Consider the following 57,671-nt stretch of genomic DNA (forward strand, 5'->3'; position numbering starts at 1 on the left):
AATTCCAGTTTATTGATTAGCTTATTTAAGAGATAAAGAGAAGAAAACTAAAAATATGATAAAAATACTGTATTATTCAAAAATGAATTTACAGTATTTTTTTATTCGCAATTCAAAAATAAGCAGAAATAAAAGGTGTTCCCGAAGGACACCTTTTTAATATAAATATTTTAAAGTAAAAGAGCTTCTGAAAGGCAATAGCCAAGAAGTTCTTTTTTTATTGAAAGGAGGTGGTGTTTATGGCTGGAGAAAAGCTTGATAAGGACATAAAAGAAATAGCAGTATCCATAATCGAGGTTACTGGAAAAACATATGAAGAATGGCTAAATGAACAGCACACAAAGGTTATCTTTGCAAACTCAAAGCTATTAAAGGAAAGCTTAAATTTAAGAAAAGAAATGAGTGATTAATTGCATTGGAAATTAAAATACGAGGAATTTCAAAAGCAGCAGTTTCAAGTATTGATGAAAAGGCAAAAGATCTAGGATATAAAAGTAGAAATGAGTTTCTAAAAGTATATTTAGAAAGGGAATTTCTATTACTAGATAAGATAAAAGAACATGATAGTCAGTACAACATATTATTTGAAAAAATGCTAAAGCAATTAGAATATAACACTTTAGTGTTAGATAAGTTTTGTAATGAAAATTTAATTGATTTAGAAGAAACAATAAAAAAAGATAGATTGCAGGAGGAATAAAAATGGATGTTATACAACAATTAGTAAATATGGGGAATGAAGTTATTAGTTGGATGCAACTTTTAGGAATACCAGCTTCAGCAATAGCTTTCGGTGTTGGTGGTTTCCAACAAATATTTGGTGGAGCAGAAGGATTAAGAAAAGCTAAACCTTGGTATATAGGTGGAGCAATAGGACTTATATTTATACTAGGAGCTTCAGCTATCGCTTCATTCTTAAAGATGAAGATAACATTTTAAATAAGGGGAAGTTTCAACTTCCCCTTTAAGAATAAAGGGTGATTAAATGAAATTTATTAAAGATATAAAGAGTGAGCTTCAAAGTTTATTAGAAGAAAAAGAAGCTAATAAAGAAATGAAGTTGATTAGAAGAATTGCTGATAAAAAAATGCTTTCATCAGCAATAATAATAATATTTATTTTAGTAACTTTATTTGTGAATCTTATTTCAAACTCAATTGATGGTTTATTTTTATTAGCAACTGGGTTAGAAAAAAGGTTTAATTTAATTTGGAATATATTAATGCCTAACTTATCATATCCATTACTTTATTTACTGGCATATGTTCTAACGGGAGTAGTTTTATTTAAATTAGTGTTTAATATAAAAGCTTCATTTAAAGATATAAGAGATGGACAAAAGGGAAATAGTAGATTTGCAACTTTAGATGAAATAAAAGAACAATATAGGGCAGTAGATGAAGTGGAAAGTGATAAGGAACGTTTAAATGGAGGATATGAAGGGCGTGGAGGGGTTATTGTAAGTAGATATAAAGATAAGATTTTTATAGATGATAGCCCAACTAATAACTTGATAATAGGGACTACTAGAAGTGGTAAAGGGGAGTTGTATATATTTCCAACTATAGATTTATATTCAAGGGCGGGTATAAAGTCATCACTTGTGGTAAACGATCCTAAAGGGGAACTTTATAGTGCATCAAAGGAGATATTAGAAAATAGAGGATATAGAGTTGAAATATTAAATTTATTAAAACCTATGAACTCAATGAGTTATAATCCTTTGCAATTAATAATAGATGCATATAAACAAAAAGATTATAGTACAGCTCAAAGTTTGGTTAAGACATTAACTTATACATTGTATTATAAACCAGGTGTTAAAGATCCATTTTGGCAAACATCGGCTATGAGTTTGGTTAATGCTTTAATTTTAGCAGTTTGTGATGAATGTATTAAAAGTGGAGAGTTACAAAAAATAACGCTTTATACAGTAGCAAATATGTTGTCAGAATTAGGTTCTAAAGAAGATGTAACTGGAAAAAATGAACTTGATAAATATTTTGAAGGATTGGATAGTAAGTCTGTTGCTAAAATGCAATATGCAACATCTAATTTCTCTAAGGGTACAACTAGGGGAGGAATATTTGCTACTGCAATGTCAGAGTTACAAATATTCACTATGGATGAAATAGCAAAATTAACATCAAAAAATTCTATTAATTTAAAAGATATAGGATTTACCAGCAATGATGATAGACCTGTAGCGTTATTTATGGTTACACCTGACTATGATTGTTCAAATCATGTTATATCTAGTATTTTTGTAAGACAATTATATTATGTTTTAGCAAAAGAAGCTTCATTAAGACCAGGTGGAAAATGTGATAGAGAAGTAATATTTTTACTAGATGAATTTGGAAATATGCCAGTTATAGAAGGTATGGCTAATATAGTAACTGTTTGTTTAGGAAGAAATATAAGATTCAATTTAGTTATTCAAGCAATATCTCAATTAAAAAAATTATATGGTGATGATTATAAGACTATACTTGGTAATTGTTCCAATAAGTTTTATATATTCACTAATGAAGTGGAAACGGCTGAAGAATTTTCAAAACTTTTAGGTGATAAGACTATTGTTACTTATTCAAGAAGTGGAGAAATTTTTGATATGACAAAACATCAAACGGAAAGTGTAGATGCTAGAAAAATATTAACAGTAGATGAATTAATGCACTTGGAAGAAGGAGAAATAGTTATTGCTAGGGGTACTAAAAGAAGGGATTTAAATGGTAACAAGATTAGACCATATCCTATATTTAATACTGCTGATCATACTCTTAAATATAGGTATGAATATTTAGGAGAATTCTTTGATAATACTAAAAATCTTATAAATGAAAAAGTTGAAACTTTACATAGTGATGTAAATCTTGAAGATTTATTGCTATATAGAAATATAAAAAGTAAAGAGCCTTTAGTACAAAGTATGGTAAGAGAAAAAGGGATTGAAGATGCTAAAATTAGTAAAAATGAAAAGCTTAAAGATATTTTGGTAAATGAAATACTAACAATAGATGAAGTTTTAGATATAAATAAGAAAATTGAAATGACTGTTGATGAAGAAGTTACTTTAGAAGTTGATTTTAATATGAGATGGTCAGAAGTTAAAGAGATTTTAAATGAATATTACAATGACTATGATATAGAGGATTTAAAAAAATATATAGATAAAGGAGAACTTAGACTAAAAAGTAATAGAGTGGGGTGATTGAGTATTGGAGATATTAGAAAAATTAATGCAGAATAATATCCTTGAAATGGCTGGTATAATTAGTAACTGTATTAGGTGGGTATTGTGGAAGATAGTAACGCTATTATCGTTATTAGTTAATAGTATAGAGAAGGCTGTAACTAAAATTTACAATATAAATGGATTCTTTAATTCTCCTGAAGTAACTTCCTTAATAGATAAGTATAAACCGTTAGTATGGGTTATTCTTGCTATATCAATAGGAATATTAGGTTTTAAGATAATGTTTAATAGAAAGCAGAATAGAGGGGAATTACCATCTAATATTTTATTTTCTATTCTTATTCTAGTATTATTACCAACTTTAATGACAAAGCTAGATAACATGACAAGTATAGCTGTTAAAGATGTAGCAAGTGAATATACAAGTTCAGCTAATGAATTAATTAAAAATAATATATATGATTTATATTATTTAGATTCAAATGGATTTGATTTAAATAATAAAAATAGTATAAAGTCTAGTGAAATACTTACAGTAGATGCAAATGAAACTATAGATTTAGATGAAGTTAATAATAAAGCTGTTTTAGGAAAGAAAATTAGATTTGATAAGAATGGAAATAAAAAGCTTGAAGATTTAGAGACAGGATGGTTTAAAATTGATGAAGAATATTATAGATATGGAATAGATTTTTTATCTATAATAGTTACTTTAGGAGCTATGGGAATAACTCTTATTTGTATTGGATTAAAAGTAGCAAGGTTAATATTTGAATTAGCATTTAATAAGTTACTTGCAACTCTTTTCGCTTTTGCTGATATTGGAGATGGCAAAAAGTTAAAGGAAATAATAAAACATATATTTTCAATGTTTATAGTTATATTTTCAACTGCAATAATGACCAAGTTATACGTTATATTTAGTTCTTGGTTAGGTACAAGCTTAGGAAATGCTGGACTAAGTGCTAATGGAGTAGCAAAAATGATTGTACTTGTTGGTGGAAGTATAGCTGTTATAGATGGTCCTAATATCATAGAAAGAATATTAGGAATTGATGCGGGATTAAAGAATGGTTGGTCAGCAGTTATGGCTGGATATGGTTTAAGTAAGGGAGCTATGAATGGTCTAAGCTCATTATCAGAAGGAGTTAAGAGTTTAGGAAAGGCTACTGCATTAGGTGCAAGTATGGGAGCAGGAGCATTGAGTGGTATGTTTGGTAAAGACAAGAATAGCAATATTATTAATGATGATGATAATACAGATAAGAATAATAATGATAAGAATAATGTAAGTAACAATGATATAGAACAAGATATGAAAAATTCAGATAGTAATAAAAATGAGAATCCTAATGTTGCTGATAATAAGTCAAAAGAACCAGGAAACAATGAAAAAGTTAATAATGATAATATTAGTAACATAGAGGACGAAATGAATAGATCCAAGAATAGAAATTCAAATAATATTGTTGACAATAAAGATATTGATAGCTTAAAAGATAGTAATAAAAATGGTGATCTAAATAGTATCGAAGAAGAAATGAATAGAGCTAAAAATTCAAATCCGAATAATGATACTGACAATAATAAGGCTATTCCTAATGATATTAATTCAAAGAATATGAAAGATATTAATAGAAATAGAGATAATAATATGAATGTCAATAATATTGAAGAAGAAATGAACAAAAATAAAAATATAAATCCAAATAATGATATTGCTAATAAGAATATAGATACTCCTAAAGATATTAATAACCCTAAATATAATAATGATATTGAAGGAGATATGCAACAAATAAAAGGAATAAACACTAATAAGAGTAACTTAGATAGTGTAAGACCTAAAGATAGCTTAGATGATGAAATGAGCGATAATAAGGGCATAAACCCTAATAAGGGCAACTTAGATGGTATAAGACCTAAAGGTAGCTTAAATGATGAAATGAGCGATAATAAGGGCATAAATCCTAATAAGGGCAACTTAGATGGTATAAGATCTAAAGGTAGCTTAAATGATGAAATGAGCGATAATAAGGGCATAAATCCTAATAGGGGTAACTTAGATGTGGTAAGACCTAAAGGTAGCTTAAATGATGAAATGAGCGATAATAAGGGCATAAACCCTAATAAGGGCAACTTAGATGGTATAAGATCTAAAGGTAGCTTAAATGATGAAATGAGCGATAATAAGGGCATAAATCCTAATAGGGGTAACTTAGATGTGGTAAGACCTAAAGGTAGCTTAAATGATGAACTGAGCGATAATAAGGGCATAAACCCTAATAAGGGCAACTTAGATGGTATAAGACCTAAAGGTAGCTTAAATGATGAAATGAGCGATAATAAGAGCATAAACCATAATAATGGTAACTTAGATGTGGTAAGACCTAAAGGTGGCTTAAATGATGAAATAAGCGATAATAAAGACATAAATCCTAATAGATGTAATGTAGATAGTGTAAGACCTAAAGATTCCTTAAATACGGAAATAGGAAAGAGTAAAGATTCAAATTCTACTAATTCAGATAATATTAATTCTAAAAATGGATTTGAAAATATTAGACCAAAAGAAGCTAACAATACTTCTAACTCAAAATTTGATAATTCAAATAATAAAACAAGAGAAGAAAATTTAGTTGGAAAAATGGAAAATAGAACTATTGGTGAGTATGCAAAAGATAAAGTTAAATCATCGAAATTTATTGATGATTTAAATAGATCATATAACTTAGGAAAAAACTCAACTAATAAGTGGAATATAAAACGTAAGAAAAATAAAATTTAAATAAGGTAGGTGAAATTTATGTATGTATTACCAAAGGAAATTTCATCATCAATGAAGTTTACTAAGAGTTTATATTTGTTTGATATAGTTTTTGTAGGTTCTGTATTAATTATATCCTGGGCATTAAGTTCCCTGGTATATACCCCATTAATTGTACCTTACTATTTATTTATGTTTACTATTTCTATTATATTAACTAGTAAGAGTAGCATAAATCCTGAAAAAAGAAAATTTCAAAGTATATATTATGCTTTAATAAGAAATAAAAAAGCTTATGCTAGAGAATAGATAGGTGTCCCTCAAGGACACCTTTTTGATTGGAGGATTTTATGGCAATAAAAAAATTTGAAAATATAAATATAAAAAAGGATATAAAGAAAGAAAAGGTAAAATTAACTAAGGAAGAAAAGAAGTTATTAAAGGAAAAAAAGAAGCTAAAGAAAAAAGAGCTTAAAGAAATAAGAAAAGAAGATAAAAAGGTTTTACTAACAACTAAAGAGTTATTGCCTTTTAAAGATGCAGATGATGATGATAGCATAGTAACCCAAATGGGACATATTGATATATTTCAAATAGATAGTAAGGACATATATTCATTAAATGAGATTGAAAGAAAAATGCACATATATAGTTTCGTATCATTTTTACGAGGATATGTATATGATTTTAAACTTATATCAATGAAGTTTCCTGTAAATACATTAAAGCAGCAGAGATTTTTAGAAAAGAAGTTAAAAGAATGTGATAATGAGATTTATGCTAATTTCTTAAAAGAGAAATTAGATCAATTAATATTCCTTGAAGAAAATAGACAAAATAAAGAATTTTATATAATGATTTTTATTAAAGATACTGATAATAAGGAAGAAGTTAAAGGATTATTATTAAGGAATCAAAATATAGCAATCCAATTAAAACCTTTAGATATTGAAAAGAAACTTAAAATATTGTTCAAGTTAAATAATCCTAATACAAAACTTATGTAAGAATGTGCAAAAAACAATATAGGTAATTTGAAATTAGATACTAAACTTAAAAATTTAGTATCTTTTTATTTTTTTAATTTTAGGAGGAAAGAGAATGGGATTAAGAAAAAATATAGAATATAACCCATACCTTTTAACAGCAATTCAGCCAGTTGGTGGTATTAGTTTTTCGGAAAGAGCTATTATCAAGGGTGATGGGTACGAATCTTGTATAAGAATATATGAATTTAAAACACAAGTTAATGATTATTGGTTAGAAGATTTATTGAATTTTGAAGATGTAACAACAACAATAGATGTTTCCACAGAAAATCAAGATAAGATATTAGAAAAAATTAATAGGTCTATTACAGAGCAGATTACAAGAGCTGGTGATGCTCCAAGTAATATTGACAGAATAAAAGCTACATCAGAGATTAGTAAATTACAAGCATTAGTAGAAGATATTACTCAAAATGAGGAAATAATAAAACTTGTAACTGTAAGATATTATGTATCAGCTTTAACTTTAGAAGAATTAGATATAAGGATTAAAGATATATTAATTAGGTTGCAAAACTTAGGATATAGGGGTGCAGTTTGTATCAATGAGCAAGAATATGAATGGCAGTCATTATTTTCAAGTGCAACAGAACAAACATATTATACAAATAAGAGAGTAGGAAAGCCGTTACCTTCAATATTTTTAGGTGGTGGCTATCCTTTTCACTTTACAGAACTTAATGATCCAACTGGAAAATACTTAGGTAGAACTTATACTGGTGGAAATGTCTTATATGATATTTTTACTAGGAATGATTATAGAAAATCATTTAATGCTTTAATAGTAGGGCTTATGGGTTCGGGAAAATCAACTTTATTAAAAAAGTTGATGATGGATAATGCAATAGTAAATAACACAATTAGAGTTTTAGATATATCAGGTGAATTTAAAACTTTAGTTGAAGCTTTAGGGGGAAAAGTAATAGCTTTAGATGGTACAGACGGTATTATAAATCCACTACAGATATTCGCAACAGTAGTTGATGAAGAAACAAATGAGGTATTAGAAGAACAAAGTTATATGCTTCATTTAAGTAAAGTTTCAATGTTATATCAATTTATTTCTCCGACAGCAGAGCAATCAGAAATAAGAGAATTTGAAAGACTTTTAAGTGATTTCTATAGAAGTTGTGGAATAGATAGAAAAAAAGCTACTACTTATGAAATTACAGAATATCCAATAATGGAGCAGTTATTGGAATATACGAAAAATGAACTTTATGAAGATGTGGAGAGAGCAATTATAAAGAAGAATCTAACTTCAACAAAGCAAGAGAGATTAGAGTTAATAATATTAAATATTGAAAGTATGGTAAGAGATTATGGAACTCTTTTCAATGGACATTCATCTATAAGTAATTTTGATGATGAACAAATAGTAAGTTTTGCAGTTAAAAACTTAACTCAATTTGATAAAAGAATATTCAACGCTCAAACATTTAACATAATGACACTGTTATGGAATAATGCTTTAAAACAAGGACTTCCAGCTAAGAAGTTATATGATGATGGAAAGATTAGTTTTGAAGATAGTAAAAAGTATTTTCTTTTAATTGATGAAGCTCATAAGTTCATAAATTCCAATAATATTATGGCAGTTGATTATTTAATTTCTTTTGAAAGAGAAGCAAGAAAATACTTTGCAGGACTTATATTTGCAACTCAAAGTATTAGAGATGTTGTTCCTGAAAATGCAGAGAGTGAAGCATTACAAAAGATAAAAACTCTTTTTGAATTAACTCAATATAAGTTTATTATGCAACAAGATAATAATTCTAAAAAAGCTTTAATGGATATTTTTGATGGTCAATTAACAGAGAGTGAAATTGAAGGAGTACCTTTCTTTAGAAAAGGTGAATGTATATTAGCGATCAATGGATTTAAAAATATAAAGTTCAGAATAGAGGTTACAAGTAAAGAATTAGATTTATTTAAGGGTGGTGCTTAGTATGAAATTTAAAAAATTAATAATAGCTGTTTTTATATTAATAGGAGTTTTATCAGTAATATTTGTAGGAAAAGATTTAATTCATGATATAAAAAATAAACAAGAATCTTCAAATAATCTTGAAGAAAAGCCTAATGAAAATTCTAATAATTCTAATGAGCTAAGTGAGAACATTTATGACTTAGATAAAGAACTAGATAAGTCAGATAAGGAAAATAATTTTATGGAAGAAGATATTGTTGTAGAAAAAGGATTTAAAAGCACAATATCAAATGGAAGTTCAGATGAAGAAATTAAAAAAAATAATAATCTTCTTAATGAAAGCAAATTTTCCTTAAAGGAAAGAATTAAAGCAAAAAATGTAGCTGAAAATTTTGTACAAGCCATAGAAAGTTTTGACATAGAGAAGCCAAAAGAAACAGTAGAATTAGCAGTTAAATATGTTGCAGATGAATTAAAACCAGAGGTAGAAGCTTTATATATGTATCTTGGTAAAAATCAAGATATTAAGAAAAAAGTGATTGAAGAAGTACAGTCATATGAGAAAGAAAATGAATATGAGAATGATTATATTTTATTTGATGTTTATGTTAAATGGAATGTAGTTGACCAATACGATCAAGTAGCAAACTCAGGAAGAAGTTCATATGAAGTTAAATTATTAAAGATCAATGATAAGTATAAAGTAGTTAGTTACAGAGTTATATAAGAGTTAAAATACAAAAAAGTTGGTGGTGCTATTGGAAAAAGAAAAGCAGTTAATAAAAAAAGTAAGTAAGCTTCTAGTATCAAGTGTAGGAGTAATAACAATTAGCTTTTTAATATTAGTAAGTTCTGTAACTATGTATCTTTTTAAGGCACAAGAATTTCAAACTGATGGTGGTGGAGGACTTATTACTGATATTGGAGCATTAGGAGTACCTAAAGATTTTGTACCTTATTTTAATGAAGCAGCTAGTATATTTAATGTTCCTAATTGGGTATTAGCAGCAGTTGCAAAACAAGAAAGTAATTTTAATCCTAATGCTTCATACGGTGGAGCGTATGGGATGATGCAAATTCAAAAATATGATATAGCAACGGGTAAAGACTTATGGAAATATTTAATTGATATGGGATTAGGAGATGCTTATAGAAAAGGTGGTTATAACTTTTCAACATCTGAAGATATGTGGAATATATATCTAAATGATCCTAAAGCTCAAATATTTGCTGGTGCATATGAGATGAGATATTACACCAATTATGTTCTGTATATGCAAAATAAAGTAGAGAGATTAGATTACAATAATAATGAAAATATGAAGCTAGTTGGTTGGGATAGAAGCGAAAATGATAAAGATTTTAAAGATACATTAAGGAGAGTTTTTGCTTGTTATAATGGTGGTCCTGGTTATGGAATGAGTGTAGATTTAGATAAAGCTCAACATGATTATCCTAATAAAGTATTTAAGTATGCTATGGAATTTCGTAGTGTTGGATTATTAGGAAGTAGTAATGAAATAATAGAAAAATCAATTGAAGCTGGAATGAAGTGGGTAGGAAAATCACCTTATGTATGGGGTGGAGGAAGAACGGAAGAAGATGTTTTGGCTGGTCGTTTTGATTGTTCTTCATTTGTTCATTATATGTATGCAAGTTCAGGAGTTCAGCTTGGAGATAGAGCAAGTGTAGTAACATTTTCACTTGTTAATATGGGTAAGGAAATAAATCCAAAGGATATGAAAAGAGGAGATTTATTATTTTTTGATACCTATACAATTAATGGTCATGTTGCTGTTTATTTAGGTGGTGGAAAGTTTATACATGATGGTCCTACTAGGGGAGTAGAAATAGCAGATTTAAACAATCCATATTGGACAGAAACATTTAATGGACGAGTTAGAAGGGTTGTTGAATAAGTTAATAAAGTAAAGAAGGTGGGAAGTTTGAATAAAGAAAATATACAAGCTAAGGTAGATGAGATAAAGAAAAAATTTGATAAGAATAAATCAATACGATATTATTTTTTAGCTTCAATTTGTATAATTGGAGTTTTATTTTTTCTATCATCAAACATTCTTTTTAATAAAGAAATGAGTTTAATGAGTACAGAAATTAATAAAGAAATACCATTAAATAGTGTAGTAGTTACATTAAAGGATAGACAATATAACAATGAAAATGGATTAGTTCAATTTACCATTAAGGTTAAAAATCAAAGTTTAAATGAAAAAGTAAATTTAGATTTTGAAGTAAGGGAAAAGACAAATCCAACTCAAATTATACCTAGTAAAGTAACAAAAATAACTAATAGTGATTATATAATAACTACAAAGGTAGCAATGAAATGGGAAGCTCTTTCATTAACTGTATTAGATAAAAATACTGATGGAGAGAGTAAAGGAAGTGTTAAATTATATTCTGATGTAAGAGATATAAATATTAATACTGACTTAAAAGAGAAAGGAATAAATGAATATACAGTCGAGGTTATTGAAAATGAAATTAAAGATATTCAAAAAGAAATAGAAGAAATAAATACAGTAATTTCAGATAAAAATTCTAAAATAAATTTATTTAAAGAAAATATAACTACACTAGAAAATGACAAAGAATATCAAACTGAAAGTGAACTTGAAGCAACAGAAAATACAATAAAGTCTAATCAATCAAGTATTGTTCAGCTAGAAAGTGAAATAAAAATTGAAAGTGAAAAATGCAAAGAGTATGAAGAAAAAATCAAAAAGTTAGAAGAAAAAATGAAAAATTACCAATAAAAAATATGTATCAACTTGGGATGTTTTGTGGCGTTTCTGTGGCGTTTAAGTGGCGTAAACTGGGCGTTTTGGGAATTTTTTTGTACCCAAGGAAACACTAGGCTTTGCCTAGTCCCCCAATTATTTTGGGGGCAGTTTCCCCTTATGCTCTTATTAAATATCTTCCGATTTAGTTTCCAACTAAAGATATTTAATATTTCATTATAGGTAAGTTTGATTAAACTTTTTAAAGTTTATAGGTGAGCTTTAGCGAGGACAACGTCCTTAGTAGATAAAGGAGTGTAAATTTTATTATGAGTAAGATGGAAAAACATTATAGACTAAGTGAAAAAAATATTGAGTATATAGAGGAAGTTAAGGAAAAGAATCATTTAAAATATAATAGTGAAGCTTTAGAATTAATTATAAGAGAACATAGAAATAATTCAGATATAACTACAGAAGTTATGATTAATTTGATTGGAGAAAAGCTTTCAGAGAAATTAAAGGCTGAACTATTAGGAATAAAAAAAGCTAGTAATGAATCTGATAAAAATACTCAAATTATAATCGAATTACTTAATGGTTTATTTGTGAAGTCAGGATATAAACTTTTAGCAACTACTGGTGATATTAAATGTAAAGCGATAGATAATGCAACAGAGTTTGTAGAGAAAAGAATTGCAAGTAAAAGAGTTGCTAAACTAGATAGAACTTATTAAGGGATAAAAAATTATGGTAGGTATAGTTCATAAGGTTAGATGGATTCAAAGCAATAGTAAAAAGTTCTCTAAATATATAGATTATATAGATAGAGAAGAAGCAGTAAGAAATTATAAGTTTGAAGATTTTTCACTCTATAATGACTATATGGATAATCCAAGTAAGTCGGGAAATTTATTTACAGCAGATAAAGATTTTTTAAATGAATATGAAAGAAAAGCTTTGAAGAACTATTTTTCTATTGCACAAGAGAATGAAAGTTTAATGTGGCAAGATGTATTTAGTTTTGATAATGAATGGCTTGAAAAAGAAGGTTTATATGATAAAAAAACTGGTGTTTTAAATGAGAAAAAAATAATTGAAGCAGTTAGAAGCTCAATGAATGAATTAATTAAAAAAGAAGGGTTTGATAATTTACTTTGGAGTGGATCACTTCACTATAATACTGATAATATCCATGTTCATGTTGCAAGTGTAGAAGTAAATCCTAGTAGGGAAAGAGGAAAAAGAAAGCCTAAAACATTAATCAATATGAAAAGTAAATTTGCTAATAATCTTATAGATAGAAGTAGAGAGCAAAAAGAAATAAATGATATAATAAGAAAAAATATTATTGATAGTAAAAAAGATTTTTCATTTCATAAGGATATGGAAATGAAAAGAATGGTTTTAGAAATAATAAAAAAATTACCTGAAGATAAAAGACAATGGCACTATAATTATAATTCATTAAGTGAAGTTAGACCTTTATTAGATGAATTAACAAAATATTATGTTGATAATTATAAGAAAGAAGAATTTAAAAAGCTAGAAGATTTACTTGATAAAGAGACAGAATATTTAAAAGAATTGTATGGAGAAGGTGAAACCTTTAGATATAAAGATTATAAGAAAAATAAAATTGATGAACTTTATACTAGAATGGGAAATACACTTCTTAAAGAAATAAAGGAGGTGGTAAAAAATAATAATGAAAGTTTATTATATTCATACAAAAGTAAAACAGTAATATTAACAAAGAGGGATATTAACAAATTAAAAAAGGTATTTGATAAGGATTTTGAACAAGTTAAAAATCAAATGGCTTATGAGAGATTAGAAAGAGAAATTGAAAATGAAAGGTAGAGATTTATGTTTAGTAATTTAGGAATAGTTAGAGAAGCAATAAGTGATACTGAATTAAAAGTATTGAGTATTGGTGAAGGAAAAGAAATTATAGTACAAGCTTCAAAAGATTATGTATCATCAATTAAAGCTGAATTAAATGATGAAGATGGAGAAACAATTGTAGTTGAATATGATTTAAAAACTAAAATTGTAAATGAAAATATTGTTGATTAGCACCAGGTATTTTACCTGGTGTTTTATTATTAAGTTTTTTAAGGAAGGTGAAAGGAAAAATGAAAAAAACATATAATAAAAAATCAAAAGAAGATAAGGAAAAAGAAGTTAATGAGCTTTTGGAAAAAGCTAATGAAGGTATAGAAAAATGCTTCACAAGTCCAGAGCAGTTAAAAGAACTTGCTAGTTATATGAGTAAATTTTATAACTATTCATTTAGAAATACTTTTCTAATTCAAGAGCAATTTGAAGGAGCTTTAGCTGTTGGATCATATGCTTTTTGGAAGGAAAAAGGATTTACAGTTAATAAAGGTGAAAAAGGAATTAAAATATTAGTTCCAAATAGATTAAGTGATTATTTTATTAATTCAAAAGGTGAGGAAGTTAAATTAAGCAAAGCAACTCCTGAAGAAAAACGATTAATAGAGCAAGGAGAAATAGAAGTAAGAAAAGGTAAGCTAATATTTAATCAAGGATATGTTTTTGAAGTTTCTCAAACTAATGCTAAAGCAGAAGATTTACCTAAGATATTCCCTGGTAGATGGCTTGATGGAGAAGTTAAAAATTATGATTTGATGTATAAAGCTATGGAAAATATAGCAAAGAAAATAGGAGTTAGAATTATAGAGCCTAAAGGAGAATTAGGAGCAGTAAAAGGAGTTAGTTATCCATTAACAAAAGAAGTCGCTTTAAATCCTAGGAATACTCAATTACAAAATGTCAAAACTTTAATACATGAGTTGGCTCATGCGAAACTACATACAATGGAAACAATAGATAAATACACTACAAATGAAAAAGAGTTCCAAGCAGAAATGTCTGCATATGTAGTATGTAGTTATTTTGGATTAGACACTTCAGAGTATTCATTTAGATATATAAGTTCTTGGACTGAAGATGTTGAATTAAAAGATAATGAAAAGCTAATAAATGAAGTTAGAGAAACAGTTAAAGAGTATATTGAAGTAATTGAAGATACTTTAATTAATAATAAAGAATTATCTTTAGAGTTAAAAAATGATTTAGGAAAGGATAATAAAGAGATGATTTCAGTTGATAAGGAAAAAGAAATTAGAAAAAAAATAAGAGAGCATGAAGAATGGATAAATAGCAAAGGAACTAGAGGAAAGCAGCTTAATTTAAAAAACGAAAATTTAAGTGGAATGATGCTATTAAATGTTGATTTAAGAAATGCAAATTTAAAAAATGCTGATATAACACAATGTGTTATATTTGCAGATTTAAGGGGAGCAAACTTAGAAGGGGCTAAGATAGATAATACAAAATGGACAGGCTCAAATATAGGTAAAATTACTATTGAAGCTAATAAATTAAATTTAATAGAATATCAGCTAGAGCAAGAAGGATGTAAGCATACAGAAGCTAGAAAAAGCCTTAAAACAAATAGAAAAGATGTAGAGCTTGAAAGATAGCATATAGAGGTAACTATGGAACATATTAAGGATTTATTGAATTTCAAAGAAAATAAGAAGCATAAAATAATTATTGTAATTTTACTTATAATCATTATTTTTATGCAAACTGGTTTATCTATGACAAAGAAAAAAATCAGAATTTTAACTGAAAATACAAATAAATTAAATGAACAAATAAGGGAGAATGAAATATCAAGTAGTTATAATGAAGCTAATAGTATAGATGATTTAATAACTGATGAAGATACTAAAAAAGATACTGATAATTATGAAGTTAAAAAGAATGATTTAATAAATAGGTTTAAAGAAATTGGAGCGTTAGAAAATAAAACTTATAATACTAATATTAAGGATGGAAAAAAATATCTTGTTTTTGAAACTCTTAATTTAGAAATGACTGATAATCAAATTAAATCAACTTTTAAAAATATTATTAGTGATGAATTTGGAATAGAAATTACAGAAAGTAAGTTAGCTGAAAATAAGTTTTTTAAAATCTACCTAATTGAAGAAAATTAAAATTTGAGGTGGTTTATGAGTAAATTATCAAAAAATTTTAAGAAGGAAGAAGTTTTTTATCTTAGTAAAGAAGTTAAATATTTAATGGATCTATTAAACGGAACAACATTAATTTGTGAGGATAAATTTAAATTAAGACATATAGAGCAACAAATAATTAAAGTAGAAAACTTACTATATGAATTTGAACCGACAATATATGATGAATATTCACTAAAAACTAAATATGCCTATAATAAAATGATAAAAGCTAAAAAGGAATATGAAAGAGTAGTCATAGAAAAATGTTTTAAAGAAACTATAGAAGAGTATAAAAAAAATTATGAAGATACATTAAATGAATATAAAAAACTCAAAGAATACAGAGATAAATTAAAAGAAGTTTTAAGCAATTAATCAATACTAAGGGCTTATATCTAAGTAATATAGGCTCATAAGAGCCTATAATTTTTTTTGGGTTTATAGGGTGGAAAATTTTTGGTAATAAATGGTAATTAGTGGTGATATAATAATTTTTTTGATATGTTGATTTAGTAAAGTTAAAACAAAAAAGCAGTAATTATTATTACTGCTTTTTTGTTCAAATTATATTGTTTTAATCCTTAAAATGTAATATAATTTAGAAAAAAGAAGAATTTCTTCTTCATATTTTAATTCCGAACGATAAACTAAAATGTTTGGCGACATTTTAATTTATATAACTGAAACTGGTACCGTGAATACCAAGAGACAGAATGTTGGAACTTTAAATTCATTTTATGCTTATATAATAGCATAAGGTGAAAATTTGTGCAATATAAAAAATCACAAATTGACAGGAGGAAACCAAAGTAATTTTTGGTATAATTTACAATTTGAATTTTAACTTGCGTAACATAAGTTTTGATATATAACTCTTAGGTATTTGTACCTAAGAGTTTTTTTGTTGTAGGAAAAAATTACGGAGCAATTTAAATAGATAAATTGTGGGGAGGGGGGAGCTATACACAAAATCACAATTTATCAGATGAAAGGATGGACAAGATTTTGAAGGATAAAGGGAATTTTATAGAGCAAATGTTCATATATAAAATGTTAAATAAAGCTGAAGAAGTTCAAAATTATTTTGGTATTCATGAAGTAGTTTCAGGAGATTTTTCTCAAAATAGAGCTGATAAGAAATATGAAACTCATATAGAAAAATTATTAGAATATCCTATAAAAAATAGATGGAATAAAGAACTTAGTCATATGAGCCTTCAAAGTTTTTGTACCTTCTTAAAGAAACAAAATAGAAATTTAAGAACTGAAGAATTAGATGATAGATATTATCCATTTATACTTGAATTTGAATCACCAAAAAAGAAAGAGGGTAGTGATGTATTATTTGAAGTCGCTCAATACCTTCAGTACTTAATGAATGAATTAAGTGTAAATGAGAAAGACTTTACTATTATAATCAATAATTCAAAATCAGTTTATATAATGGTTAATCCAAAGGTATTTGGATTAAAACCAAGTAAAAATGTACATAGAATCTATACAGAAATGTATAAAAAAATAAAAGAAGAACTAGGCTTAAAATTTGTAGATGAAAGCGTAGTTAATTCAAGCTACAGATTAATAAAAACTCCAGGATCTTATTACAAAGGTGGATATGTTAATTATGTTTCAGTAGATGAGTTTATGCACTTAATGACTGGTTATTTAACAAGGGCAAAATTAACTAAAAAACAAAGAGACATAAGAAAGTTAATGTTACCTGGTATTCAATCAGTTCCAATGACAAGATTATATGATAAGTCAAAAAAGAAGGTTGAAAAGTCTTTAAAAGAATACAAAAATAAAGGAATTAAAGTTTTAAATTTACCAGGAACAGAATGTACTAGAGAATGTGTAAAAACATTAATAAATATGCCAATAATGGATAAAGGTAATAGAAACAATTTCTTAGTAAGTATAGCATTAGGTCTAAGTGAAGCTAATTATAGTGAAAATGAAATTAAAGAAGTTCTAAGAAGAAAAGCTATAGAATGGAAGCATGATGAAAGTTTAAGATCAGTTGAAAATAAGTATAAATCATTAAAAAGAAATGGGACAAATTTTTCTTGTGATAAGGCAAAAATGCTTTTTGAAGAAGAAGGATTAAGCCTTGGTTGTAATGTCTGTAAAAAGGCTATAAATAGTATTTATATTTCAAGGAGTATAGTTGAATCTATTTATAACAACAAGGGGGCAGTACGTCATTATAGAGCCTATTTAGAGCTAGAAAAACAAAATCTTTTTGGTAGATACTTTAATATAGATGAAGTTGGAATAAAAGTAGCAACTTTAAAAGAATTAGCAAAGAAAATAAATGGAAAATTAGAAAAGAAACAAGACTTATTTAAATTAACTATAAATAGAGGAAAGGCAATATATAGATTACCTTTAGACTATATAGAAAATGCAGTTGATGTATTAGAGCAAAAAATAGGTAAGGTATTAATGTTAATAGTTAAAGCATATTCAAGTAATACTTATGGAGCATTTATAAGCTTAGGATTTTCAAAAATTTCTGAATACCTATCTTTCAAGAATGAAAGAAGTGTATATAAATTCTTAAAGGAATTAGAGAAGATAGGTTTTTTAACTAAAAATAAAAATGGAATAACATTATATTATAAGAGTAGAAAAATAGTAAATTTAGAAGAAGAAAGAGAAAATAGAAAAGGAAAAGTAAAAATTATAGAAGGAACAAAAGTAGTAAATGGGCTACAATTAAAATTTGAATTTGAAAAAATAGAAGCTGGTACAAATCTACAAGGAATAAATTTTGAAAATTATCAATTCAACAGAATTGATAATAATAAAGAGATTAACAGAGGTTCGCCACCAGGAAAGGTATAAATTAATGTTCGTGTTTTATGGCTAGAATTTTTATGGCCATAAAACTTTTAATGAAATATTCCAGGATAATTTTAATAAAAACACGAATAAAAATATAAGTTATAGAAAAAAATGTACAAGCTATCTATAAGGCTATCTAAGGAGTTTAATATTTAAAGGTATTATAATACTAAAGTCATATAAATAAGGCTATAAACAAATGAAATAATAACATAATTAAAGGGTGTAAAAGTTCAATGAAGTTAATTTCCAAAATAAGTAATATTTTCGGATTGATGAAAAATTTCAGCTATAAAATTTATACGAATCCATTGAATTTACTAGGTTTAAGGAGTATTAAGAATTTTTGCATTTAAATATAATATCTTTATTTCTTTTCTCCCTGGAGGTACTCGTTATTCCTATCTATTATATTGTGATTATATACTATTGAAAATTTATATTAGTATTACAGTTTCATTTACGAGGATAGTATATAAGATACATTTTGTTATTAAAGAATTATATCTTTATGATAGCAGAAATAATAAGCGTAAGTATAAATTCAATAATAAGTAAAAATATAATTAAAAAAACAGTTGTGTTATATGTAAATTTTTTGGTATATTATAATCAAAAATGAAAGAGAGTGTGATGTTTAATATGTTAAAGTTAAATCAAAATAAAGTTACAGAAATAGTAGGTGTAGCTTTAAGAGTATCGGCTAGATCTCCTTTCGGAGCAAAACCCTATCATAAATTGCCACCATCAAGTATCGTGAACAAACATTGGGAAATTGCTGATAAGGAGGGAATGGTAGCTTTTTCTACTAATGTAATATTAGATACAAAAAGATGGGGAGAAATTGATAAATTAATATTATTTGCAAATAGCCAGTCAGAAATTTTCTTATGTGTCTGTGATATAGTTGAAATATTTGCCAAAGATAATGAGTGGAAACCAAATATTGATGAAAAGTTTTTAGTACCAGAGTGGAAAGATGAAGAAAAGAGAACATGGATCATGGTTAAAAACTTTAAGCAGCTAGATATTGATACATGTGAATATCAACTTCTAAATAAAGATATTCTTTTAAGAGAACAGATTTTAAAACCACGTTTTCGTAGTTGTTATGTGAAATTATAAGGTGAGCTAAAAATTATGTATATGTTATTAGATTGGAGTTTAAGAGATATTCCAGGAATTGGTGTAATTCTAACTGGAAATGTTGTTAATAACATTAAATTTTATAGTGGTCAAAATATTATTACAAGTAAAATTAAAGAAGTATGTATTGCTGTTGAAAATAAACAATTTAATTTTATAACTCATTCAGGTAGTAATTATATCGCAAAGTTTGAAGATATTAATATAAAGCTTATTAATTGTATAGGGTATATGTTTAATTTGCTTAATATTCCCAAATAATCTTTGGAAATATTAAGCGAATTATATAAAGATAAGGAAGATAGATTAAAAAAGCATTTTTTATGACAGATAAAAGAGAAATTAAAGAAATTCCTATTAAATTACATATAGGAACTTTTCAAGATTCAGTTTTGATTACTGACTTTGATAATAGCTCTATTGATATAAGATTTTGCTTCTTTGTATTGTTCTTCAGTATAAGGAATATTATTTTCCTTCAAAACTTCTACATATCTATCTAGGTTTATTATTTTTTCACCTTGTCTTGTTTTAAATTGATTATTTATATCGTGTGGTTTCCATTTATACATATTTATCTCCTTAAAATAAATTTAAATAATTTTATAATCAATTGATTTACTATGCCTACAATCTAATGAAAGAAATCCTGAACAACCTAAAAATTTTTCTCCAGTTTTATTATTAGATTTTTCAATCATTTTTCTTCCACATTCTGGACAATAAATAGGAGCCGTAGCTAATAGTTTAGTAAGTTCACTTTCAATAAAAGCATAGTTACAATTATTAGGTTTTAATCTTAATAATTGTATTCCATTTCTTTCGAGTAATGAATTTTTAAAAGCATCTCTTATTCTTTGATTATCGTCTAATTCGTGATGTGAGCCATCTATTTCAATTGCTACTAAAGGAACAAAAGATTTTTCAGATAGTAATAATATATCTATATGATAAGAAGAAAGTTGCTTTAAGTTTTGATTTTTAAAATCATTAGTAGGTTTAAAAAGTTCTCTTAATGAAACATGAGGTAATATTTCAACTTTAGCAGATTTATTTTTTATGAAATTATTAATATAAAAATATACTTCTTTTTCTAAAGAGCTATCCCAAAAGTCTTTTTCTTTATAATAATATGTACTTTTCTTTATACTCTCAATTCTTTCTTCAGTAGATTTGTAATTTTGATTTAAAGTTGAATTTTGATTTGAAGTTACATTATTATTTTTCTCAATAGTAAGCTTATTAATTTTTTGAGTTAAGTTTGATAAAGATTTTTTTAAAGAGTTATTTTTATATAGCAAATAACCTATTATAATACAAACAATTAAAAATTCCATATGTTTCCTCTCAATATTAATATTAATATTAATATTGAGAGGAATTATTTTCAAGTTTTAGTATATAAAATAAAAAATTGTCAACATATAATATATATAAGTGTTGTTAAATTTGTACAAGCTTAATTTATCCAAATAGAAGGGGGAGATAATATGGGGAAAAGTAAGCTTTTGATTAAATTAAAAAAAGAGAATGAAAGAAATGAAGAAATAATTAAAAAAATAATACCAGCACCAACAAATTATTTGGTAAAAAAATCAGAAAATAATAAATAGAATATTTACGCTTATGTAAATTTATGGTACTATCAAGTTAGGCATTTAATATATAATTAAACCAGTATGAAAGAAAAGGTGAGGTATAAATTTTCACCTTTTCTTTTTTGATTAATATAGTATCAAAAAAGAAAAGATATTATTAGAGCGAGTGATACATTAGTAGTATATGAATTTGATAGATTAGGGCGTAATAAAAGATTAGCGCTCAAGGAAATTCAATATTTTAAATAAAACAATGTTAGATTAGTAGCTTTAAATCTTTCAACTATTAAATTAAATACAAATGATAATTTGATATTAGAGACGATTAATAACATAATAATTGATGCCCCAAAATGAAATTGAAAAAGAGAGAAAAGAGAAAAAATAAGGAATTAAACTAGCATTAGAAAAAGGAGTTCAATTTAGACATAAGAAACTACAATATTCCCAATATTGGGATATTATAGTTAAATTAGTTGAAAATAAAACTATAAATAACATAAAAAAATGGAGATTATATGGATGAAGAAAATAACATATTATAAATTATTTAAAGAGTATAAAAATAGTTTATAAAAAAGTTTGCAAACTGTTGAGATCAGGGTGGAAAATGTTCTTAACGTGTGAAATTAGCATTTTCCGGACGATACCCCTTATTCTAAAAAACTTTTTAAAATTTTTTAGAATAAGGGGTATCGTCAATAGTAAGTTTGACATCTTCTTTACCTTAATATACTGTTTAACTAGTAACTTAGGTAGTTAGTTATAGAACTTAGAAAAACTTTTCAAGATGTATAGCATATTTTTAAGCTTAAAAACTTTGTCTACTTAGCTTAAAATTTCAATCATTTTTTTATATATAAACTTTTGGTTAAGCACTAAATCTAGCCGTAGCTTTTAGTGACTTAGTTTTAAGCTAAAATTATTCGCCATTAAGAACCCTTTTTAAACTTGACTCTATAGTTTGAGAGTCTTCAGGATATTCCATAATCAATCTATTTGACTCCATAATAGCAGCAGACTGTGCAGTTTGTATAGATTGTTTTACTTTGGCATCATCAATAGACTCAATGTAATCATTTTGTCTCTGCCAAGCTTCCTTTATTATTATATAGTATTTATCTTCAATTACTTCTTCAGTTGTACCTTGTTGAGTATTTGGGGGTACACTCTCATTACTAATATTACTATCTTGATTTTCTCTTATAGAAGAAGTAGTATTTTGTTTATCTGAATCATTTATATTATTACTATCTTCCACCTGACTTTCTCTAGAAATATCATTACTTATTATTTCATCGTGAGAATCTTTGGGATAATTTAAATTATTTCTATTTGTTAACTCAGTACTTTCTTCTGAAGCATTCTCAATTTCAGAATTATTACTATCTACTTTTTTGGGTTCTTTTGTATCTCCTGTTGAACATGATGTTAAAATCCCAGCAATTAATATTAAAGAAAACAATCTCTTTCTCATAATTTACCTCATTTCTTTTTACATTTAATATCTGTAAATTTTTAGACTATAACTTATAGATAACTCTAATTACCACAGAAATACAATTAAATACCTGTATTTCCATTAATTTATATCCTTATTATATCATATTTTGTGAATTTATAACAAGTAATGAGCTAATTCATAAATACGTTAAAGTATATATTTAGAGAAGTAATAAAAAGTAAATTAAGTTTAATTTAGTTAAATTAATATGATATGTAGCTAAAATACCTTTACTAATTTTCCTAACAATAAAAATTTAAGCATTTTAAATCTTATAAATACATATATAGAAAATAGTATATAAAAAGATCCAATTATCAAATTATTTATAAAAAATATAGTATAGTTACTTATCTTTAGTATGTTATCTATTAATACCAATGATATTATTAAAAAAGAACAAGTGGGAGTGCTATCCTAATAATAAAAAATATTAATAGAATATTAAAAGCAAATATTCCTTTCTTATAGTAAGAGATGTTGAGTAAATTAAGTGATACTATCTTATAAGTTATAGTTGAACAGAAAAAGATACAAGCTATAATTAAAAATATTATGATTGAGTTTAGGATAATATATGTTTTTCTGAAAAATGCCACCCAAGTTTATTCAATGATATATTTTAAATTGTTATTAATATGTGTCTAATATGAAGACGTACTATGAGGGAAAAGTTATATATGTGGGTAGGGGAGTATTAAAAAATAGATTAAAACAGGAGAAGACATCGGAGGTAGAATTTTAAGGAGATAGGAGGTAAAAGCTTTGTATGAGATAAACGAATCACATTGGAGGTTTAATTCTATGGGGAAATTTGTATTATAAAATAAAAGCTAAAACTATCTGAAAATAGATAAAGTAAAATCAGATGCTATTGTAACCTTGCTAACTACAATATTGGATGAATGGTGAAAGTGATGAACTTCGAGAACATATATATAAATATTCGAATACAATTAAAGATAAAATATTATAGAATAAATATAAAGTATTATCTGTTAGATAAGTTGAAGTAGATAATACAGATTTTGGAGTAAGATTATTAGATATTCCAATTATATAAGATAGACTAATACAAAAAGCAATTGCTAAAGTTTTATCTAAAATATATGAGCTATCACTTTCAGATAATAGCTTTGGAATCCGTATTTATAGATGAGAAAGATATGCAACAATAAAATAAAAGAAATATATATGAGGAAATAGGGGGGGGGATAAATATGGCCTTAGAGAAATTTTTGGATAAGGCTAATTATGATATTCTTATGAGTAAATTGGAAAAGAAGCAATTATTGTCGTTAATAAGTGGAAATCTTATTAATAGAATCCATGTAACAAATGAAGAAAGAGATCTGCAAGATGGTCTTTTAAGTATATTACTAGTGAATATAATGCTAGACTAATTAGATAAGGAGCTTGAAAAGATAGGCACATAAAGATAATGTATATGTCAAAAGTAAAAGAGCAGGATTAATAGTAATGGAGCCTATAAGCAATCTTATAGAAGATAATATAAAGTTTAAATCAAATAATTAGAAGTTGTATTAATTATTATGGAGTAGTTAATACTAAAGTAAAGCTAGTATAATTAGATCAATTGATTATAAGAAGGTTAAGAGCTTTCATATAGAAATAATGTAAGATGATTAAAACTAAGCACAGGGACCTATTAAAAATAGGAATCAATAAATATAATGTATGGTAATATGCAAATACAAGAAAAGGCTATTGGAGAATTTCCAATAGCCTTATTTTAAGCAGATTATTAAATAATAAATATCTAAAATAAATAATTTTGTTAGTCTAATACAAAAGTATCTAACGTTTAATTAAATTCAAATGAACCTCCATATACTAAATGGTACATATGGTGTTATGAGAAGTTTAAAGATAAAATAATTATCTGACTCCTACTCGATTTTATAGCTATACATGTAATATATAAAAGTAGGTGTTTAGCTATTTATAATGAAAGTTTACTCAATTTTTAGCTTTAGGATTAAATTGAAAATATGTTGATATAAACGTAATAGAAGCAATATATTAATGTAATAAACATATCTTTGAAAATACTAAATTAAACTATGGTACCAAATTTTTCACCGTCTTGTACTCTCCAGGCTAAGTATCTTCTTGCGCCAGATGAAGCAAGATAGCTTAACCAAACATATCCATCATTTGATACATAGGAATCGTAAACAACACTTTCACCAGTGGTATATTGGGCTAATATACTTCCTTGAGTACTAGGGTAATCTCTTACATTTATAGTTGTATTAGGATAAAAAGTTCCAGTTTCAGAAGTTAGGGTAAAATCTCCGCTTGTATCTGAAGGAATAGTACCAAATTTTTCGCCACCATGGACTCTCCAAGCTAAATATTGTCTTGTTCCAGAAAAAGAAATATAGCTTAGCCAAACATATCCATCATTTATTATATAGGAATCATAAATAACACTTTCACCAGCAGTATATTGAGCTACTATATTTCCTTGAGTACTAGGATAGTCTCTTACATTTATAGTTGTATTAGGATAAAAAGTTCCAGTTTCAGAAACTGGGGTAAAACCTTCAGTTGAGCCGGAAGGAATAGTGCCAAACTTTTCACCACCATGGACTCTCCAAGCTAAGTATCTTCTTGCGCCAGATGAGGCGATATAGCTTAGCCAAACATATCCATCATTTACTACATAGGAATCGTATATAACACTTTCACCAGTAGTATATTGAGCTAATATATTTCCTTGAGTACTAGGATAGTCTCTTACGTTTATAGTAGTATTTGGATAAAAAGTTCCATTTTCATAAATTAGTGTAAAACTTTCATTTGTTCCTGGATTATAATTACCTGTATCATCATTTGTAGTATCACTAGCGTCAATCAATTCTAACTTTCCAGGATTTTGCTGTTTAATAGCATTATAGGTTGGAACAAGCATATTTAAATAATGTTGGTAACCACTTGCAGCATAATCATAAAGTGCTCCTCCAATACGGAATAGCCCTTTGCAAAAAGTCTCAATACTAGTTGTTCCTTCTACTTTGTATATACCATTTCTATTTGAGAGTATAAAGGTATATGCTTTAAAATAATCATTGAGTGTTTCAAAATGTACATAGTATCCACCCTCATTACTTGGTCTTGCTGATCCTCGTCTCATATTTATACCAAGATCTGATGGAGCAGTGAATGGTTCAGAAATACCACTCCAATTGTTATCTACACTTCCGACAATAGAAGTGTTAGGATCTCCCCAATGGCTTTCAATATACATTTGTGCAATTAAGAAGCTTGGCTTAATATTATATTTTTTTGCATGTTCAATAATTAAACGGATATTGTTTTGGGAAATTGTTCTTCCAGCATTAACAAGTGGACCTCCATTGTAAGGTGAATGGTTTGCATCAGTTTGATAGCTAGGACGAGCGTAACCACGAATATTAGCATTACCAATGTTATAGTAACATCTAGTTACAGCGTTATTGGCATTACCTTCAATTGTTGTAATTATACCATCTGAAATACTTTCTACGATTCCTATATGGTCTGCCCAACCATCAGTGGGTTGGCTGTATGAATCCCAATCAAATGTAATAATATCTCCAGGTTTGGGTGTAATATTTCCATCTTCGATCCATATTCCTAAACTTTTAAAGATATCGATGTGTCTTTGTACACTACATTCACGTCCAATTAAATCAATGGCTCCTGTCTCAATAGCCAAGAAGCTGATAAATACATCACACCAATCGTCATAGTAAGTGACTTGATAATCTCTTGGTAATGGTTTTATTGAGTTATATTTATTAATAATTGCTTTGTGTGTTGCTGACCCTTCCTGTACACCTAGATACTTGCGGGCTTCGTTTAATATGTTTGCTGTTGTTATTGGCATATTGTTACCTCCTAGTAATTTTTTATGAGTTGTAAGATATTTTATTTGTGGTATTAATAAATAAATGTTTTATTATTTTTTGTTGTTTGAGTGACTAGTCATAAGTTATAAAGATAAAATTTTGTTATTTGTAAACTAAAAAATAATAAAATATATTTATTTATGTTATATAATGGTGTATATATGAAAATAGTTTAAGATAGACTTTAAAAAGTTAAGTAGAATAAAAATGCAAATATTTAATTTATTTAAAATATCAATAATTAGAGAAATATAGATAAGGAAAAGAGAAAATCTAAATCATCTTTTCGATAGTTGATATGATAATTTCTTTTAATTTAAGGATGATAAAATTAGCATGGATTTCGTTTTAATTTGAGCCAAGCTCTTGTTGTTAGTTTTAATTATCATGTTTTGTATTCAATAAGGTCTTATTTTAACAATAAATTTAGTACATTATTTTTAATAATGTACTAAATTTTTCAAGATTGATTATTACTTTGTGGTTTAGTGTTATTCTTCATAAGAATTCCCTTTTATTTGCAATGTTCTAAAAATTTATTATCATAATTTACTTCATTATTAGATTTACTACTTTTAGAATTAATCTTAGTAACACCTTGTGTTAATATCTGTATTATTTAAATTTATATTAATATTTTCACTAGCATTTGATTTTAAAGACATAGCATTGCTAAAAAATAACTAATTAAATTTATAAGAAATATCATCAGTATTATTTTCAGAAACATACTTATAAATTAAATATCGTAGTCTAATTACTTTTTATGTAAATAGTAACTAACAGGCAAATCAGTTGTCATATCAACCTTTATGTTAATAATATCGTCAAAAATTATTAAATCTATTATAGTATTCTTTCTCTTCAAATCCAGCAATTTGAGCTAAAGTATTAACCATTACTATATCACTTTCAATTTTGTTATTATCAATTCCAATTTCAATATTTCTAACTTTTTGTTCAGATTTTAAAGCATAATTACCAATATAATATTAGATGGTCAGATTGTAACTAGATAAGTAATAACTTATAAGAAGAGTAACGATAAGACTTAGTTAAATACAAAGAGGTATATAGAAAATCTACCAATATAAGTAAAAATATAAATTTATGAAAAAATTAAAAATATTAAATGCAAATAAACACTTGAAAAAACTAGATTTCGACCTTGTTAGAAGTTTTATAATTTAAAATAATTTTTTTATTCCTTTTAGGTGGGTAGTATAGTTTTTAAATAATTTATATTGTAGTGGCGATTTTTATATTAGTACATATATAAAAATCTATTTGAATTTTATGATATAATTTACATATAATCATCTTAATTATTTTTTATATTAAAAGCACTTATATGTTAATTATTAAGAAAATTATGTTGGGGGATAGATTTATGAAGGAGAATAAAAGTAGTAGTATAAAAATAAAAGAGTGTACTAGAAAGGGAGCTGAAAGAAAAAAGATATTAAAAAAAAAGAAAAAAGCAAGAAGACAAAAATTTATAGGCCTTATGGTAATATTAATTTCTATATTAATTATTGTTCCTATGCTTATAGGTAGTTCATTTATAATTTCTTTAAGTAGTGGAGATTTGGTGAAAGGAACAGATCCTTTGCCAAACGAATCATTAAATATACTTTTATTAGGGACTGATTCAGGTGATGTTATAAATTTAGAAAATATAAATTCTAAGAAAACAGATACTATAATGGTTATTAATTACAATCATTATAGTAAAAAAATTAATTTAGTATCTATACCAAGAGATACCTTAATTGAAGTAGATGCATATGATGGTTATGGTAATCTTAGACATTATTGGAAGATTAATAATGCTCGTGTTTTAGGGGGAGATGAGGAACTAGTAAATCATGTAGAAAAATTACTGGAAATCAAAGTTAATTATATTGTTGAAGTGAATTATAAAGCATTTACAAACTTTATAGATGCTATAGGGGGGATTGAAATGTATATAGAACAAGATATGTTTTATGATGATAATACACAAGATCTACATATCAACTTTACTGGTGGAGAGACTGTTTTGTTAGATGGAAAAAAATCAGAGGAGTTTTTTAGATGGAGGGAAAATAATGATGGGAGCGGACTTGCTGATGGTGATTTAGGTAGAATAAAAAATCAACAAAAATTTATATATTCAGTAATTCAGAAATGTTTAAGTCCATCAATAATATTTAGAGTTTCTAAAATTCTAGATGTAGTTAAAGAGGATGTATATACTAATATGCCAGCTAATAAAATAGTTACTTATGGGATTAAGTTTGCCCTAAACAAAGGAATTACTATGAGTACATTGCAAGGATATAATGAATCATTATACAATGAATCTTTTTTAGTTGTGGATAAAGAGTCAAATAGAGAGTTAATTGATTCTTTGAAAAATGGTAAATATATAGAAGATACTATTACTAGAGAGAGTTATAGTATCTTAATATTAAATGGAACGAGAATTAATGGGCTAGCTGGAAATTTAAGAGAAGAGATGGAATCTGTAGGTTATAATAATATAGAGGTTGGTAATTCAGGAAAACAAAAGAAGTCGGTTATTATTTGTAATGAGAAATCTTTAAAAGAGCAAATAAAGTTAGATACAGGGATAAAAAAGTTTGCAAAAAAATCTGATGAGTATGAAAATTATGATGCTATCATAATTTTAGGAGAAGATTTTAATGGGGAGAAGTACTATTAATATTGAGCTCTAGATTAAATATTTAAAAAATATATATTTTTTTAAAACCAGTAGTATAATAAAAATATTATTGTTATCATGTATTTAGTTTATTTATTCAATAATCTATCTAAGGTATTGATGAGATTATTATGTAGATTCATAGAAGTATTGAAAATATAAAAAATAAGATAAGAAATAATCATTATTAAGATTATTTCTTATCTTTATAAATTTATTAGTTATAGAAAAGTTTATGTGAAATTAAATTAATTATTCAAACTAGTCGGTTGCTGATGCAGAGACGGTTGATCAATTTCTCCAAAGAATAAAAATCTAAATATTTTAAATTTCCTTAGAAAATATTTAGAGAATGGAATGCAAAGAGATCCAATTAGTAAATTACTTATAAAAAATATAGTATAATTACTTATTTTTAGGATAATACTTATTAGTACCATTGATGATATTTGAAAAAACCATGATAATAGATAAATATCCATAGAGTATTGTCCTAAGTATGATAATATATGTAATACTCTTAAATTTTTAATTTTTTCTATGATTATAAATATCAAAATTATCCCAAATATGCCGCAAAGAAAATTTAAAGTACTTAAAATATATTTAGGTATATTTATTTGATTTGTTATTATATATGAATAAAAAGTTATAAGCATTATTGATAGTATAGAGACTATAAATTTTTTGAATGTTGACATATCCTTGAAATTAATCTTTTTTTTATCAAGATAGTACTTTCTAAAGTATAATCCTATAAGAAAATATACCAAAAAGAAGCTTAACCTACTAAATGATAAAAAGTTTTTGTATTGTGGTACAAAAATATTTAATAATAAAGAGGCAGTAAGTACTATTTTTATAGGTAATTTTGTGATAAGTGGAGATATAGCAATTATAATAAATAATGTATATAAGAACCAAAGAGCCCCCATAACACCATTTTCAGGATATAATAGCATTGTTTTAAACATATTTAATAAGTTTTCTATAGATAAAGGATCATTAAGTAATTGTTTAAAGATAATGATTATAAAGTTAGTTATAAATGATATTGTAAAAAAGGGAACTAATAATCTGAAAAATTTTAATTTTATAAAATGTAAATAGTTTTCTTTTAAATTCATATCTAGAACTTTATATGATAAAATTCCAGATATGAAAAAAAACAATGACATATGAAAAGAATAAATTATTTGGACTAAAAATTCGTAATTATAAGGTCTATCTAAAAATGATGGTGTTGCAGCATGACCTATAAATACCAATATAATTGCGATTCCTTTAACATAATTAATTTCTTTAATAATACTATTAGACATTAAACATATTTCTCCTAAATAAATTAAATATATATTAGCATTAAGCTTATAATTTATAATTAAAGCTTAACTAGTGAACAATTATCAATTTTATATATATAATCAGACAATATTTCAATATCATCTTTATTATGACTAGCTATTAATACAGTAGAACCTTTAGAGTTATACTGTAAAATAAGATTTCTAACTATTTCAACTGAAGAATCATCTAATCCATTTGTAGGTTCATCTAAAATTATTATATTAGGGGATTCCATTAAGCTTTGAATAATAGCTAATTTTTGTTTCATACCTAAAGAGTATTTCTTATACAATATTTTACTATCAGGATCAATACCTAGTAAGTTCATGAAATCTTTAATTTCTTTATCTGAGACTTTGTTGTGAATTGATGCAATTAGTTTTAAGTTATAAAAGCCTGTATAATTATCCCAAAAGCTAGCCTTGTCTATTATCGCGCCACATGACTCTATAAAGTCAATATCTTTTCCTAATTGTTTATCTCCTATAAATATTTCACCAGAGGATACCTTAGTTAATCCAGAAATTAATTTAAAAAGCATAGTTTTACCAGAACCATTTCCACCTATAAATCCGTAAATTTTTCCTTTTTCTATATTCAAAGTTATATCTTTTAATATAATATTATCGTGTATAATTTTTGAAACATTATTAATTTTAATTAAATCCATATTATATCTCCTTGTCTTTTTTATCGTAATATTAAATCTTTAGCTTTTAGTTCTACTATATAAGTTGATTTTGTAATTTTAAATATACCTATAATAATTAAATTTAATAGTACCTTAAATAGCATACTATAAACTCCGGATTCTGGAAGGAGTAATATAAGTTCTGTGAAAGTAAAAAAATTTATATCAAGAAATCCTTGAAAAATATTAGGCAGTATTAAAATAAAAAATATAACTAATACAGATGTTGTTTTATTAAATTTGAATGAATATAATATATCAAAAAATTCATTTATTATTATAAATACCGAAATTTGATTCACTATAAATATTAATATATATAATAAATCAAATTTTGATGGAGTTTTATAATATATACAAGATAAAAAAGGAAAAATATTTATGATAATAGAAAAGCAAATAATTAATTTGTAGCTATTTAAATCTATAGTCTTAAACCACTCTTTTAATATAGTATATCTTATAATAATTGAATATTTTTCAAAGATAGTTATAAGCATGAATTTTAAAATAAGGAAATAAGAAAAAAATAAACCATATTTATAAAAGCTATCTAATGCACTAAAATAAATAACTCTAGATTCTAATGTGGATGCTTCTCTAATTATATTAGTTGAAATAAACTGCGAAATAAATAAACAGATAAATAAAATAATTATTATTGGTTTTTTTAAAATCTTAAGGCTTTGTTTTAAAATAGTGTTGAAATTAGCATAACATAATAGGATGTCCATTTGGACATCCTATTTGAACCGCAATAGATTAATATTGTTCACTTTATTATATTATAGCATTAACTTAATTTACACATTTCATTTAAAGTATTTTTGTTATTTCTTTAATACACATTTTCCCCATCGTAGTCGTACAAAGACAAAGTCATTCTTACAAGTATATTTATCTCTAGCTTAATTGGTTTTGGAAGTATTTATTTATCCTATTTTAATGTCTTTAGCATCATTTGTAGTTATTTACTTTATTGTTGCAATAAACACATACAATAAAATCATTTCTAATTACTTATCAAATATAAAAGAGGCTATCACATGAACAATTTTCAATTGGTATGCGACATCCTCTTTCATTTATGCATTGTTTATATAGATACCTAGAATCACTCTAGATTATATATGACTGGTATTTAACATAATCCTCTTTACTACATTCTATACTAAATAAAGTTCCTTCATTAGTATATTCAGTTTCTAGAACAGTTGAACTATCAATTATATAAGATGTCATTTTACCATCTTTATAAGGAACCATAACCTTACATTTTATATAATCCATAAATATATTTTTACATATAGATTCCAATAATTCTTCTATACCTATATATTTTTTAGCTGAAACCAGCATCCCTTCTATATTGAATGTATCTAATTCCATTAAATCAACTTTATTATATACATAAATCACAGGAATATTATCCGCCCCTATTTGATTTAATGTTTCATTTGTTACATTTATATGATTTTCATAATTAGGATTAGATATATCAATCACATGAAGTAATAAGTCCGCATCACAAACTTCTTCTAGAGTAGACCTAAAAGCTTTTACTAAACTATGAGGTAAATCCCCAACAAATCCCACTGTATCTGATAATAAAAAAGATTTATTATTATCTAATTTTATATTTCTAACATAAGTTTCTAAAGTTGCAAATAGCATATTTTTTTCAAATACTTTTTTATCTTCATCATTTATAAACTTCTCTACTAAAGCATTCATAACAGATGACTTACCAGCATTTGTATATCCTACTAAAGCTACATTAGGAATATTAGATTTTTTCCTTTTACTTTTTTGTACTTCTCTTTGATTTTTTAATACTTCAAGCTCTTTATTTAAATTAGCAATTTTATCTTCTATTCTTCTACGGTCTAATTCTAATTTTGTTTCTCCTGCGCCTCTGTTTTTAGTCCCTACTCCACCACTTTGACGACCTAAATCTTCATTTGAACCAACTAATCTTGGTAATTCATATTGGAGCTTCGCAACCTCTACTTGTAATTTAGATTCTCTTGTTTTTGCTCTATTTGCAAAGATATCTAATATTAACGCAGTTCTATCTATGACATTACAATTTATTTCTTCTTCAATATTTTTAACTTGTGACGCTGATAATTCATTATTAAATATAACTATATCTGCATTGTTTTCTTCTACTAAATTTTTTAATTCATCTATCTTCCCACTACCCATATAAAAAGTAGAGTTAACTTTCTTTGAATTCTGCTTAATTTGACCAACAGTTTCTATTTTGCAAGCTAAGCATAAATTTTTTAATTCTTCCATAGATTCATCAAAATTATTTTTATTATTTATATTAATTCCTACAATTATTCCTTTTTTATCATCTTCATAATCTCCTGTAATTTTATATTTAAATATTAACTTTAAATATCACGGGATTATGACTCTTTATTAAATTAAGATAATAGCCACAACCCGTGACTTATCCTCTTAATCTTATTGACGCTATTCCACCATTCATAATCATTTTAACACCTCCTAATTTAAATCTACTATTACTAATCTATCTTTTGTTTATATCTAAATAACTGTATCCAATCATTATAAGAAACTTCACTAATATTATTAAGATTTATACCTAGGTATTTAATTACTGCATGAATTTGATTTTTTGTAAATACATCTCTTAAGTTATTAATAGACTTAGATATAAAACTTGTATATTCATTCCATTCATCTTTAGATATATCATATTTATATTTTCTTTTAAAATATACTAAGACGCAATCTACACTAGGCATGGGATGGAAGTCTTCTCTATTAAAATAGTGCACTATCTTAATATCAAATTTAGTTTTTAAAAGTAATGATAATTTACTCTCTCTAGGTATTCCCATAAATCTTTTTGCGGAACCTTTCTCCATAACTAGCCACATATCAGTTGGTGAATTTAACTCTTCTAATAATAATTTCTTAATAATCTTTGTTGTTATATAAAAAGGAATATTAGAAAATACCTTATATTCTCTTTTTTTAGGTAATTTCCAATTTAAAAAATCTTTATTAATAAGAGTAACATTATTTTTACTTTTAAATTTATTTATTAAATTTCCATATAAACTTCTATCTAGTTCTATAGCTGTAACCCAATAACTTTTTTCACATAAAGCTTCTGTTATATGACCTTTTCCTGGTCCAATTTCAATAACAAAATCATTTTTGGATATATTTGTTTTTTTTATTAATTTATATATAGTATTTTTACTAGTAATAAAATTTTGCGATACACTAATATCAACTTTTCCTCTATAATTATTACTTTTAGCTTTCATTCATAATCTCCTTAATTCACTATTTTTACTCTTTAAATAGCACGGAGTTATGACATTATATTAAATTTGTTTAACGATAGCCACAACTCGTGCGCTATCTTCTTAATCTTATTGACGCTATTCCACCATTCATAATCATTTTATTTCCTCCTATTTTTCATATAATAAGCTTTAAATATTTGTTTATAATTTTTGCATCTTTATTAAGTAGTTATTTTCAAACGAAGATATTTTTAAATTTTTTCATTATTTATACTCTCTATGTTAACTATTAATATTAAATAGCGCAGAGCTATAACATTATAAAAAATCCCCTAGAATATAAGTCGATATTCCAGGGGATTTGTATATTAAGCATATGCTATCTAATTTATAATATACCCAGGAGTAATGTATATTTTTTTTAATTTATTAAGCATTATATATAAATTTTTCATAACTACAACTCCTTTCATATTTTAATGTATTTAATAATACCATAAACTATATTTACTGTAAAGCACTCCGATTCACTTCTAGCAAAATCACAATATACTTTATAGATAAAATAAAAAATAGGAGCTATGCTCCTATCCTTTTGCTTCGCAATATTAAACAATTGTTCATCAATCATTATATTTATTGTACACTAAAAACAGTAAAATAAAAACAAATTTTACCTTTTATACATATATTGGTCTTCTTATCTTAAAGTCCTTTATTAAAGATATAGAATGTGTTGAGTTAGCATGAATAAAGAATTTCTTAGGCTTATTTCTTTCAATTTCTGTTTTAAATAATTGGGTCCATTTATACCAAAATAGGTAGTTTGTTAGGAACTTGGTTGAAACACCATTAAACTTTCTTATCCATCTTTTTAAGCTACTATGAAAAGCATTGACTCTTTGAATATTATAAATATCCACAGTTTTTCTCCCGCCCCTAATTTGATGTAATTCAAAATTATGTTGAGCCGCAAATGGGATATAACTCCTATGTTTATCAGTACATAAAATAGAATTTTCTTCAACAACCTCTGATAAAGCCCTATTTATATCAGTATAGTTAGGTCTGCCATCACATATTAAACCAGTATATATATTTCCTAATCTATCTACACCACATAATACACAGGCAAATTCCTTTGATATACCTCTTGTATTTATTTCTTTACCACGCTTTCTTGATTCCCTTGGCATAGTAAAATTAGAACTTTTGCTATGATTCCCTTTATAGCTAAGGGCAAAGTATGTCTCATCGAGTTCAATAACACCCTCAAGAGAGCCGTAGCCAATAAATTTTCTAATAGCGTCTATAATTTTATGTCTCCAAAAGAAAGCTGTTGCAATATTAATCTCAACAATTTCGGCACATTGCCTAATAGTGTTACCATTTATCATACATTGAGCATATAGTAGCCATTTATCTAATCCCTTTTTACTACTTGAAACTGGGGATTTAGAAAAATCATTGAAAGTTTTTTTGCACTCTGGATTTTGGCATTTATACCTTTGTTTAACGCCATTCTTGCCATGATATTTTCCATACTTAGATATTTTATCATGATTGCAAAAAGGACAGCACTTCCCCTTGTTAAATCTATTTTCAGCGATTTCTTCATCTATAGAGTTAGTTATTCCATTTGACATCAATACAGTCTTTAAAAAATCAAATACCTTCTCTTGCTCATATGTATTTAATTGTGAAACTTGCTGAATAACATTATTAACTCTTGGCATAAAAAACCTCCTAAATAGTAGTTATATTATATATTATAACCATATTTATAGAGGTTAATCAAATTTCAACAGTTTATTAAAACAAAGCCAATCTTAATATAAAGTTTATTCATATATACCTCTAATCTACATAATTTTTAATTTTTACTTTTAATAATATAAATAGTAAACTTAGCCAAATAGTCAATAGTGGCAATGCTATTTTAGGGTCAAATACGCCTTGTTGATAATAATACAAATTAAATGAATCCATATTAAATATTCCTAATATAATTGAAGAAAAAAAGAATATTGAACTAATAATTACAAATATTATTATTGGCTTTATATGCTTGAAATAGATTGTAATTACTAATGTTGTTAATGAAATTAATGAAGCAATTATAGAATTGACTATAATTATTAAACTACTTGAATAATTATAAGCATGTGTATGTGTAGAGTAAGAATGTTCTATTGAGGTGCTTACTCCTAAACTTAATAAGCCAATCAAAAGTTTGTTTATATACAATGTTAAAAAAATTGTTAAAAATGTAGTTAAAAATGTAACTATAGCTTTTGAATATACATAACTTTTCAATCCTTTTCTAATTATCAGGTTTGAATGTATATTTGATGAATATTCATTAGAAAAGCTGTCTGAGAAGATGAAGTTAACTGTGAATGGAATTAATATAATGTATAAATTAAATAAGTCTCCTCCGATATATTGATCAGCTAAAGATAAATCACTAGAAAATAATGTGATAGCAGAAGTATCCTTTAATATATATATAGAAACAAATAAAAAGTGTAAAAAAGATAAAGAAAAGAATATTAAAAAAACTATTGTAAATTTTTTGTTTTTAATGCAATTTATAATATCTAATTTTATAAGGCTAAACATAAATAACTCCTAAAATTTCACAATATAGAGATTGTGAATAATCTCTATATTGCATTAATTTTTATCTATAATTTACTCCACCACTACAATATGTTGTATAAGGTTTATTTACACAGCTTTGAATTCCAAGTTGAATTTCATTATTACTTGTTGGGCTAGAATATCCACTAGCATAACCAATTCCTAGGAAATCAGTAGATCGAGTTTGTCGTATATTTGCATAGTATCCGGGATCATCATAAGATCCAGTTTCATGTTTTCCAGTTGTCGACACTGAGTTTGCAGTCCAAGCAGTCCTATTAACTCCATTTCTCCACAAAGATGCTGTAATATGACAATTTCCTCCAGTATCATGTATATAAATAGAAGCTGCAGTTTGAGTGGTAGATTTGGGTCTAGCAACCATTTTATAAATACCTTGTGAACTGTATAATGGAGCATCACTCCATGTTCTAAGGACACCTGGGGAACTAATATCAACCCTAGGCGATATTTCAGAAGAACTATCTACAGAAGAGTCTGTAAATTCATTCTCATAAGTTATAGAATTTTCATTTAACATTTCAATGTTATTATTAGCAAAAGATGTAATAGTTGGAACAGTAGCTATTACAAATCCGCAAAGTAACGTTAAAAGTTTCTTTTTCATAAAAATAAAACCTCCATTATTAAAATAAATTTTAACTAGTTAAAAAATAAGAATGTTCAATACAATATTATCATATAAAATATTCCTTAAAAACCATTTTTTTCAACAAAAACTCTAATAAATTTACAAAAAAATACACAGAATTCAAATTAATTTATACTATATTAATTAAATCAAATGTTTAATTAAAAAATATATAAAAACTGCAGAATAGACTTTTTATAATATTTATTCTACAGATTATATTTTATGTACTATTTAAAGATTTGATTTTTTATATCTTCCAAGTCATTTTGCATTTCAGGAAGAGTATTACTAAGCTGTTGGATTATTTTTTGATAATTTTCTTCACGAATTTGATTTTGTTTTAAAACATATAGCAAAAGATAGCTAAACAATAAAGCAAATATTCCTTGAGAAGTTAGAAAATTAAACAATTCATTATTCATAATTTCACCCCCTTAAACTACAAAGTAATTATGATTAAGCATATTTTTAAGGTGTATATATCAACGTCTTTAAGAGTAATATTTATTATATAACTAAAAATATATAATATAATTTTATTATTATTAACTATGAGATTTTTAGAAAAATAATTTATATTATGCATAGATATAATCATCAACTATATATTTTAATTTTTTTATAGCTCTATTTTTATTTTGATTAATTGCTTGTCTAGAAACATTCATCAATTTTGAAATTTCAGATATTGAGAAATTTTCAATAAAAAATAATTTAAGTATATTTTTTTCTGATTCATTAAGTACACTTATCAAATCTAAAAACTCTATGTCAGATGAATCAAAGTTATAGTACATTTCTGTATCTTCATTTATATATACTTCATTTGAAAGTTTTCTAGAATTTATTTTAGATAATCGTATATATTCATACTTTATAGATTTTGATATATACGATAATATTTGACGTTCATTATTGAATTCATATATTGGTATTTTATCCAAAAGTCCTATTAAAAATATAATTAAATCTTGTTTTGTATCTTCGTGATCTAATAATCGTGAATATTTATTTAATATATTATCAAATATAATTAGAATATCATAAATATTATTTTTATTACCATTTTGTATTTCTATAATTTTATTACGTAAGTTAAAAACCATGAATATCCCTCCCAATTGTTAAAAAGATATTAAAGGAGGAATTGTAAATAAAAATAACAAACAAATATTACATCAAAAAGTGACAAAATTATACACTTTAAAACAGCATTTAATTTATATTTCAATATAAGTTATTAAAATTTTAAAATTAATAAAAAAACAGATTAAGGGATGACATTAAATGTACAATATGGTTACTTATTCTTTATAGCAAGAGATTGGACAAGTAGTATAATTTGGGGGGAATATTAAAAATATGTAGAATTATTAGTTACTTTTGACAATCTGAATGAGTTAGGATGTGGAGTAGTAAAATTATTCATACTGATTATAAATATAAAAATAGAGTAAAGAATAAAACTTTTGACACATAATATATAAGAATATAATAAGAATTAGAGAATGTAATTCAGTATCATCCAAAAAGTAAATATCCAATGATATTTAAAAAATTTATTAAAAGTACTGCTACACCACACATTTAGCAGAAATATTTATAAATAATATTAATAGGAGAATACATGTGTATAAATAGAAGTAATTTGTTGTTTTAATATTATTTCAAAGTATCAAAACTTAACACTTTTGGACTAGGGGTGTTTTTTGCTTGACATATATTTTTAATGAACGATAAAATAATACTTAATAGGGGGTCAAAAATTATGGTCAAAAGTAATGATATAAATTTTGGTCTTTTGGGACAAGTTTTGACCTTAATGGGAGGAAAAATATGAATTATGGATATGCAAGAGTTAGTACAACTAAACAAGGCTATGGAAATTCTTTAGAAGAACAATTATCACAATTATTTGAAGCTGGTTGTGATGAAGTTATAGAAGAAAAATTTTCAGCAAAGACAAATGATAGACCACAACTGAAAATATTATTAGAAAAATTAAAAGAAGGAGATACTTTTACAGTTACTAAATTGGATAGGTTCGCCAGGAGCTTAATAGATGGAACAAAATTAGTACAAGAGTTACTAGATAGAGGTATAAAAATAAATATACTTAATATAGGGGTAATGGATAATACGCCTTCAAGTAAATTAATAAGAAATATATTTTTATCTTTTGCTGAATTTGAAAGAGATATGATTTTAGAGAGAACACGAGAAGGAAAAGAAATAGCCAGGACCAAAGAGGGGTATAGAGAGGGTAGACCTAAGAAGTTTACTAAAGAGCAAATAGACTTAGCTTTGTCTATGTTATCTGTAAATGGTGGAGATAAAAGTTATAACGAAGTTGAGAGATTAATAGGTATTAGTGTAAGCACATTAAAGAGAGAAAATAATAAGCGTAAATTAGAAAAAATAAATAATTAGTATAAATGAGAAAGTGTTCCCGAGGAACACTTTTAACTTATTATAAATTAAAATATTATTTTAGCTGCTAACTTATATACATTGTGAATAATTCCTATTATTTCAATTTGTTATCCAATTTCCTTAGTATTAAGTAGCTCCAGAAAGAAATTACTCCACTTAAATAACATAAACAAAAAATTATTACATACAAATAAGAATTTAATCCTGATGGATTAAATATAGAACTTCCCAACATACATAAAACAAAACCAACAAAGGATATAGAAATTGAAATTAATATTCCAGTTAATATTTTTATACCCATAAAATCCCCCTCAATTATATTATATATTAATCTTAATATTAAAATATAATTGAGAATACTTCAATAAATAGAAAATAAATAAGTAAAATGACATATTATTAGCATGAAAAAAATTTAGTTAATATCTATGCTAAAATTTATTATATTTATAAAGACTTTTAAAATAAAGAAAGTGTTCCCGAAGAACACTTTCTTTATTTGTTATTATTTTACGTATATATCAAAAGTCATCATAAGATATAAAATCTTGAGGTGTATTGGAGAATTCATAAATGAAATAAATTACTCCAATAATTGTCGGGATGAGCAATAGTGATAATAAAATAAATCTCATAAATGAATCCTCCTTTGGAAGTAAATAAAAGTATTGAAATCTTTAATTAAATTTTATCATAGTAAACATTTACATAATAGTCTATAATTTGACAAGAATTTTTGGTATAATAGATATTGTGGTTAAATTTTATATTTAAAATTTTATTTAATGAGTGAATATACTGTAATAATTAGATAATAAAAAGTGTTCCTCGGGAACACTTTTTTTATTGCATTATATAGATTACTGCTATATTCTCTAAGTAAAAAAGAAGGGGGGGGAATTATGGGAAAAAGATTAAGCAGCTCTAACGGAGCTGGAAAAAAGGTTATAGATAATTGGAACTTATTTACCTTTAATTTAAAAGAGAAAGATGAAACTCTTTATATATTTGATGTTAAATTTGATGGAACAGAAGGGATATGTACAATAAGGCTTAATGATATGAACGAGATTGAAAGAGTAGGATTAAATATGAAAAATTTTAAAAAAAGCCTTCTTGAATATAATGATCCTTCATTAATAAGTTTAGCTGAACGTATTATGTATGAATTAAAAACAAAATAAAATTCAAAGAAGTCCTGTTAAGGACTTCTTACCTTTTTAGCATTTTTAGGCTAATAATTTGAAATCAATCCAATCACCAAACATATTACTTATATCGGCTATAGCTTCATTAATAGAAGTATATTTATAACTTCTTTCATTTTTATAATTTATATACCACCAGTTACCTTTATAATATTCAACTTCAATAAATACAAGTTTATTTTTAATAGAATTTTTTGCTCTAAATTCACAAATTTTTTTCTCATAATATTACCTTCCTTAACTATCCTTAATCTCTCCAATGTTTTTTCTTATATTTATGAAGTCCTTCAAAAGTCATTGTTTCATTTACTTTATCACAATATTCTTTGTATGTTATAAGTACATATATACTCATTTCTATTCTCCTTTACTTTAGGCAAACAATGAGTTATAATCTTATTGTGAGTAAGGGTGTAACTTCATTGTTATGCCTTTTTTTTATTTATTTGATAAATTACTTCTGTCAGTATTTTCACCTATAAAACAAATACCTTTATATATCCAATTACTATTTTCTTTATTGAATGTTATATAGATACCTTTATATTTATTAGTTTTATCATCTAAAATATGGTCATAAGCTTCTCCACCTTGTAATGTATAGCTAGTATCTATTTTAGGAGGTAAAACATTTCTAAAGTGTTCTATTATCTCATTATCAACAATATCATTAATATTTAAATATTCGGTTATATCTCCTTTCCAATCTTTATATGTTTTTATTTTTTTCAAATTAAATATTTCATGAATGGCTTTTTCAAAGAGATTAAACACTTTAATAAGTAATGGACTATCTAATTCTAAATCGTCCCAACTTCCATATTTAACAGTATCACCACCAAGCATAGTTATTGTTTTATCTTCCCATAAAATAAATTCTAGCGTTGTTTGTGAATCATATAAAACCGCCCCCTTTCCACTTTGACTATCATAGGAAACTACTGACAGTAAATTATTAACTTCTTGAACCTTTTTTCTTAATTCTAAAAATTCTAAACTCATAATAAACTCAATCCTTTCATTTTGTAATTTACACTCTCGGTTAAATCCCCTCGTGTTGTTGTTTTTTTGTTGAGCCTAAGACTACATATTGAAGTGAGTTGTAAAGGAAAATGAAGTAAAAAATTTTGGCTGCTAACTGCAGATCTAGTTGGCCGACAAAAATTTTTATGGAATGGCTTTACTACTTGAACGGAAATATGATAGGCTGGTGCATCAAAAAAACAAGATAAAAAAAGAAGTCCCTAAAGGACTTCTTACCTATTTGGATGCACTCCATCGGGATCCGATTATAGCAAAAAGAAGCTTAGATATTCTTTGCTTTAGATTGGTCGCTCGGATAGATGGAACAAGATAAAGTAATAGAATATCTTAGCTTATTGCAGCGTTATAATTGGGTGATGGGATTAGTGCCAGGAATTAATAAAAAAATATTATTATGTACTATTGAACTAAAAATATTAAAGCTTGTCTAATTTAAATTATCAGAATCTATTGCAACTAAATCTGAAATATCATCATCAAATAAATTATTAAACGTTTCTTTAAAAGGACTATCAAATTCTTTTAATTCACCAATATTAAAATTATCTTTGGCTATATATTCGATAGTTGAATATTCTTTATCACTCAAATTTTTAGATAACATTAATACAATTCTAGCAGAGTTTGAACGTACTCTAGTGTTACAACTTAAACAAGTATTTGGAACTAAATCAGATTTTTCATCATGAACAAAACCTAAAGCTCCACGAACATTTCCAGCTAAAACTTCAGTAAGCAATCTAGGAGAACAATCTTCAAAATAATGTCCTATCATTCTAACAGAATTTTTAAATTCCATTAAAGTAGGTAAAACAGCAAGTTTAAGTTCTGTAGTACCATCAGTTCTAGGTTCAAAATCATTAATAGATAATTTTTTAGTTGTTGCTTTTGTGTAAAAATGTTTAGAAGAAAGATTGGTCTTAACACCAACAAGGTGTAAAAATTGTTTTTTCTCAAATTTTAATTCCCAAAAGTTATAAGGTTCATTTCTATTTTTAGAAACTATAAGAAAATTTTTGTTAACTAAATTTTTTTTATAAAGATTAGCAGATTTAATTATAGTTTTTAAAACATCATCTTTATTTAGTTTTGCCATATATCCCCCTGTATAAAAAATGGAGTATCTGTACTAAGTACATATACTCCAAATTAACTGATTTTTCTGTTGTCTGCCAACGGCGTGCAATTAAATCACGCAAATCTTTTAGGTTTTTCTGTTGCCTACCAACGACGTGCAATTAAATCACGTAAATCTTTCAGATTATTATGGTGTCAGTACACCAAAAAATCTATTTATATTATCATTATAGCATTACTATAATGATAGTCAACAAAATGCTCAAATTTCTTTATAAAAAATATAAACAATTTGTCCAATTTTTTTCAAGAAAAATTATAAATAAAATGATTAAATTTTCTTGAAAAAATTTAATCAAAATATATAAGAAATCTTTTAAAAAAGATTAATCAAAATAGAGAAAAATTTTTTTAAAAATTTTCTCTAAAAATTAATAGGCATAGTTATCTATGCCTATTAATTTTTTTAAGCTATTGCCCATATTCCACGTTCTATATTTTTAAATAAATTAGGATTAATTTGAAGGGTTTGTCTTACTTTAGCTTTCCAATTTTGATTATTAGATGTTTTTTTATAACCTTCTAATTTTTTATAGATATTTTCTAAATTAGATTTTCCACCTAAGCTTTCCATTACAGAAGCTACAAGGTCTTTCCAGGTTATATTTAAGCTATCTCTTAAATCCATTTTGCCCCTTTTCGTAATCATATAATCTAAAATTAAAGGTTCATCTTTCCTAAGTATTAAACAATATTCATGTGCTATTTTAATGAAGTTTTCATTTAAATATTTTCTATTATCACTCATACAATTAAATTGCTCTTTTATAACTATTTGCTCTACAGTACCTAGTTTATTCATATCAAGGAGCATTGAGTAAAGTCTTTTATTCTTCTTAATATCTGCAATCAATATAGCCATTCTTCCACCAACTTTTAAACTAGCATATTGTTTTGCCAGGCAATAATTAATAGCTTTTATAAACTCTTGATAATCTTTGATGTGTGATAAATCATTTTTTAAAGGGGTATCTCCATACATATGACCACTATATTTGATAATAACAATAGGTAACAATCATCTTCAGCATTACCTGTTAAGAGTTGTTTTCCCCTGTTTCACACCGGACGTGCGACTTTCATCGCATCCAGCGTTCCATCAATTTTATTTAATTAACAATTAGCTTTTTCCTATATTTTATTGCGTTTTTGATTGCTTTGTCTGAAAATCCATATTGGCTTATCTTTTCATGTATTAGCTTATTGCATTTACTATGTGTCGATAACAGGTTTTGAACTTTGTTTATTTGTTGTAAGGGAAGGTTTGTGCTTATATGGTGACAGTGAAATTTATCTCCGTTTATTATAGGCTCTCCGCAAATTTTACATCTTCCTTTATCTCTATTGAAAGCATACATTCTATTCATAAAGTACTCATAATTATATATTTCCTTTGATTTGTCATACTTATTAAATTTAATAATTTCAGGAACTTGTAAGATTTCTTCCATTCTAGCTAATGATAGTTGCTTACGTGTTCTTTTTAAATGCAACTCTCTTCCTTTACTAGAAAACGGTGTTTCTTCCTGGTTCTTGTTGTAAGTTTTCTGATATTTACAAAATGCCGGTGATGTTATACCTATTAATTGTTCATTAGGTAATTTGATTGCCGGTATCCATGTTGAATAGTTAGAATGTAATGCTATCAAGTTATTTACTTCACGTGCAGGTTTGAAGATAACTCCTTTTCTCCTTAATGAGTTCATTGCAACTGTCGTTATTCTTCTATGGTATTTAGCTAAACTAAAATATACCATATTGGCTGCACTGTAATAATTTATAATACCCCTTATCTTAGAGTTTATTTTGCTAATACTTTCAATTAAGTTCTCTTTAGTCATTGGTAGTCTTAACATTTTAATGTCTTGAATAATTTCTAGTAATTTCTTATCAATTCTTTCTTGTTGTGGTCTTACGACTGGCTTATATCCTTTTCTCATGCTAGGCTCTTTGATTACCTTGTAAGTGAATCCAACAAAATGTATTGGCTTCTCTTTGATGTTAGTTATCAACGTCTTTTCATCTGATAGTTTTAGCTTTAAATTAGTTTCTAAGAATTTTGAAATTCTGTATTTCCATTTTTCAGCGTGTTCTTTACTATCAGTTAGGAGTATCCAATCATCTGCATATCTTATCAGATATGCAGGTTTAAGGTTTGAGTACCTGTGTAAAGATTGATATTGATTTCTTTTACTTGAATAATTATTTTGGGTAACTTTGTTTTCCCATTCCCTAGTAATCCATTTATCCATTTGGTGTAAGTAGACATTTGCTAGAATTGGACTTATGATTCCACCCTGTGGTGTTCCTAATTCATTTTTCTTACATTCATCCATTATTCCAGCTTTAAGCATTTCTTTGATAATCATTAATATTCTTCTATCTGCTATACCCATGTGATATAGCTTCTTAATTAATATTGTATGATTAACATTATCAAAGAATCTACTTATATCCCCTTCAACTATCCAGTAGTAACCTATTCTGTGGACTTGGTCTTTAACTCTTTCTAAAGCCATATGAGTATCTCGCCAAGGACGAAATCCATAAGAGTGTTGAAAGAATTGAGCTTCGAGAATTGGTTCAATAATTAATCTTACACATTCCTGAACTATCCTATCTTTAATCGTTGGAATTCCCAATGGTCGCTTTTCTTGTTTTCCGGGTTTAGGAATCCATTTCCTACGCACCATATCAGGTTTATAGTTTGTAAAACTATTTTGAATATCAGTTACAACCTCATAATAATCTTTTTGTAAGTAATCTTTATCAATAATCTTTTGGTCTATCCCTGGAGTTTTCGAGCCTTTATTTGCTTTGATATTATGGATAGCAGTCATTATGACAACTTCACTAGACATTATTTCTACCAGTCCTTTAAACTTAGGTATTTCTTTAGATTCAATGCACTTGGATGTTATCCTGTACATTTCATCTTGAATTTTCTTTAGTTCTGTTTCGCTTTTAGGTGCTTTGAATTTTTGAGCCATAAACATTCCTCCTTTCGGATTTTGTTTAGGTTTTAGTCAGGTATGCACAACGGCTTCCTCAAAACTTGCTAATTTGTTAATTATAAAATTGACTATGCCCCTTCGCCATGTAATAGGCTTTCCCTATCTCGAACTACTACGGGCTGCTGCCACCTGATTTCAATAGTCATTTCCTACTATTTAGATACATCACATTCTATTATGCTTAGCATTATCTATCAGGCTTCTTTTGTTCCCTATAATCTAGCTTTACATATTACCTTAGTGTCCGTGTCTACTCCGTCAGCCATTCTTTTATCCTCTGTAGGTGGATTAAGAACTCATATCCTTTTTGGATATAAGCAGTAACAAGGAGAACATAAGCCTTTACTGCGACTGAAATCCCCTTCGGGATTATAAATCTTCAGTTCGATTTACCCTACTTCACGAAGCGTGCCTTCCACGATTCTTCCTAGCTATCAAGCAAATAGCTCCAATACACATAGTAATTTTTTAGCACCCCACATTACTTCTCTACCATCTCAGGTCGATTTTCACGTGTCTTCACCGAGCTTCATACCAACTATTAATAGAAATGGTCAGCATGTCGGAGGATTAGGTTTTAGTGTACCTACATTTACACCATTCAGGATTTTCACCTGTAATTTCAATTATAGAGTTCATGAATTCCTATTATAAGAATTTCATGTCTGCTTTTAGTTCTTGTTTCCAAGAGTGTTGTGCAGAAACAAAACGCACATATCCCAATAAGGTGGATGCCAATATATGAAATTATTTCTTTCTTTAATATCATTTTCTATTAAGTCAAATTTAGATTGTTCACCTTGTAAGCCATTTAAGTCATAACAATTAGTTACTATATTTAATTCTTTACCAACATCAGCAGTTGTAAAACTTCCACTCATATAATCACTTATTTCATCAAACTTATAAACTGAATGTAAATCTATTAATAATTTTCCTGTAGCATTTCCCCTATATTTATTATTTCCGTACTCTCCCCTATTTGGATAAGAAACTATACTTTTCATTTTGACATCTCCTTTACTTATTATTTATAAAAGGTGTTCCCGAAGAACACCTTTTGATTAGTATTCTTCAGGAAGTAAGATAGTGATTAATAAACTTTTTATTGAATAATCATACTCACTCATAATCCAAATTTTATGTTCATTTATCATATAAACTCCCATAAATCTATCTTCATACTTTGAATTAGGATTTTTTAATAATTCATTTTGAAATTCTTTATCTTCATTACATAAAATTCCCCAATCATCAGAATGGAATTTTAATAAAGCTGACATCAAATCTTTATCTTTAAATTCTCCACTTTCAATTAAATAATTAACTCCATTTGTCATAACTACTCTTAACTTCATAGATAGCACCATTCCTTTCATGTTGTTGTTTTTTTGTTGAGCCTAGGACTACATATAGAAGTGAGTTGTAAAGGAAAATGAAGTAAAAATTTTTGGCTGCTATTCCTGGTAAGGATCATGGCCGACAAAAAATTTTATGGAATGGCTTTACAACTTGAATGGATATATGATAGGCTGGTGCATCAAAAAAACAAGATAAAAAAAGAAGTCCCCAAAGGACTTCTTACCTATTTGGATGCACTCCATCGGGACCCGATTATAGCAAAAAGAAGCTTAGATATTCTTTGCTTTAGATTGGTCGCTCGGATAGATGGAACGAGATAAAGTAATAGAATATCTTAGCTTATTGCAGCGTTATAATTGGGTGATGGGATTAGTGCCAGGATATATAATAAAAAGATATCATCTATATTTAAAATTATAAATCTTTTATACTATATTCTAAATCATTTAAATAGAATTTATCTTCATATATAGGTACTAGAATAGCTTCATCTAATTTTCGCATATAAATATCTTTATATTTCTCTTTATTATATTTAATCTTAAAAACCACTTTCTCATTAAAAAAATCTCCTTTTGATATAGCTAATCTCTCCTTTGTTGGGAAGTCTTTGAAAGCATAGAGAAATCTAGTACCTTCCTTCATTTCATTTCCTGACATTGCTAAAAAATCACTAGAATTACGTTGTAGTAATATATATCCATCATCAATAATATTTTGAACATGTTCTTTATCTACTACATGATATAAATAATCAATATTGCTTGAATCTATTGGAATAGCCCTACATTCTCCTTTTAAAATTTTAGATAGAAGTGTTAAACACTCTTTAAAAAAACTAAATATATTTAATATTCCACTCATTTTTTACCTCCTAAGAAATAGAATAAGTTTTTTACAATTTCATTTTTTAAGCTTTAAATAAATAGTACATCAAATAATATTATATAATAACTATTTTGTGTTTAAAGTGTTCCCGAGGAACACTTTAAACTTTATCTTATTTCATCTTTCAAAGTTCTAAGAATTGAAGTAGCCATCATAGTTTTGTCAAGTTGTTCTAATATATCATCAGTTATAACAATTTTATTATCTTTCATTTTTCTATGTTGTTTAAGGATAGATACTAAACCTTGATATACGCTTTTTAAATCTGCTACTAATTTATAATTTTCTTTAAATTCATCAGATTTATCTTTATTCTCCTTAGACTTTGCTTTCATTTCTTCTAATTCTTTTCTATAACGTTCCTTTTCTTCTTTATTAGAATTAGCTTCATTTTTTATATTTTCAATTTCTGATAAATATTTATTATCTAAATCTTTTTTTAGTTCTTCTCTTAATTGATTTTCAAGTTCCTTTATTTCTTCCTCCGATTTATTTTCACTTTTATCTAATTCACTTTTTAATCTTAAAACTTCATCACTTATAAGTTTCTTACTTCTAAGAGCTTCGTCTTTCTCATTTTCTATTCTTCTTATCTCAACTAACTTTTCATTTTCTAACCTTTTAAGTTCATCAGCTTTTTCTTGTTCAAGTTTCTTTAGCTTTACTTTTAATTCTGTAGCTTCCTCCTTACTAATTTCAACTTTATTATTTATTATTTCTAAGATAACTTTTTGATTATCTTCACTTAAAGAAGAAAATTCACTTGCATTAGCAATAGTTAAATTACCATTTTCAAGTATTTCTTTTAACTCTGGAATAAGATTTTTATTTATTCTTTCATATCTTCCTACTTGTGTTGGAGATAATTTTAAATCATTAGCAATTATTTCTCTTATCTTTCCTGGAACTTTCTCACCATTTTTCTTTTTAGTTTTATATAGTTCAGTAAGCCTTTTTACTTGTTCAAGCTTTTCTATTTCTGTTAACTCTCTAGTTTGAGCATTAGCTTGAATAAGAATTATTTCACTATCAATATCATTCGCTTCAATAACCTTACAAGGAACTAAAGCAAATATTTCGTTTCCTTGTTCAACTAATCGTGTAAGAGCAGTATATCTTCTTTCACCACTTATTAACTCATATTTTCCATTATCTAATTTTCTAACAACTAAATTATGATTTAATCCATTCATTTTAATATCTTCTGCCAATTCATCTACATTCACTATTTCATAGAAATTTTTCTTATTTCTTTCAATATCTTTTATATCTATATATTGAACATTGAAGTTGTTTTTAGCTTCAATTTCATTTGCTTTCTTAACATTTTGTGATACTTGATTTAACATTCCTTGACTTAATGAAAATTTCTTACTCATATTTATAACAACCTTTCTTTATTTAACTATTTTTTATTGTGGGGTGTCCCCGAGGGACACCTACATTTTTAAAATACTTCTTTACATAAATCTCTATAATTGATACTTGCCCTAGCTTTTTTATTACCAAATACTACAGGACATTCATCAAATGTACTTTCTATTACTTTTACATTTTGCTTAATTGTAGTATTAAACATCTTATCTCCTAATAAATTTTTAAGTTCTTTCTTTATTACTTTATTTACTGTTGTTGCCGTATCCATTGTAATAAAGCAACCTTTGAAGTTAAGATTAGGATTAAATTCTTCTTTTATCTCTTGAATACTTTCTAATAGATATTCAAGTCCATCAAGTGCAAATTTATCTATTTTGACTGGTACAAATACTTCATCACTTGCACATAGAGAATTTACAGTAATCATATTAAGACTTGGAGGACAATCTATTAAGCAATAATCATATTCATCATTAATTTTTGCTAGAGCCTTTGCTAATCTATTTTGTTGACTTCTATTAACATCTAAAAGAATTTTCTTTTCAGTAAAAGCTAGAGCAACATTACTAGGTATTATTTCTATATTTTCAAAATCTGTTTTTTTGATAACTTTATGTATATCTAAATCTTTATCTAATAAAACATCTGATACTGATAAATCGTCCATACTGTAGGCTTTAAATAGCTTTGTAAGGTTGCTTTGAGGATCAAGGTCTACTAATAATACTTTCTTATTTTGTTTGCTTAAACAAGCTCCTAGATTGGCTGTAGAAGTTGTTTTTGCAACTCCACCTTTTATATTAAAAATTGATACTTTTTTCATAATTAATTCCTCCATTTTCTAATTAAAATTTATATAAATCTCATTATCTTTTATTTTGGTAGGTGTCCCCAAAGGACACCTTTTTACTTATCTAAAAATTAGTACAAATGATGTTGCTATGGTAACTAGTAGGTTTAATATAACTATTATTATTGAAGCAATATTTAATTTTTTTTCTGTCATTTTTATTGATACCTCCTTAATAATTTGTTATCATTAAAGAAGAATGATTTTGGAACAGGAGGGGGGTAAACCCTCCCTTGACTAGCCTACTTGCTAAGTAGTGAGATGAGATTAATAATTGCAATAACTAAATTGACCAATGCAGTTAAAAGAATTATTAATTTGTCAGTTCCGATTTTGTTCTTCTTTTTTTTCTTTTTTTTCACCAAATCACCCCCTTTCAATAAATGAAACTATCTTTTGAAAACTTGTATATATCTAACTTTACGAGGTACTTCTTTACCTTTGATAGATACTAAATCTTCATGCCCTTGGGAAACATATAAAATCTTAAAATCTTTTAATTCCTCAATATCTTTAATTTTCATATCCCCAAAAAGGTCAACTCTCATTTTTGATTTATCAGCTATTTCTTTGTCAGTAGCAGATAAGAAAATTTTGTATTGGCACATACTATCAACTCCTAAAATATAAACTTTAAATTAGCACTCCTACCGTCGTGTTGTTGTTTTTTTGTTGAGCCTAAGACTACATATTGGAGTGAGTTGTAAAGGAAAATGGAAGAAAAATTTTTGGCTGCTAACTGCAGATCCAGTTGGCCGACAAAAAATTTTATGGAATGGCTTTACTACTTGAACGGAAATATGATAGGCTAGTGCTTCAAAAAAACAAGATAAAAAAAGAAGTCCCCTAAAGGACTTCTTACTTATTTGGATGCACTCCATCGGGACCCGATTATAGCAAAAAGAAGCTTAGATATTCTTTGCTTTACATTGGTCGCTAGGTAGATGGAACAATGTAAAGTAATAGAATATATTAGCTTATTGAAGCGTTATAATTGGGTGATGGGAATAGTGCCAGGAAAAATAAAATTTAAAAACAATATATTAATTTAATTTTATAAGATAATTAGAATCTTCTACTTTAGGGACTACATACAAATCACATTTTAAATTATCACAATAAGACAATAATGTAGTTCTAATTAAATCATCATTTATAGAATCCTGATTATGAACTATAATTGCTGTATTTAAAATTTCACACATAGCATATTTTTTTGAATAAGTACCATTATATATTTCATCTTCTATCTTCTTTATTACTGAATCATCTTCCTCACTCATCAGCATAAATTCAATACAATCAGTATGTGTATCACCTGGATATAGTTTATCTTCTACAACTAGCAAAGCACCTATTCTTTTATAATCAATCTCCCTTTTATTGATAAGTTTTTTATATTCAATCATTATTTATCCCCCTTATCTATAAATACATTGAAATTTATTTATTATTTTTGAATTGCGCATAAAAAAATATCGTATATTTATTTAAGATAATACGATATTTTCATAATTTAATATTTAATTTAGTCCTCGAAATATATTAAAGTTTGGTATCAAATTTCTTATAAAAAGCCTTTTTTAAAATAAATTTTACACTTATAAAAATCATAACTACTATTGCAAGTTCAACTTCTAGCATAATAACACTAACATTATTAGTATTTAAAAGGTTTGTATCATTTAAAATATCTGCTTTATTTATTATTAATACTATAATAGTTATTATTAATGTAACTATTCCTGATATAAACCAAATCAAACCACACTTTTTATTAGAATATTCTAATGAGTTTTTATCATTAAAAAAATAACTATTGTCTGCACCACCTAATCCACTGCCAATCATAGCAATAGGCATAAACAAATCTAATATTTTATTTGTTTTTTCATTAGAATGTCTGTTGTACAATATACCTATCCAAATCATAATTACTGGAACAATAATGTTACAAAATAAAACAACTATTTTCATAAAAACCTCCCATTTTAAATACATAATTAATAGTATACCTATATTAATTATTACTAAATAATTCAATATAATTATAACATATTTTGTAAATACCGTACTATTCAGTTTTCAAAGATCATATTTTCTTATTTAGTTCGGATTATCTACAATTTATTTATTAGATATTTTCTCTATGATATTTGCATCAATATAAACATTAGAATATTGACTATTTCCACGCCCTTTATACTCTCTACTTATATTTAAAACTTCAAAATTTTCTTTAATCTTTTCTATAGTAATATCTTTTTCTTTATCATCAGCATAAGTTAGTCTAATTTTAATCATCTTTATTACCTACCTTAACATTTCTATAATATAAAGCACAATAACCATTTCTTACCCTAAGAAAAGCATAAATTTCTTCACCCTCACGAACTGGCTTCTTAATTTCTTTACATCTAGTTTGAGATAATAAAACATCTTTAAATGCTCTATATTCACTTGGCTGGATCATTGGCTTTTTAGTAGTTCTGCAATATTCAGCAGTATAGAAACCATAACTATTAAAAACTGGTACTTTCTTTTTTTCCTTTAACACTAAACCTAGTTTTTCTTTCATTTTATTTATTTTCTTTTCTAATTTTATAACCTTCTCATTTTCTTCTCTATATAACCTATAATTTTCATATCTAACATTTCTTAATTCCTTATTTTCTTCTTCTAATTCAGAGTTCTTTTCCTTTAATTTTTCTATTTCTTTTTGCAATAAATCATAATCACCTTGTAAAAAACTATCAACATAAATAGATAAATGTCTAGGAGTAGTATATCTTACTTTATGTATTTTACAATCTAACAGATCCTTGTGTTTAATATCATCATAATCTTTAATTTCACCGTAAAAATACCAATTTTTACTGTTTGATTCTATTGGATAGATACGCAATGCAATAGATTTATTATTAACCTTTACCCACGCTTCATCTAAAAATTCTTTAACTGTTTTTCCGATATATTCTTTTCCCTCATATTTATCTTCTTTATTTATCACTTTGTTATAACAGTATAAAGTTGCCTTACAATCTTCTAAACTATCGTGAGCATTACCTAAGTAATAACCATAATATAAGCAACAATCAATTAATGATTTCCAAGTGTAACTTCCAAAATACTCATTCCATTGACCATATATTTCAGCAAATTCTAACATCAAATCATAAATATTATTATTGAACTCAACACCATATTTCTTTAAAAAGCCTACTTCAAACTCTGCATTATAAATAATAATTTCATCAGTATTAGTTAAAATATCCGATAAGACTTCAACATAATCTTCAAAAGGCTTTTTACCTAATACCATAGCTGGACTAATACCATGTATTTCTTCTGCATCATTCCAGGAAGTAATATTTTTAGGTTTACAATACTCATTTATTAAAACATTTCCGTCCTGATCTATTACACTTACTTGCAATATTTCATCAAATTTAGCACTTAATCCAGTAGTTTCAAAATCTAAAACGACTTTTTCATACTTCATTATAAATTCTCCACCCCTTTAAATTTCGCATCTATTTTAATTTTTTAATTGACTTATTCTCTTTAATTAAAGTTTTTATTTCTAAGTCTTTAGAAGATATTACATTGTTTAAAGATTCTTTTACTGCTTTTAATTCATCTTCTTTTAATTCAATATCTTTCTTTAAAGATACTATACTATTATTAAGGTTAGATACTTCATTTTCAAATTCAGCTTTTAACTTATCTATCTTTAATTGATTTATTGTAGCTTCATTATCTTTAATAGCTTCAATTTCAGTTTTCTTTATAGAATTAAAAGTATTGATAGTTCCTTGTAGCATTTCAACATTAACTTGTAAACTTGCATTTTTTCCTTCTAAAATTACTTTCTGCTCTTTTATCAATGCTATTTCTTTTTCCATATTCTCAATAGCCTTAGAACTATTTAAAATTTCATTATTTTTATCTTGAATGTTCTTATCTTTTTCTTTTATATCATTATTTAATTCAATTACAGTTTTATTAAGGTTTTCTATTTTTGAATCTAGTTCATTTTTTACTGTATTAAATCCAACTACAATAGCATTAGAATTATTTAGCTGCTCTTCGAGTTCCTTATTTCGTAATTCTAATTCCTTAATTTTATTTGTTAGCTCAATATTAGCTAATTCTATCTTCTTGTCTGAAGCTTCTTTAATATTTTCAACTTCTCTATTTTTAGACATAAGTTCAAGTTGAGCCTTTGTAACAATTTTATCTATAGCTTTTATTAAAGTTGATGAAGCTCCACTAATAGATTGTAATTCTAAGCTACAGTCTAAAGATTGTAGTCTTAGTGCTTCATTTGAGTTTCTCGTGAACTCCCAAAATATTTTTTCAAATAATTTGGTTTGAGATATACCTTTATTTTCTGCCATACTTTTAAATTTTTGCTCAATATAATCATCAGGTCTAATTCCTAATGGTGCTTTTTGCTTCTTTTTCTCTTTTATATTTTCTTCTTTCATCATAAATCCTCCAACATTTTTATCTATACTTATATTATAGCACTATTTCAATGGAAAATATACTAATGATTAAAAGTAATATACTAAAACCAAATAGCATATTAGTAGTATATTATTTTTTTTAATATACTAAATCAAAATATTAGTATATTAAAAAAGAATTAAGTGAATTTTCCTTTGTTTTGATATAAATTTAAAAAAATAATAAAGTGTTCCCAGGGAACACTTTATATTAATTTATTATTAGTGTATAAATTTTATAAAATAAGTAATAAAAAAGTGTTCTTGAGGAACACTTTTAGTTTTATCGGTTATAAAATCACTATTTCTATTTATAACAATCAGGAATATCATCATCACCTAAAGATTCATTATCACAACTAATTTCATTATCATAATCTACTTCATTAGTAGATTTACTACTTTCAGAATTAGTATCAGTAACATCATGTGTTACATTTGTGTTGCTTGAATTTATATTAATATTTTCACTAGTATTTGACTTTAAAGACATAGCATTACTAAAAACTAACTCATTAAATTTATAAGAAATATCATCAGTATTATTTTCAGAAACATACTTATAAATTAAATATCTTACAGTTTCAGAAAAATTGGTTTGATTCTCTATAAAGTCTTTAATAATAGGACTATCAGTTTTTTTTAGTCCAAATGAATATACAGATCTTTTCTTCTTTTGAGTATCAGCCATAGAATTTCACCTACCCGAATTATTTATTTTTAGATTGAATATGCTTTAATTTTAAAACTTCAAAAATTTTACTGTTAGTAAAATTATATAAACCTTCTGCTTCTAAAGTAACAGCATATTCTTTAGGAATATAAAGAAGTTTAATTTCAGCTCTATCGCAGAAACTCTTTAAATTTGATTCTAAATAAGTTCTCATAAAGATAGAACCACCACCATATACACAAACAACATCAATTTCATTATTAGCTTTTTGAATTTCAGTTTTAATATGATGTAATATTTCTTCGGCTTCTTCATCTATATATTGTTCTACAATTTCCATAGCATCATCATGGAATTTATGACTATCATCCATTAATATCTTTGAATAATCTTGTCTGCTGAATTTACTTAATCCTTTTAATGATTTAAATTCTTCAATAGCTTTATCTATAGCATGACCGATTCCATTATTAGTACCTTTTATAAAGTCGGGATTAAACTCTATGCCCTTAGTTATAGGAAATTCAGAAGTACCTTCACCTATAGCAGCATGAAGAACCCTAGCATCTTTGAAATAATCACTATTTAACTTATCTTTATTTTGAAGATTATATTCTTCAAATATATAATTATTACATTCTTTTAATGCAAAAATACTTGTTACACCTTCAGGTATTACTTTAACAAATTCAAAATCTATTTTAACTCTAGCTGTTGAATTGCCAATATGAACTGTAACAATATGTGATTTATTTAAGAATTTATCAGCAAATTCTAATGATTTTTTGTGAGAATAGTAACTAATAGGTAAAGCAGTTGTCATATCAACCTTTATGTTAATAATATCATCAAAATTATTAAACTTATTATAATACTCTTTAACACCAAATCCAGCAATTTGGGCTAAAGTATTAACCATTACTATATCACTTTCAAGTTTATTATTATCAATTCCAACTTCAATATTTCTAACTTTTTGTCCTGACTTTAAAGCATAATTTCCAATATAATATATACCAGATGGATCTTCGCAAGTAACTATTAAATTATCAGCAATATTCTCTAAAACATAATCTTTATTC

General features: G+C 26.1%; 56 protein-coding genes (1 of these 56 running past the window's edge). 25 read left to right on the top strand and 31 right to left on the bottom strand.

The features are described 5' to 3' along the window. Positions 1–239: 239 nt before the first annotated feature. The 20 genes from H8S20_RS16590 (at position 240) to H8S20_RS16685 (ending at position 19,995) form a co-directional block, all read left to right on the top strand. Positions 240–410: a hypothetical protein gene (locus H8S20_RS16590; RefSeq protein WP_186860781.1), complete on the top strand. Its 171-nt coding sequence runs from the start codon at positions 240–242 to the stop codon at positions 408–410. A 5-nt stretch (positions 411–415) separates the two neighbouring features. Next, a complete protein-coding gene (locus H8S20_RS16595; protein ID WP_186860782.1) occupies positions 416–700 on the top strand; it encodes a hypothetical protein in 285 nt (94 codons plus the stop codon). 2 nt (positions 701–702) lie between these two features. Then, positions 703–939 (top strand): hypothetical protein, encoded by a 237-nt coding sequence (locus H8S20_RS16600; protein WP_186860783.1) that lies wholly within the window; start codon positions 703–705, stop codon positions 937–939. Positions 940–985: 46 nt separating this feature from the next. Next, on the top strand, positions 986–3,214 hold the full coding sequence (locus H8S20_RS16605; protein ID WP_186860784.1) for a VirD4-like conjugal transfer protein, CD1115 family: 2,229 nt from the start codon (positions 986–988) through the stop codon (positions 3,212–3,214). Positions 3,215–3,221: 7 nt separating this feature from the next. Continuing rightward, positions 3,222–5,987, top strand: coding sequence for a pLS20_p028 family conjugation system transmembrane protein (locus H8S20_RS16610; protein WP_186860785.1), 2,766 nt, complete (start codon positions 3,222–3,224; stop codon positions 5,985–5,987). A gap of 18 nt (positions 5,988–6,005) precedes the next feature. Then, a complete protein-coding gene (locus tag H8S20_RS16615; protein WP_156627246.1) occupies positions 6,006–6,275 on the top strand; it encodes a DUF5592 family protein in 270 nt (89 codons plus the stop codon). Positions 6,276–6,316: 41 nt separating this feature from the next. Then, on the top strand, positions 6,317–6,973 hold the full coding sequence (locus H8S20_RS16620; protein ID WP_186860786.1) for a TraC-like domain-containing protein: 657 nt from the start codon (positions 6,317–6,319) through the stop codon (positions 6,971–6,973). Positions 6,974–7,067: 94 nt separating this feature from the next. Beyond that, positions 7,068–8,963: a VirB4 family type IV secretion system protein gene (locus tag H8S20_RS16625; protein WP_186860787.1), complete on the top strand. Its 1,896-nt coding sequence runs from the start codon at positions 7,068–7,070 to the stop codon at positions 8,961–8,963. A 1-nt stretch (position 8,964) separates the two neighbouring features. Beyond that, positions 8,965–9,672, top strand: coding sequence for a hypothetical protein (locus tag H8S20_RS16630; protein ID WP_186860788.1), 708 nt, complete (start codon positions 8,965–8,967; stop codon positions 9,670–9,672). A 31-nt stretch (positions 9,673–9,703) separates the two neighbouring features. Further along, entirely contained in the window at positions 9,704–10,864 is a 1,161-nt protein-coding gene (locus H8S20_RS16635) for a C40 family peptidase (RefSeq protein ID WP_243177741.1), read from the top strand. Between the two features lie 27 nt (positions 10,865–10,891). Continuing rightward, on the top strand, positions 10,892–11,722 hold the full coding sequence (locus H8S20_RS16640; RefSeq protein WP_186860789.1) for a hypothetical protein: 831 nt from the start codon (positions 10,892–10,894) through the stop codon (positions 11,720–11,722). Between the two features lie 293 nt (positions 11,723–12,015). Next, entirely contained in the window at positions 12,016–12,423 is a 408-nt protein-coding gene (locus H8S20_RS16645) for a hypothetical protein (protein ID WP_186860790.1), read from the top strand. A 13-nt stretch (positions 12,424–12,436) separates the two neighbouring features. After that, the gene (mobP2, locus tag H8S20_RS16650; RefSeq protein ID WP_186860791.1) at positions 12,437–13,549 is read left to right on the top strand and encodes a MobP2 family relaxase; all 1,113 of its coding nucleotides are present in this window, start codon (positions 12,437–12,439) and stop codon (positions 13,547–13,549) included. A gap of 6 nt (positions 13,550–13,555) precedes the next feature. Then, positions 13,556–13,765, top strand: coding sequence for a hypothetical protein (locus tag H8S20_RS16655; RefSeq protein WP_186860792.1), 210 nt, complete (start codon positions 13,556–13,558; stop codon positions 13,763–13,765). A gap of 59 nt (positions 13,766–13,824) precedes the next feature. Next, positions 13,825–15,198, top strand: coding sequence for an ImmA/IrrE family metallo-endopeptidase (locus tag H8S20_RS16660; RefSeq protein WP_186860793.1), 1,374 nt, complete (start codon positions 13,825–13,827; stop codon positions 15,196–15,198). 15 nt (positions 15,199–15,213) lie between these two features. Then, positions 15,214–15,720, top strand: coding sequence for a hypothetical protein (locus H8S20_RS16665; protein WP_186860794.1), 507 nt, complete (start codon positions 15,214–15,216; stop codon positions 15,718–15,720). Positions 15,721–15,735: 15 nt separating this feature from the next. After that, the gene (locus H8S20_RS16670) at positions 15,736–16,116 is read left to right on the top strand and encodes a hypothetical protein (RefSeq protein ID WP_186860795.1); all 381 of its coding nucleotides are present in this window, start codon (positions 15,736–15,738) and stop codon (positions 16,114–16,116) included. Between the two features lie 618 nt (positions 16,117–16,734). Further along, positions 16,735–18,588: a hypothetical protein gene (locus H8S20_RS16675; protein WP_186860796.1), complete on the top strand. Its 1,854-nt coding sequence runs from the start codon at positions 16,735–16,737 to the stop codon at positions 18,586–18,588. 633 nt (positions 18,589–19,221) lie between these two features. Then, positions 19,222–19,713, top strand: a complete 492-nt coding sequence (locus tag H8S20_RS16680) for a hypothetical protein (protein ID WP_186860797.1) — start codon at positions 19,222–19,224, stop codon at positions 19,711–19,713. Between the two features lie 15 nt (positions 19,714–19,728). Continuing rightward, a complete protein-coding gene (locus tag H8S20_RS16685) occupies positions 19,729–19,995 on the top strand; it encodes a hypothetical protein (RefSeq protein WP_186860798.1) in 267 nt (88 codons plus the stop codon). A gap of 125 nt (positions 19,996–20,120) precedes the next feature. Here the strand turns inward: H8S20_RS16685 and H8S20_RS16690 are convergent, their stop codons facing one another. Together H8S20_RS16690 and H8S20_RS16695 are read right to left on the bottom strand one after the other, a co-directional pair. Then, positions 20,121–20,306 (bottom strand): hypothetical protein, encoded by a 186-nt coding sequence (locus H8S20_RS16690; protein ID WP_186860799.1) that lies wholly within the window; start codon positions 20,304–20,306, stop codon positions 20,121–20,123. Positions 20,307–20,327: 21 nt separating this feature from the next. Next, complete coding sequence (locus H8S20_RS16695; protein ID WP_186860800.1) at positions 20,328–21,071, bottom strand: DUF2726 domain-containing protein; 744 nt, start codon at positions 21,069–21,071, stop codon at positions 20,328–20,330. A 153-nt stretch (positions 21,072–21,224) separates the two neighbouring features. Here H8S20_RS16695 and H8S20_RS20725 point away from each other — a divergent pair, with 153 nt between their 5' ends. Beyond that, a complete protein-coding gene (locus H8S20_RS20725; RefSeq protein ID WP_279288187.1) occupies positions 21,225–21,347 on the top strand; it encodes a hypothetical protein in 123 nt (40 codons plus the stop codon). Positions 21,348–22,254: 907 nt separating this feature from the next. On the opposite strand, the gene H8S20_RS16700 is transcribed toward H8S20_RS20725, so the two are convergent. Further along, on the bottom strand, positions 22,255–22,809 hold the full coding sequence (locus H8S20_RS16700; RefSeq protein ID WP_186860801.1) for a hypothetical protein: 555 nt from the start codon (positions 22,807–22,809) through the stop codon (positions 22,255–22,257). Positions 22,810–24,056: 1,247 nt separating this feature from the next. Here H8S20_RS16700 and H8S20_RS16705 point away from each other — a divergent pair. Beyond that, positions 24,057–24,239: a hypothetical protein gene (locus tag H8S20_RS16705; protein WP_186860802.1), complete on the top strand. Its 183-nt coding sequence runs from the start codon at positions 24,057–24,059 to the stop codon at positions 24,237–24,239. Positions 24,240–24,913: 674 nt separating this feature from the next. Here the strand turns inward: H8S20_RS16705 and H8S20_RS20730 are convergent. After that, positions 24,914–26,731 (bottom strand): SH3 domain-containing protein, encoded by a 1,818-nt coding sequence (locus tag H8S20_RS20730; RefSeq protein WP_207725348.1) that lies wholly within the window; start codon positions 26,729–26,731, stop codon positions 24,914–24,916. A gap of 1,412 nt (positions 26,732–28,143) precedes the next feature. On the opposite strand from H8S20_RS20730, the gene H8S20_RS16725 reads away from it, so the two are divergent. Further along, positions 28,144–29,460 carry an LCP family protein gene (locus H8S20_RS16725; RefSeq protein ID WP_186860803.1) on the top strand — a complete coding sequence of 439 codons (1,317 nt, stop codon included), beginning with the start codon at positions 28,144–28,146 and terminating at the stop codon, positions 29,458–29,460. 248 nt (positions 29,461–29,708) lie between these two features. Here the strand turns inward: H8S20_RS16725 and H8S20_RS20835 are convergent, their stop codons facing one another. The 9 genes from H8S20_RS20835 to H8S20_RS16770 form a co-directional block, all read right to left on the bottom strand. Then, positions 29,709–30,782: an acyltransferase family protein gene (locus tag H8S20_RS20835; RefSeq protein WP_186860804.1), complete on the bottom strand. Its 1,074-nt coding sequence runs from the start codon at positions 30,780–30,782 to the stop codon at positions 29,709–29,711. Positions 30,783–30,841: 59 nt separating this feature from the next. Then, a complete protein-coding gene (locus tag H8S20_RS16735; protein WP_186860805.1) occupies positions 30,842–31,477 on the bottom strand; it encodes an ABC transporter ATP-binding protein in 636 nt (211 codons plus the stop codon). Positions 31,478–32,617: 1,140 nt separating this feature from the next. After that, positions 32,618–33,895: a GTPase HflX gene (gene hflX / locus H8S20_RS16740; protein ID WP_341350801.1), complete on the bottom strand. Its 1,278-nt coding sequence runs from the start codon at positions 33,893–33,895 to the stop codon at positions 32,618–32,620. Positions 33,896–34,035: 140 nt separating this feature from the next. Then, a complete protein-coding gene (locus H8S20_RS16745) occupies positions 34,036–34,809 on the bottom strand; it encodes a 23S rRNA (adenine(2058)-N(6))-methyltransferase Erm(Q) (RefSeq protein ID WP_007286427.1) in 774 nt (257 codons plus the stop codon). Positions 34,810–35,471: 662 nt separating this feature from the next. Further along, positions 35,472–36,527: an IS1595 family transposase gene (locus tag H8S20_RS16750; RefSeq protein ID WP_055257692.1), complete on the bottom strand. Its 1,056-nt coding sequence runs from the start codon at positions 36,525–36,527 to the stop codon at positions 35,472–35,474. Between the two features lie 121 nt (positions 36,528–36,648). After that, entirely contained in the window at positions 36,649–37,413 is a 765-nt protein-coding gene (locus H8S20_RS16755; RefSeq protein WP_186860806.1) for a hypothetical protein, read from the bottom strand. Positions 37,414–37,474: 61 nt separating this feature from the next. Next, positions 37,475–38,062, bottom strand: coding sequence for a hypothetical protein (locus H8S20_RS16760; protein WP_186860807.1), 588 nt, complete (start codon positions 38,060–38,062; stop codon positions 37,475–37,477). 254 nt (positions 38,063–38,316) lie between these two features. Next, positions 38,317–38,511, bottom strand: coding sequence for a BhlA/UviB family holin-like peptide (locus tag H8S20_RS16765; protein ID WP_005215547.1), 195 nt, complete (start codon positions 38,509–38,511; stop codon positions 38,317–38,319). Between the two features lie 156 nt (positions 38,512–38,667). Beyond that, positions 38,668–39,195: a sigma-70 family RNA polymerase sigma factor gene (locus H8S20_RS16770; RefSeq protein ID WP_186860808.1), complete on the bottom strand. Its 528-nt coding sequence runs from the start codon at positions 39,193–39,195 to the stop codon at positions 38,668–38,670. 730 nt (positions 39,196–39,925) lie between these two features. On the opposite strand from H8S20_RS16770, the gene H8S20_RS16775 reads away from it, so the two are divergent. Further along, positions 39,926–40,519 carry a recombinase family protein gene (locus tag H8S20_RS16775; RefSeq protein ID WP_186860809.1) on the top strand — a complete coding sequence of 198 codons (594 nt, stop codon included), beginning with the start codon at positions 39,926–39,928 and terminating at the stop codon, positions 40,517–40,519. A 97-nt stretch (positions 40,520–40,616) separates the two neighbouring features. Here the strand turns inward: H8S20_RS16775 and H8S20_RS16780 are convergent, their stop codons facing one another. After that, complete coding sequence (locus H8S20_RS16780) at positions 40,617–40,826, bottom strand: hypothetical protein (RefSeq protein ID WP_186860810.1); 210 nt, start codon at positions 40,824–40,826, stop codon at positions 40,617–40,619. Between the two features lie 601 nt (positions 40,827–41,427). Between H8S20_RS16780 and H8S20_RS16785 the strand changes: the two genes are divergently transcribed. Further along, the gene (locus H8S20_RS16785; RefSeq protein ID WP_186860811.1) at positions 41,428–41,709 is read left to right on the top strand and encodes a hypothetical protein; all 282 of its coding nucleotides are present in this window, start codon (positions 41,428–41,430) and stop codon (positions 41,707–41,709) included. A gap of 462 nt (positions 41,710–42,171) precedes the next feature. Here H8S20_RS16785 and H8S20_RS16790 read toward each other — a convergent pair whose 3' ends face one another. The 17 genes from H8S20_RS16790 to H8S20_RS16870 all read right to left on the bottom strand — a co-directional run. After that, positions 42,172–42,735, bottom strand: coding sequence for a hypothetical protein (locus H8S20_RS16790; protein ID WP_186860812.1), 564 nt, complete (start codon positions 42,733–42,735; stop codon positions 42,172–42,174). A gap of 469 nt (positions 42,736–43,204) precedes the next feature. Then, positions 43,205–43,873 (bottom strand): PBECR4 domain-containing protein, encoded by a 669-nt coding sequence (locus H8S20_RS16795; protein ID WP_186860813.1) that lies wholly within the window; start codon positions 43,871–43,873, stop codon positions 43,205–43,207. 447 nt (positions 43,874–44,320) lie between these two features. Continuing rightward, positions 44,321–44,932, bottom strand: coding sequence for a DNA methylase N-4/N-6 (locus H8S20_RS16800; RefSeq protein WP_186860814.1), 612 nt, complete (start codon positions 44,930–44,932; stop codon positions 44,321–44,323). 91 nt (positions 44,933–45,023) lie between these two features. Next, a complete protein-coding gene (gene ltrA / locus H8S20_RS16805; RefSeq protein WP_186860815.1) occupies positions 45,024–46,904 on the bottom strand; it encodes a group II intron reverse transcriptase/maturase in 1,881 nt (626 codons plus the stop codon). A gap of 695 nt (positions 46,905–47,599) precedes the next feature. Beyond that, entirely contained in the window at positions 47,600–47,935 is a 336-nt protein-coding gene (locus H8S20_RS16810; RefSeq protein WP_186860816.1) for a hypothetical protein, read from the bottom strand. Between the two features lie 57 nt (positions 47,936–47,992). Then, a complete protein-coding gene (locus H8S20_RS16815; RefSeq protein ID WP_186860817.1) occupies positions 47,993–48,286 on the bottom strand; it encodes a hypothetical protein in 294 nt (97 codons plus the stop codon). A gap of 418 nt (positions 48,287–48,704) precedes the next feature. Beyond that, positions 48,705–49,154 carry a hypothetical protein gene (locus tag H8S20_RS16820; protein WP_186860818.1) on the bottom strand — a complete coding sequence of 150 codons (450 nt, stop codon included), beginning with the start codon at positions 49,152–49,154 and terminating at the stop codon, positions 48,705–48,707. A gap of 131 nt (positions 49,155–49,285) precedes the next feature. Continuing rightward, the gene (locus tag H8S20_RS16825; RefSeq protein WP_186860819.1) at positions 49,286–50,557 is read right to left on the bottom strand and encodes a ParB/RepB/Spo0J family partition protein; all 1,272 of its coding nucleotides are present in this window, start codon (positions 50,555–50,557) and stop codon (positions 49,286–49,288) included. Between the two features lie 68 nt (positions 50,558–50,625). Further along, positions 50,626–51,378, bottom strand: coding sequence for a ParA family protein (locus H8S20_RS16830; RefSeq protein ID WP_186860820.1), 753 nt, complete (start codon positions 51,376–51,378; stop codon positions 50,626–50,628). 416 nt (positions 51,379–51,794) lie between these two features. Beyond that, positions 51,795–52,013: a hypothetical protein gene (locus H8S20_RS16835; RefSeq protein WP_042398933.1), complete on the bottom strand. Its 219-nt coding sequence runs from the start codon at positions 52,011–52,013 to the stop codon at positions 51,795–51,797. A gap of 435 nt (positions 52,014–52,448) precedes the next feature. Then, the gene (locus tag H8S20_RS16840; protein ID WP_186860821.1) at positions 52,449–52,814 is read right to left on the bottom strand and encodes a hypothetical protein; all 366 of its coding nucleotides are present in this window, start codon (positions 52,812–52,814) and stop codon (positions 52,449–52,451) included. A 136-nt stretch (positions 52,815–52,950) separates the two neighbouring features. Beyond that, a complete protein-coding gene (locus tag H8S20_RS16845) occupies positions 52,951–53,382 on the bottom strand; it encodes a hypothetical protein (RefSeq protein ID WP_186860822.1) in 432 nt (143 codons plus the stop codon). A 150-nt stretch (positions 53,383–53,532) separates the two neighbouring features. Continuing rightward, a complete protein-coding gene (locus H8S20_RS16850; protein WP_186860823.1) occupies positions 53,533–53,709 on the bottom strand; it encodes a DUF3970 family protein in 177 nt (58 codons plus the stop codon). Next, positions 53,702–54,907, bottom strand: coding sequence for an exonuclease domain-containing protein (locus H8S20_RS16855; protein WP_186860824.1), 1,206 nt, complete (start codon positions 54,905–54,907; stop codon positions 53,702–53,704). The genes H8S20_RS16850 and H8S20_RS16855 overlap by 8 nt, the downstream gene beginning before the upstream one ends. Positions 54,908–54,938: 31 nt before the next feature. After that, complete coding sequence (locus H8S20_RS16860) at positions 54,939–55,895, bottom strand: hypothetical protein (protein WP_186860825.1); 957 nt, start codon at positions 55,893–55,895, stop codon at positions 54,939–54,941. 328 nt (positions 55,896–56,223) lie between these two features. Beyond that, positions 56,224–56,607 carry a hypothetical protein gene (locus H8S20_RS16865; protein ID WP_186860826.1) on the bottom strand — a complete coding sequence of 128 codons (384 nt, stop codon included), beginning with the start codon at positions 56,605–56,607 and terminating at the stop codon, positions 56,224–56,226. Between the two features lie 19 nt (positions 56,608–56,626). Further along, positions 56,627–57,671: the 3' portion of a ParM/StbA family protein gene (locus H8S20_RS16870; RefSeq protein ID WP_186860827.1), read on the bottom strand. Its footprint extends 137 nt past the window's final position; 1,045 of the gene's 1,182 nt are visible here — the last part of the coding sequence; its start codon lies off the right edge, out of view — the gene reads right to left on this strand; it ends in the stop codon at positions 56,627–56,629.

This window comes from Clostridium hominis (genome assembly GCF_014287825.1).
In the GTDB taxonomy this organism is placed as follows: domain Bacteria; phylum Bacillota; class Clostridia; order Clostridiales; family Clostridiaceae; genus Clostridium; species Clostridium hominis.

Bases quoted from the DNA above. Each gene is read 5' to 3' on its own strand.
- H8S20_RS16590 (WP_186860781.1), top strand. From the start codon at position 240: ATGGCTGGAGAAAAGCTTGATAAGGACATAAAAGAAATAGCAGTATCC.
- H8S20_RS16600 (WP_186860783.1), top strand. From the start codon at position 703: ATGGATGTTATACAACAATTAGTAAATATGGGGAATGAAGTTATTAGT.
- H8S20_RS16605 (WP_186860784.1), top strand. From the start codon at position 986: ATGAAATTTATTAAAGATATAAAGAGTGAGCTTCAAAGTTTATTAGAA.
- H8S20_RS16615 (WP_156627246.1), top strand. From the start codon at position 6,006: ATGTATGTATTACCAAAGGAAATTTCATCATCAATGAAGTTTACTAAG.
- H8S20_RS16620 (WP_186860786.1), top strand. From the start codon at position 6,317: ATGGCAATAAAAAAATTTGAAAATATAAATATAAAAAAGGATATAAAG.
- H8S20_RS16625 (WP_186860787.1), top strand. From the start codon at position 7,068: ATGGGATTAAGAAAAAATATAGAATATAACCCATACCTTTTAACAGCA.
- H8S20_RS16630 (WP_186860788.1), top strand. From the start codon at position 8,965: ATGAAATTTAAAAAATTAATAATAGCTGTTTTTATATTAATAGGAGTT.
- H8S20_RS16645 (WP_186860790.1), top strand. From the start codon at position 12,016: ATGAGTAAGATGGAAAAACATTATAGACTAAGTGAAAAAAATATTGAG.
- mobP2 (WP_186860791.1), top strand. From the start codon at position 12,437: ATGGTAGGTATAGTTCATAAGGTTAGATGGATTCAAAGCAATAGTAAA.
- H8S20_RS16655 (WP_186860792.1), top strand. From the start codon at position 13,556: ATGTTTAGTAATTTAGGAATAGTTAGAGAAGCAATAAGTGATACTGAA.
- H8S20_RS16660 (WP_186860793.1), top strand. From the start codon at position 13,825: ATGAAAAAAACATATAATAAAAAATCAAAAGAAGATAAGGAAAAAGAA.
- H8S20_RS16665 (WP_186860794.1), top strand. From the start codon at position 15,214: ATGGAACATATTAAGGATTTATTGAATTTCAAAGAAAATAAGAAGCAT.
- H8S20_RS16670 (WP_186860795.1), top strand. From the start codon at position 15,736: ATGAGTAAATTATCAAAAAATTTTAAGAAGGAAGAAGTTTTTTATCTT.
- H8S20_RS16675 (WP_186860796.1), top strand. From the start codon at position 16,735: ATGGACAAGATTTTGAAGGATAAAGGGAATTTTATAGAGCAAATGTTC.
- H8S20_RS16680 (WP_186860797.1), top strand. From the start codon at position 19,222: ATGTTTAATATGTTAAAGTTAAATCAAAATAAAGTTACAGAAATAGTA.
- H8S20_RS16685 (WP_186860798.1), top strand. From the start codon at position 19,729: ATGTATATGTTATTAGATTGGAGTTTAAGAGATATTCCAGGAATTGGT.
- H8S20_RS16690 (WP_186860799.1), bottom strand. From the start codon at position 20,306: ATGTATAAATGGAAACCACACGATATAAATAATCAATTTAAAACAAGA.
- H8S20_RS16695 (WP_186860800.1), bottom strand. From the start codon at position 21,071: ATGGAATTTTTAATTGTTTGTATTATAATAGGTTATTTGCTATATAAA.
- H8S20_RS20725 (WP_279288187.1), top strand. From the start codon at position 21,225: ATGGGGAAAAGTAAGCTTTTGATTAAATTAAAAAAAGAGAATGAAAGA.
- H8S20_RS16700 (WP_186860801.1), bottom strand. From the start codon at position 22,809: ATGAGAAAGAGATTGTTTTCTTTAATATTAATTGCTGGGATTTTAACA.
- H8S20_RS16705 (WP_186860802.1), top strand. From the start codon at position 24,057: ATGGCCTTAGAGAAATTTTTGGATAAGGCTAATTATGATATTCTTATG.
- H8S20_RS20730 (WP_207725348.1), bottom strand. From the start codon at position 26,731: ATGCCAATAACAACAGCAAACATATTAAACGAAGCCCGCAAGTATCTA.
- H8S20_RS16725 (WP_186860803.1), top strand. From the start codon at position 28,144: ATGAAGGAGAATAAAAGTAGTAGTATAAAAATAAAAGAGTGTACTAGA.
- H8S20_RS20835 (WP_186860804.1), bottom strand. From the start codon at position 30,782: ATGTCTAATAGTATTATTAAAGAAATTAATTATGTTAAAGGAATCGCA.
- H8S20_RS16735 (WP_186860805.1), bottom strand. From the start codon at position 31,477: ATGGATTTAATTAAAATTAATAATGTTTCAAAAATTATACACGATAAT.
- H8S20_RS16745 (WP_007286427.1), bottom strand. From the start codon at position 34,809: ATGAAAGCTAAAAGTAATAATTATAGAGGAAAAGTTGATATTAGTGTA.
- H8S20_RS16750 (WP_055257692.1), bottom strand. From the start codon at position 36,527: ATGCCAAGAGTTAATAATGTTATTCAGCAAGTTTCACAATTAAATACA.
- H8S20_RS16755 (WP_186860806.1), bottom strand. From the start codon at position 37,413: ATGTTTAGCCTTATAAAATTAGATATTATAAATTGCATTAAAAACAAA.
- H8S20_RS16760 (WP_186860807.1), bottom strand. From the start codon at position 38,062: ATGAAAAAGAAACTTTTAACGTTACTTTGCGGATTTGTAATAGCTACT.
- H8S20_RS16765 (WP_005215547.1), bottom strand. From the start codon at position 38,511: ATGAATAATGAATTGTTTAATTTTCTAACTTCTCAAGGAATATTTGCT.
- H8S20_RS16770 (WP_186860808.1), bottom strand. From the start codon at position 39,195: ATGGTTTTTAACTTACGTAATAAAATTATAGAAATACAAAATGGTAAT.
- H8S20_RS16775 (WP_186860809.1), top strand. From the start codon at position 39,926: ATGAATTATGGATATGCAAGAGTTAGTACAACTAAACAAGGCTATGGA.
- H8S20_RS16780 (WP_186860810.1), bottom strand. From the start codon at position 40,826: ATGGGTATAAAAATATTAACTGGAATATTAATTTCAATTTCTATATCC.
- H8S20_RS16785 (WP_186860811.1), top strand. From the start codon at position 41,428: ATGGGAAAAAGATTAAGCAGCTCTAACGGAGCTGGAAAAAAGGTTATA.
- H8S20_RS16790 (WP_186860812.1), bottom strand. From the start codon at position 42,735: ATGAGTTTAGAATTTTTAGAATTAAGAAAAAAGGTTCAAGAAGTTAAT.
- H8S20_RS16795 (WP_186860813.1), bottom strand. From the start codon at position 43,873: ATGGCAAAACTAAATAAAGATGATGTTTTAAAAACTATAATTAAATCT.
- ltrA (WP_186860815.1), bottom strand. From the start codon at position 46,904: ATGGCTCAAAAATTCAAAGCACCTAAAAGCGAAACAGAACTAAAGAAA.
- H8S20_RS16810 (WP_186860816.1), bottom strand. From the start codon at position 47,935: ATGAAAAGTATAGTTTCTTATCCAAATAGGGGAGAGTACGGAAATAAT.
- H8S20_RS16815 (WP_186860817.1), bottom strand. From the start codon at position 48,286: ATGAAGTTAAGAGTAGTTATGACAAATGGAGTTAATTATTTAATTGAA.
- H8S20_RS16820 (WP_186860818.1), bottom strand. From the start codon at position 49,154: ATGAGTGGAATATTAAATATATTTAGTTTTTTTAAAGAGTGTTTAACA.
- H8S20_RS16825 (WP_186860819.1), bottom strand. From the start codon at position 50,557: ATGAGTAAGAAATTTTCATTAAGTCAAGGAATGTTAAATCAAGTATCA.
- H8S20_RS16830 (WP_186860820.1), bottom strand. From the start codon at position 51,378: ATGAAAAAAGTATCAATTTTTAATATAAAAGGTGGAGTTGCAAAAACA.
- H8S20_RS16835 (WP_042398933.1), bottom strand. From the start codon at position 52,013: ATGTGCCAATACAAAATTTTCTTATCTGCTACTGACAAAGAAATAGCT.
- H8S20_RS16840 (WP_186860821.1), bottom strand. From the start codon at position 52,814: ATGATTGAATATAAAAAACTTATCAATAAAAGGGAGATTGATTATAAA.
- H8S20_RS16845 (WP_186860822.1), bottom strand. From the start codon at position 53,382: ATGAAAATAGTTGTTTTATTTTGTAACATTATTGTTCCAGTAATTATG.
- H8S20_RS16850 (WP_186860823.1), bottom strand. From the start codon at position 53,709: ATGATTAAAATTAGACTAACTTATGCTGATGATAAAGAAAAAGATATT.
- H8S20_RS16855 (WP_186860824.1), bottom strand. From the start codon at position 54,907: ATGAAGTATGAAAAAGTCGTTTTAGATTTTGAAACTACTGGATTAAGT.
- H8S20_RS16860 (WP_186860825.1), bottom strand. From the start codon at position 55,895: ATGAAAGAAGAAAATATAAAAGAGAAAAAGAAGCAAAAAGCACCATTA.
- H8S20_RS16865 (WP_186860826.1), bottom strand. From the start codon at position 56,607: ATGGCTGATACTCAAAAGAAGAAAAGATCTGTATATTCATTTGGACTA.